Origin of the sequence: Mesorhizobium sp. LNHC209A00, from assembly GCF_000502915.1 — a bacterium.
Classification (GTDB): Bacteria; Pseudomonadota; Alphaproteobacteria; order Rhizobiales; family Rhizobiaceae; genus Mesorhizobium.
Genome location: NZ_AYWT01000001.1, coordinates 170,940 through 226,988 on the forward strand (window position 1 = coordinate 170,940; position 56,049 = coordinate 226,988).

Genomic DNA, 56,049 nt, shown 5'->3' on the forward strand with positions numbered 1-56,049 from the left:
GATCGAAAAGCAGATCGATGTCGTAGCCGCCGCGCTCAATGCCGCCGGCATGCGCCGGGTTCATCGCCGCACCCACCAAAGCCAGCGAAAAGCATCCTGCTCCCAGCAGTGCTTTCAGACGCGAATTGTTCATGGATGTCCTCCCCGAATAACTAGTGCATCAAGCTAGAACCAATTCGGGTTAACGGTGCAATAACGAATTCTTGGGGCGTACGTGTACATGCTTGCCAAACGCATTTCCGACAAAATGCTGAGGGCAACCGCAGGGCGGAAAAACGGCCCTAGGCGCACTTGTCCGACCCTGAAATGAAGAAAAGCCGCCTCAAAAGGCTCAAAAACAGCCATTTCCAGGGGGTCTCGGCCCCATTGTTACATTATGGCAACAATGGGGCTAAAACTTCCGTTTACGTCAACATTCACGCAACGGAATGCCTCCTTTCGAGGCAGAAGCACTGCCATTTTAGACGGGGCTAAAGTCCTCGAATCTATCCCTCAACCTGCGTCGCGAACCCTAGTCAGCGCCACCAAAAGCTTGTCCTGCGCGTCGCGATATTCGGCGAGCTTTTCCCGCTCGCCTTCGACGATCTCGGCCGGCGCGCTGGCGACGAACTTCTCGTTCGACAGCTTCTTGTGCAGGCGCGCGATTTCCTCGGTGACCTTGGCCAGTTCCTTCCGCAGCCGCGCGGCCTCCGCGGTGAGGTCGATCAGGCTGCCGAGCGGCAGGCAGATCGTCGCCTCGTTTAGCACGATCTGTGCCGACCCCTTGGGTGCCGCATCGGCGAGCGAGATGTCGCCGACACGCGCCAGCCGTTTGATCGCGGACTCTTCGCGAACCAGCCGCTCGCGCGTCACCTCGTTGGCGCCGACCACCACCAGCGGACCAATGGCTGCCGGCGGCACGTTCATCTCCGAGCGCACCGAGCGGATGCCAGAGACGAGATCGACCAGCCAGTTGATGTCGCCAGCCGCTTCATGGTCCTCGAAATCCGGCGACGGCCATGCGGCATGGCACAGCAGCGAGCCCCGATCCCTGCCCTCGCCCGCCGTCTGCGCCCAGAGCTCCTCGGTCATGAACGGCATCATCGGATGCAGGAGCTTGTAGATCTCGTCGAGCACAAAGGCGACGCAGGCGCGGCTTTCGGCCTTGGCGGCCCCGTCCGAGCCCATGAACACCGGCTTCAAGAGTTCCAGATACCAGTCGCAGAACAGGTTCCAGACGAAGCGGTAGGCGGCTCCAGCCGCCTCGTTGAAGCGATATGAGGTGATGCCGTCGGTGATCTCGCGCGCGGCGCGCGTCAGTTCGGTCAGGATCCAGCGGTTGACCGCGAGCTTGGCGTCGTTCAGCCAAAAATCGTCGTTGCGGGCGACCTCGTTCATCTCGGCGAAGCGCGTCGCGTTCCACAGCTTGGTACCGAAATTGCGGTAGCCGGCGATACGCGCCGGATCGAGCTTCACGTCGCGCCCCTGTGCCGCCATCACCGTCAGCGTGAAGCGCAGCGCATCGGCGCCATATTCGTCGATCAGGTCGAGCGGATCGATGACGTTGCCTTTCGACTTCGACATCTTGGCCCCGTTCTTGTCGCGCACCAGCGCATGCACATAGACGGTGTGGAAAGGCTCCTCATCCATGAAGTGCAGGCCCATCATCATCATGCGGGCAACCCAGAAGAAGATGATGTCGAAGCCGGTCACCAACACGTCGGTCTGGTAATAGGTTTTCAGTTCCGGCGTCTGGTCCGGCCATCCCAAAGTCGAGAACGGCCACAGTGCCGACGAGAACCAGGTGTCGAGCACGTCCTCGTCACGGGTCAGGATTTCGCCCGGCTTGAAGTTTTCCAGCTTGTCCTCGACCCAGGCCTTCCAGGGGCCTTCGAGCGCCAGATAATATTCGATCGCCGCACTCAGCGCCTCTTCCTCGGTCTTCTCGACGAAGACACGCCCGTCCGGCCCGTACCAGGCAGGGATCTGGTGGCCCCACCAGAGCTGGCGCGAAATGCACCAGGGCTGGATGTTCTCCATCCAGTCGAAATAGGTTTTTTCCCAGTTCTTCGGCACGAAGTTGGTGCGCCCCTCGCGCACCGAGGCGATCGCCGGCTTGGCGAGTTCCGCCGCGTTGGCGTACCACTGCTCGGTCAGGAACGGTTCGATCGGCACGCCGCCGCGGTCGCCATGGGGCACCGCGTGGCGGTGCGGCTCGACCTTGTCGAGGAAGCCGCCGGCCTCCATCAGTTCGACGATCTTCTTACGCGCAACGAAACGGTCGAGGCCGTCGAGCTGGTCCCAGACGGCCTGGCGCTCCGGTGTCACCTCGACGCCGGCGAGGAAGTCCTCATTATCCCTGAGCTTGATGGCGGCCTCGACGGTCAGGATGTTGATCGCCGGCAGCTTGTGGCGCTTGCCGACCTCGAAGTCGTTGAAATCATGCGCCGGCGTGATCTTGACCGCTCCGGACCCCTTTTCCGGATCGGAATACTCGTCGGCCACGACAGGGATCTTGCGCCCGACGATCGGCAGGACGACGTTCTTGCCGACGAGATGTCGGAACCGGTCGTCCTCTGGATTCACCGCGACAGCAGTGTCGCCCAGCATTGTCTCGGGACGAGTCGTCGCCACGATGACGAAGCTTTTTGGATTCTCGGGATCGAACGTCCCGCCTTCGACCGGATAGCGGAAGTGCCAGAGATTGCCGTTGACCTCCTGCTGCTCGACCTCGAGATCGGAGATCGCGGTCAACAGCTTCGGGTCCCAGTTCACAAGGCGCTTGTCCTTGTAGATCAGCCCTTCCTTGTAGAGCGTGACGAAGACTTCGAGCACGGCCCTGGACAGGCCCTCGTCCATGGTGAAGCGTTCGCGCGACCAATCGGCGGAAGCGCCGAGACGTTTCAGTTGATTGAAGATCGCGCCGCCCGATTCGGCCTTCCACTCCCACACTTTCTCGATGAATTCCTCGCGCGTGAGATCGCGGCGATGGATCTGCTTTTCCATCAATTGCCGTTCGACCACCATCTGCGTGGCGATGCCTGCATGGTCCATGCCGGGCTGCCACAGGACATTCTTGCCGCGCATGCGCTCGAAGCGGACCAGAATGTCCTGCAGTGTGTTGTTGAGCGCATGGCCCATATGCAGCGAGCCGGTGACGTTGGGCGGCGGAATGACGATGGTAAAGGCCTCCGCCCCCTCCTCCGCCCCAGCGCCCGCGCGGAAGGCGTCCGCCTCTTCCCATACTTTGGCGATCTTCGGCTCTACGGTCTTTGCGTCGTAGGTCTTTTCAAGCATGGGAAAACGGTCCGCGCTGTCGGGATTTTTGCTGGTTCGGTGTAAACCGGAAGGTCTTGGCCAAGTCAACCGCAAGGGCCGCCTCGGTTCATGAGAAGCAAATAGGTGTGTCCACGGTCATTTCAACGTAAGGTCGTGGCGCGTGGCATTCGCACCTTGACCGCCAGGCGTCGCAGCCATACCGTGCGGGCGCTGCAGTAGGGCGCATCGGCTTCCAGCCGGAGGGGCATTGCCCGCCTACGCCACCTCAACCCCACAATGCGTCCATGCCGACCCTCGAACACCACAAGAAACAGGCCAAGCTCTATCTGAAATGGCATCGCGAACGGTATTATCCCGTCGCCGCTGTGATTGGATGGCTCTTGCCGCGTTTCCACCATCTCAGCGACAGCCAGATTCTCGATCACGGCTTCAAGCTTACCGACGCCCAGGAACTCGTCGCCAGGAAGTCAGGATTCGAGAGCTGGCAGGCGCTGAAGGAAGGCCTTCAAACCATGACCGATCATGCAGCAACAGACGCCGCAAAACCGCATCTCGCCCTTGCCGAGCCACAGCTCTTTGTCTGCGACATCGTAGCGGCCTGTAATTTCTACCGGCAAAAGCTCGGCTTCGAGACGCGCTTCACCTATGGCGAGCCGCCCTTCTACGCCCAAATCATCCGCGATGGCGCACGGCTCAACCTGCGCCATGTCGACAAGCCTCCACTCGCCGCCAATTCGACCGATGACCTACTGGCGGCGACGATCGTTATCGACAACATCAAGGCTCTGTTTCTGGAGTATCAGGCGGCCACGGCCCCATTCCACCAGACATTGCGTACCGAACCCTGGGGCGCCCGCACCTTCATCATCAAAGACCCCGACGGCAACCTCATCTGCTTCGCGACCAGCGCGGGCTGACCTCATCGACAAAAACGCCGCCTCATGGGCGGCGTTTCGAGAGTGGTCATTGGAGGAGATTATTGCGCGCCGCGCGCAACGCGCTCGATCTCCTCGCGCACCAGGCGCTCGACCAGCGTCGGCAGATTGTTGTCCAGCCAATCCTGCAGCATCGGCCGCAGCATTTCTTCGGCCATCTCGTCGAATGTCTTCTTGCTGCGGCTGGCAAAGGCGTCGGACAGCTCGCCGAAGGCGGCCGCGACCTGGCGGCCGGTATGTTCGGATAGAATCGCGGGACGCACCACGGGCGTTTCGTTCGCCCCCGCGCGCGCCTCAGCCGTACCCGTTGGAGCATCGCTTGAAGGAGCCCGGTCGACCGCAGCTTCCGCCACCACTGGTTTGCTTGCCGAAACCTCCGGCTGTGCCGCTGGCTTGCGGATGCTACGATCCGGCATCGCCTTGGCTTGCTCGCCAACCGCCGCGATCTCGCGCCGCCAATCGGCGACGATGGCTTCACTTGTCCCAATCTCCGGGGGAGCCGGTGGCGCGTCCGCGGCAGGCTCGGCAGCAACCCGGGCGCCGACCTCGGCCAGTGTCATCGGCGTCCTGTCCGGAGCCGGATCGGCACGCGGCGGCGCGTCCATGCGCGCGATCGCCGGCTGCGCCTGGATTTTTTCGGCCGTAGCAACCGGATTCCTGACCTCGGGCACAGCATGCAATTCGGCGCGGAACGCATCGATGTCGGCGGCCGCGACAGCGCTCGGCGCCGGTTCCAGGTCCTGCTGCAATTCGTCGGCCTCGCCGGGCTGCTTGCGGCCATTGTCGCTGTCTTCGATGATCCTCCTGATGGAAGCCAGTATCTCTTCCATGGAAGGTTCGCGCTGCGCGCTGCTTGCCGTTGCCATCGTCACATCCGCCGCCCTTGTGACCCGTTGCAGATTTTCCGCTCCGGCAAAGCCGGATTCGAATCATGGAGACAGCGTAACCGACGGATCGCCGCACGAGAATCCCCAATCTGGGGACATGTGGGATTTCAACAGATTAGAGCAATTCCGCCAAAGCCGTGTGACGGTCCCCGTTAGCAACCGGCAAAAGGACAACGACGATTGTCGATCGAATCGCCCAGCCAGGAAACGCCGATCGAACGAACGGCCTAGCGGCCGTCCGGCGTGCGCAGGCCGAACCACTTGTCCTTGACGGCATTGTAGTGCTCTTCAGGCCTGTACTTCGTCACCTGCAGCGCAAGCCGGTCGACAGACAGGCGGCCGATCGCCTGAAGGATGGCATAGCTTGCCACGACCACATCGTGTTCGGAATTGGCCTGGTTGATCTTGGCGGTAATCACGGTGGCCTGCGCATTGAGCACGTCAAGCGTCGTGCGCTGGCCGACATTGCGTTCCTCGATGACGCCGTTCAGCGCCAATTGTGCGGCGTCGATAACCTGCCTGTTGGCGGATACGCTTTGCTGCGCGGCGGTGTATTGAGACCATGCCGTGGCGACGGCCTGGCGTACCTGGTCGCGGGTGACGTCGACCTGGATGCGCGCTTGCCCCAGCGATTCCTTGTTCTGCCGCACGACCGCCGACGTCCGGCCGCCGGAATAGATCGGGATGGTCAGCGTCGCGCCAATATTGGCCGAGGTCGAATTGCCGTTGGAACCCGTCACGTCGGGGATGGCGTTGCGGTAGTTTTCCGAAACGCCGGCCGAAGCAGACAACTGCGGCAACAGCGCGCCCTCTGACGATTTAACCGAGAAGGCCGCGGCGTCGACCAGATGCTGAGTGGCGAGGATGGCCGGGTGCTCGGCCGAGCCGACGGCGATCGCCGCATCGAGGCTCGACGGCAGCAACCGACCCAATGGCGAAGCGGGCTTGAGCTTGCCAGGCTCGTCGCCGACGACCTGGTGATAGGTTGCAGCGCTGGCCAGCGCCTGCGCGCGGGCGGCACTGAGCGATGCCACCGCCGAAGCGCGTGACGCATCGGCCTGCGCGACGTCGGTGCGGGTGCCTTCGCCGACCTCGAAACGCGAGCGCGCGGCGCGCGCCTGCTCGCTCAGGAACTGCAGGTTCTGCTCGGTCAACACCGCGATCTGCCGGTCGCGAATCACGTCCATATAGGCCATGGCCGCGTTGAACAGCGTGTTTTCCTCGGTGTTGCGCAGGCTTTCTACCGACGCCTTGACCTGGGATTCGGCGGCCGCGACATTGTTCCTCGTCTGAAAGCCGTCGAACAGCGATTGATTGATTTGAATGCCGTAGCTGCCGCTTGTCAGCTTCGAACTGCCGCCGCCATTTGCCTGGCGTGTGTTCGTATAATCGATGTTGGCTGAACCTGTAACCGTCGGGCGCCAGCCCGACTTGGCGATGGCCACACTCTCGTCGGTGACACGCACGCCAGCGCGCGATGCATTCAGCGTGGAATTGTACTGATAGGCTTTTGAAAGCGCGCCGGTGATGGTTTCAGCCGAAGCAGCCAGTGGGGATAGCGCGGTCGCCGAAACAAGGACGGCGGTGAAAAGTGACTTACGTACTGACGGCACGGTATATCCCTCATTCGTTTTCCATGGGAACCGCGCCGCGCCGGCTTCTCCTTCCAGAGCAGGCGGCGTGGCGTGTGTATGTTCCCTGTCGCTCAACCCAAAGTGCCCCCAGTCTGGGATCAACAACGATCGTTCGAATGCAAGCGACCATGACAAGGTCTTTGCTGCAAGGCAAATCATTCAGAATTCGAAAGCATGCTCACGTTCGAACCCGGGTAGTGGCTTAATTGCCGCATTAAACGCCCTTCTCCCGGTTACAACCCCCCCGGCTTTGACAAAAAGTCGCGCCACGCCCGAATTGCCCTGGCCCTCGACCGCCACCAGGCGGCCGCCTTCGGCGAGCTGGTCGAGCAGCGCCGACGGCACTTTGCTGACACTGCCGCCGATGAATATGACCTGGTAAGGCGCCTTCGCGGCATGGCCTTGCGCCAGGGCGCCCTGAACCACGGTCACATTGCCGCAGCCAAGTCCAGACAGGGTCGACGCGGCGGTTTGCGCCAGTGCCGAATCGCTTTCGAGCGCCACGACGTATCTCGCCAGGCGAGACAGGATGGCCGAGGCGTAACCGGTGCCGCACCCCACATCGAGTGCCGAATCGGTCGGGTTGATCTCGGCCAGTTGCATCAGCTTGGCCAGCGGCGAAGCTTCCATCAGGTAACGCGGGCCATCGGCGCTATCGGCGATGCGGATGTCCTCGTCGATATAGGCCAGATCGCGCTGGCGATCGCCGACGAAAACCTCGCGCGGCACGGAAAGCATCGCGTCGAGCAACGGCGCGCTGGTCACGTCGGTGGTGCGAACCTGACCATCGACCATCTTGAGGCGAAGTTCGGAAAAATCAGCGCTCATGCTCCAACCAATCTGCTTGCCGCGTCAGAATCGCGGTTCATTTCGACCGGAACTTCAGGCTCCGGCGCCGACGCGCTGGAGCCCGGGTATTGGAGGCCTCGCCCGGAATCGAACCGGGGTGCAAGGATTTGCAGTCCTCTGCGTAACCACTCCGCCACGAGGCCTCATTGCTCCCGGCGTTCCACCCGGTTCCAATAGGTTGCGGCGAAAATGCCGTCAAGCGGCCACGCGCATTCCGAAACGGTTTCCTTGCGCCGCCTCCGCCCCCTCGGATCGCCGTCAGAGCCGCCCATTCACATTGGCAAACCGTTAAGCATGGCGGATGATCGCGCGAAACTCCGCGCACCGGCTTGCGTTGACAAACGGGAGGAATGCGCCATGGCCCTGGCCAAACCGAAGGACGAAACGCACGAAACCGAGAGCGTGCCGCTGCTGGGGTGCGAAGAATTGGTGCGCTACGCCATCGAGTGCCTGAGAATAGAAGGCACAGGCAGGCTTTCCCCCCGCGACCGGGCGCGCCTCGCCTCGGCTTCAGCCGTCCTGAAGGAGATCAGCGAAGACTTGGAGGCAGGCCAGCAACAGGACTCGGAAGAATCCAGCGACACCGAGGGACAGCGCGACGATTGATTCTGGTCGGAGGCCACCGCCGTGCGACATGCATCGGTATCAGCCGCTCAGTTCGGCCGGCGTCGCCGCTCCCACCAGACGACCAGGCGGCGCCGGTGGCGGCGCACCATGGCAAATTCGTAGGAGAGCACAAGCAGTCCGAGCGGCACCATCCAGAAGCCGAGGATCGGCAAGAACCCGAGAATGCCGCCAAGGGTCAATAGCACGCCGATCGTGATCCTGAGGCCGCGCGACTGCGGCATGGTGAATTCGCGCCCGAACACCGAGATCTTTCGTGCGGGTATCGGGTTTTCGTCCGCTGCCGTCATCGCGAAGAACTGCCTGTGTCAGGGCTCGACAATCTCATTTTACGAAAGCCGCGACCGCCCTTTCGGTTCCGCGCCCCGTTGCCAAGACGGCTAATATGAGGGTGGGCAAGACCGATTGCGAGAAACGCCTGAGCGAAAAAGTCTCGGAAAAATGCGAAATGCTTCTTTGCAAAGCCGAAACGGGTTTGCTATAGGCTGCGCCACTTGCTCAAAGAGCCTCCGTTCCCCGGTAGCTCAGTGGTAGAGCAACCGGCTGTTAACCGGTTGGTCGCTGGTTCGAATCCGGCCCGGGGAGCCAAAATCTTTTTATCGACTTAACGCCTTTCCTTATCCTGGAAATGCGATGCCCTGCCGCTAGGGCTACATATTGGCTACATCGGCGGAATCTATAACCTTCGTGTTCTTTCCTTTTCCGTTCGATAAGCCTTTCCTTTTCCGTGCGATAAGATAGCGCTGGCCGCACTTATTGAGGCGCTGACAGCATTCGTCATGTCCGTCTACTTCTGGAGGCGGCAATTCAGAACGATCGTAACGGCGATGGTGAAGACCCATCATGGCGGCGACACCGGAATCACCTACAATCTCGTGTTGCTCAACTCGGGCACAATCCCAGCCAAGAATATCAAGCTGACGGGCGCCGATCACGTGGCATTAGAAGCTGCTCTCGGGACAGGCGCCGATGATGGGACTAGAAAACTCTGGTTAGCCTGTTTTGATCCGGGCACACAAATTCTGATCCTACACAACGGCGAAAAAGCTTCTTGTTGGTTTGGCACGACGACCAGAAACAAAGCTACTGGAGGCCGAAGGCGCAATTTCCAATCCGTATCGACAAGGCTGGTTCGGAGCGGAGTACCATCAACTTCAGACCCTACAGATTGCCGACTCCGACAACTTCACCGGAGGAATGTGGGCGCCAGTCAAATAGAAGCCCGGGCAGGCCAGTCCGCTCAGCCGTTCCGCCGCGCATCCACCCCCAAATAAGTCCTCCGTTCCATATTGCCATATTAGCAAAAGCGCATATATCTTGCCATGCGGCGCCTAGATTGGAGTTCCAGATGGGCGGGCATAAGGGCTGGCATGATGCTATTCACGACCATCAGGTCGAATGTTTCGCTTCGGAGAACGGTTTGACAGCGGACGTGGTCTGGGAGTTGATCCTAAAACACGGTAACAACCGCAAGGCGGTGATCAAAGCCGCGCAGGGCTTAAAAGGTGATGTCAGGCTACACGGCCGATCAACACCCCGCTCCCCTGTCGAGCCGACGTCGACCCTGACGATGAGCGTGGGCCGACGAAAACAATAGCCGGCTTGCCGAAGCAGGGCGCGGCGGCTGCTGCTGATGCTAGGCCAAGGACAGATGAGCCCGCCACCGTAGCGGGGGTTTGCCATGGCTGCGATTCGACCAGTATGAGACTGCGGGCAGCGACACCTCTGGGCAGTGCCGCTGCCGTCGTCTCGGTTAGGCGGCCACCCCACCGCGGCCTGATTTGGTGCCGCTCATCCAGGGCAGCGGAGCAAGCGGCTCCTGCAGCATCTTGACGGATCTCGCGAACCCAGCGACGGCATCGCGCGCGACCGACAGTGGTATCTGGCCATCGTAAGCACGCTGGCAAGCCCGGAAGGCCGTTTCGAAAATCGGGCCTCGACGCTCCCGCGGCCACTCGTCCAGGAAATCGAATGCATCCTCAAGGCTTCCTATTTCTTGGATGAACTGGCCATCCTTCACCAGCACCGGCCGATCGAATGTCCTGTCGCTCATATAGTCCTCCATTCAGTTGAGCGAGTTAGTTTGTTTCAGCTTTTCACGCGACGGCATGCTCAGCCACCGCGAACATGCCACCATCCCCACATCTGGGTGGGACTCCGGCATATGCCGGAACCGGTGGCGGATCGTCGTCATCGTCATCTCGCCAGGGGTACCGCAGCCAGTAGCGCCTCGTTTTGTTGCGACGCCGGTCCGAGGATTGATTGCGATCAAACGGTGCCCTGGCGGGCGGCTTGCGCGCAATCTCGTCCAAGGTGTGGAGCGCACGAAGAATCTCGCTGACCTGCGCAGTCGCACCGTTGTCCAATTGACGTAGGGTTGGTTTGTCAGGAACCGCATGGGCGTCCGAGGCCCAGAAGGCGAGCAGAGCCCTCTTCTCGCCAATCGCCATGTTCTCGTTCAGGACGTCCTCGGGCGTACGCAGCGCAGCGAATTCCGCTGCGTAATCCGTCGGTTTGGATTCATGAAAACTGTAAGCTTGCGATCTCATCTCCGTTCTCCGCGATCTGTGCCTCCCGGCCGAGCCGGGAGGCGGACCACAGACTGAGGTTTCCTGTATCAGGCCACCTTGCGTTGCGGCCCGGCATCCACATCTATGGACTGCTTGTTGCCGCCATCCTGAAGCGGAACCGCTGCGGCGTTGGAACCGATCTCGATGCGCCGGGGCTTGAGTTCCTCGGGCACTTCGCGGACGAGGTCCACCGACAGCAGGCCATTATGGATATTGGCCGCCTTGACCTTGACGTGGTCTGCAAGTTTGAACACCTGCTTGAAGTTACCCATCGCCAGGCCCCGGTGGAGGATTTCCCGATGTTGCTGATCGGGCTTTCTCTGTCCGATGACCGACAATTCAGGGCCGTTCTGCACAAGGTCCACTTCGTCGAGACCGAAGCCGGCGACGGCCATCGTGATACGATAATCGTTGTCGCCATTCTTCTCGATATTGTAGGGCGGCCAGTCGGAGCGCACGCTGTTTTCGAGCATGTCGAAGAGCCGGTCGAAGCCGACCGTGGTGCGGTAAAGAGGCGAATAATCAAAGCTTCTCATAGCCATATCCTCCGTGAAGCAACATGGTTTACGGGTCGCCGCAGCGTCGCCGCGACGCGGTATGTCGAGCCGAAGCCTCGACGAAAAACGATCTGGGAATCACGATTTTTTTGTTCAAGAGGTCGCCCGAAATTTTTTTGAAGTGGCACCACGGCCATTCATGACCGGGCATGCATCAGACCTTGCGGCGACAGCCTTCCGGTTAGAAGCGGGTGAGGAATATGGCCCGGGTGGATCAACTGCCGGTGCAAATGCACGCCAGTTCGGCCTCTGGTCACGAGCGACCTTGCACGCTGCCGCCGCCGCGCGATAGATGCGTCGGTCAAGGGAGGACATCGTGCGGAAAATCCTGGCATCAGCATTGCTGCTCACGGCAGCATCGTTCGCGACCGGCGCTCATGCGCTGGACAGCAGCGGAACCCCGGTCGTCGTGACGCCACTCGCATCACGCACCACCACTGCATCGGGGCAGCCGATCACGCTGCCACGGAAGAACGTGCAGGTGTTGGTCTCGGCCTATGACATCGCGCCCGGCGCGACCTTGCCGGTCCATCGCCATCCGTTCCCGCGCTACGCCTATGTCGAGGCTGGAACGCTGAAGGTTACCAATGTCGAAACCGGCAACAGCAACACCTACAAGACTGGTGATTTCATCATTGAAATGATCGGGCAGTTGCACCAGGCCACCAACATTGGCGACGGGCCGGTCAAGCTCCTGGTGATCGATCAGGTCGAGGAAGGCGCCAAGAATACCGAATTGCGACAGTAGCCACCAGGTTGCATAGGTGTTTGCAGCGGGCGGGAAGGAAATGCGCCGCCCGCCCCTCGCCTCGTGGACCAGCCCCATTTGAACCAGGCGCTCAGCCCCAGGCGCCAACCGGCTGCCGGGTCGTCGCGTTCAGCCTATTGAAGGCGTTGATCACGGCGATCTGGATGACCAGTGCGGCAAGCGCCTTCTCGTCATAGCGCCGGGCCGCCTCCTCCCAGACATCGTCCGGCACCGCGTCCGGCCGGTCGGCGAGCCTTGTGCCGGCTTCTGCCAGCGCCAATGCCGCGCGTTCGGCGTCGGTGAAATAAGGCGTTTCCCTCCAGGCCGCGAGGGCAAAGATGCGCTCGTCCTTCTCGCCGGCTTTCTTGAGTTCGCGCGCGTGCATGTCGACGCAGACGCTGCAGCTGTTGATCTGACTGGCGCGCAGATGCACGAGCTTGCGTGTCGCATAGGGCAGGTCCGCTGCCTCGGTCGACTTGTCCAGCGCCAGAAACGCCTGCAGGGCGCCTGGGATGAGCATCACCGGGTTCTTGATTCTCGCTTGCATGTGTCTTCTCCTTTTGAACTGTTCTCCGGGCGTGTTTTCCCGGCCCGGACGCCCTCGCATCCAGGGATTCGACTTGATGAAACTGTTAGCTGCCTGCCGCGTGTCAGGTCTGTTTTGAGGTAACCTGTTCGAGCCGTTCGAGAATGCGCGGCCAGCCACTTCCCATGCCGATATAGCCACGCTCGTCGGCGGGCCGGAATCCCGACTGCTCCATTCGCACCCGGGTCGCCATCCCCTCGGGTGTCAGTGACCACGTCACCACGGTTTTCAACCCACTGTCCGATTCCGTTCCATCGCCCCAGCTATAAGCCAGCAGCCGCGGCGCCTCGACTTTCAGCACCACGCAGTTCGTCACCCCGGACCATCCGGGAACTGGCGTCGCACGGAATGTGAAGCGATGCCCCTCTAGGGCAGCGAAGTCATTCTGCATGAACCATTCGCCGACGAGTGCCGGCACGGTCAGTGCTCGCCATATCTTTTCGGCCGAATATGGAATCAGCCTCTCGACGACGATCGATTTGGTTTCCGTCATGCCTTGATCCTCTCGTTGCTGTCGTGGTGCCATGCGCAAAATCATAACCCGCCAGCTATGTATCATCCATAACCCTGCAGTTATGCGACTGTCAAGAATGGAATCTGCCGTCTGGTCCAGTGGCGGCGTAGCGTTCACGCTTCCGCGCCCGGCGCCCGGGTGCTAGGGCTTGCGTAACACCATGGATTGGATCGCCCCTTGACCCCAAAAATTCGCCCGCCGCTTATCGAAATCTGTGTCGAGGGCATTGATGGCCTGCTCGCCGCGCAGGCTGCCGGAGCCGACCGGGTCGAACTCTGCGCCAGCCTTGTCGAAGGCGGCACTACGCCGAGCCTCGGCACCGTGCGCGCCGCTCTCGACCGGGCGACCGTGCCGTTTCATGTCATGGTACGGCCGCGCGGCGGAGATTTTCTCTACAGCGAGACCGAATACCGCTCCATGCTCGCCGACGTCGCCGCGCTCCGCGAACTGGGCGTGCCCGGCGTGGTGTTCGGCTGCCTGAACCCCGACGGCGCGATCGACGAGCAGCGCATGCGCGAATTGACCGAGGCCGCAGGCCCCTTGAACGTCACCTGCCACCGCGCCTTCGATATGGCGCGCGATCCGGCCGAAGCCCTGGAAGCGCTGATCCGCTGCAGGGTCGGTCGCGTGCTGACCAGCGGCCAGCGCGACACGGCGATCGAAGGCCTGGCATTGCTGCAAGAGCTGGTCCGGCTGGCCGGCGAGCGCATCATCATCCTCGGTTGCGGCGGGCTCGATCTCGGCAATATCGCCGAGGTGCGCGCAAGGACCGGCCTGGCCGAAATGCACTTCGCCGCCCTCAAGGACGTGTCGAGCGCCATGCGCTACCGCAATCCGAAGGTCGGCATGGGCGGCTCCGATCTCGACCGCGAGTATCGCAACACGCTGACCGATACAGCGCTGGTGGCGGCGACAATAGCGGCGGCCAAGGAATGACCTCGCCCATAAACCGCATTGCGCAGGCCGACGAAGCGGCCATACTGGCGCTCAACAACGAGCACGCCGCCGAATTGTCCTGGCTTGAAGCCGAACGGCTGTCGTTCCTGCTCGGCGAGGCCTTTTACGCGCGCCGCATCGGCGATCTCGAAGCCTTCATCATGACCTTCGACCAGGATGCGAATTACGACAGCCCGAACTTCGTCTGGTTCCGCGAGCGCTACATCAGCTTCATCTATGTCGACCGCGTCGTCGTGGCGGCGCACGCAAGAGGCCGCGGCCATGCTCGCCGGCTTTATCGGGACCTGTTCGACCACGCGCGGAGCGCCGGCCACGCGCTGGTCACCTGCGAGGTCAACACCGACCCGCCCAACCCCGCCTCGGACGCTTTCCACGCCGCACTCGGCTTCGCCGAAGTCGGCGACGCGGTGATCCACGGCGGTAAGAAGGCGGTGCGCTATTACGTCAGGCAGATAGCCACCTGATCGGGTGGCAACCGCCGACTCGCCTGGACGTTGCGCCAACCCGGAAAACAGCTAAGCGCTTTCTGGAGAAAAGGACCTCGCGGTCGTGCGGCTATCGTCTGGCCACTACCAAAACAATCGGGCGGCTCACCAATTGCGGTTGAGCCATTCGCGTGCCGGGCGCTCGATGAGGTAGTAGCTGCAGAGCGCGCAGGCAAAAACCCCGGCCAGCATCGGCCATGGATTGCTGCCCTGCTCGTAGACGAATTTGTAGAAGGGCTGCTGCCACAGATAGAGCGAATATGACCATAGACCCAGCGTCGTCATCGGCAGGGACGACAGCCATCCGGACAAGAACCGCGTGCTGAAATCCAGCGCGTTGACGGCAATCGCCAGCAATGGCACCGCGAGCAGGTAGTGGATCGGTGTCGGTACCGAGTCCATGAACAGGCAAACCGCGCCGACGGCCGCCGCAACGGCGACATAAGGCCCCTTCAGCAAGGTCGGCAGCTTGCCGTCCGCTTTGAGCAGGCAGATCGCGGCCGACAGCAGGATCGAGGCGATGTGCACGTCGGTGCGCCAGTACGTGGTTTCATAATCCATGTGCAGGACCCAGTAGGAAACCGCGCCATTGATCATGGCCAGCAGAGCCAGGACCAGCAGCAGCGGGATGACACGGCTGCGGCTGGCAACGACTGCGCTGATCGCCGCCAGGATGATGTAGGCATGCTCTTCGATGCAGAGCGACCAGATGTGGTCGAGCGCGCCGGCCCGATTCAAGAGAATTCCGGCATAGTTGTAGGTGAAGGTCAGCGCCGTCAGGGCCGCCTTCCATTTGAAGGCGATGAACGTGCCTGAGAGCGTGATCATGGCGACGACGACAAAGACCAGAAGCGCCGGATAGATGCGCGAGAACCGGCGTTTGAAAAATTTCTTCAGCGGATAGCGTTCGATAAATAGGATTTCGGCCATCAGCCGGCCGCTGAGCACGAAGAAGAATTCGACGCCCAGCACGCCCAGATTGATCCCGGGAACGGGAAAAAAATGCCCGATTAGCACCAGCGCGATCGACATACCGCGCCAGCCATCGAGATAGGCCAGTCTTGTCCTGGCCGTTCGCTCGACGATCGCTCGGGGCGGAACCAGATGGGTCGCGGAAATTTCGGACATGCCGATCCCTTCGCATTGTAATGCGAGCCGATCCCTTCGCATTGTAATGCGAGCCGATCCCTTCGCATTGTAATGCGAGCCGATCCCTTCGCATTGTAATGCGAGCCGATCCCTTCGCATTGNGCCGATCCCTTCGCATTGTAATGCGAGCCGATCCCTTCGCATTGTAATGCGAGCCGATCCCTTCGCATTGTAATGCGAAAGGCACGGCCAATTCCCGAACCCGGCTCGCATTCCCGCACTGATCTATACTGCAGTGCAATATAAGTTTGTGCAAGTGCGAGATTGTCGCTGATGCATATCCCCGGCGGCATGGGCCGGAATTGCCTCAAGCAAGGATGGGCACGGCCGCCGGGAACCGAGCAACTACAGTCGCCGGGAATGAAAACGGGGCCGTGACAGCCCGTTGCCTCGTCCGTAATCGATCTTGCGTCAGGCGTTCGCTGCCGCCACCGCGCGCTTGGCCATGACCGTGATCAGATCGGCACGGTAGTCCGATGAAGCGTGAATGTCGCTCATCAGGTTCTTTGCCGGCACTTTCACACCATTGAGCGAAGCGGCATCGAAGCTTTTGGCAAGTGCTGCCTCGATCTCCTTCGAGCGGAAGACGCCGTCGTCGCCGGCGCCGGTGACGGCAACACTGACGCCGTCCTTGCCCTTGGCCACGAACACGCCGACGATCGCGTAGCGCGAGGCCGGATTGCGGAATTTTTCGTACGCTGCCTTCGCCGGTGCCGTAAAGGAGACCGCCGTGACGATCTCGCCGTCCTTCAAGGACGTTTCGAACAGCCCCTTGAAGAACTTGTCGGCCGACATCTCGCGCTTGTTGGTGATGATAGTGGCGCCGAGCGCCAGAAGTGCCGCCGGGTAGTCCGCCGCCGGATCGTTATTGGCGATCGAACCGCCGATCGTGCCCTTGTGGCGTACCGCCGGATCGCCGATCAGCGACGCCAGATGGGCAAGTGCCGGACAGGCCTTGCGCAGCTTCTCGTCATTGGCGACGTCGAAATGCGTGGTGGCGGCGCCGATCGTGACCGTCTTGCCTGATACCTTGACCCCCTGCAGTTCCTTGATGCGGGACAGGTCAACGAGATCGGACGGCGCCGCCAGCCGCGTCTTCATGGCGGGGATCAAGGTCATGCCGCCCGAGAGCAGCTTGGCGTCGCCATTCTTCACGAGCTTGGCGGCTTCAGTGAGCGAGGCGGCACGGTGGTAGTTGACTGCGTACATGGGATCCTCCCCCTAAGTGGTTAGTCAGCAGTGAGTAGTCAGTAGGGAGCAGGGAATGGCCGCTGCCGGAGGTGGCACGCTGCCCGTATCCGCAACTCACTACTTCCCTACTCACTCATTTCGCGGCGCGGATCGCGGCCCACACGGTGGACGGTGTGGCCGGCATGGCTATATCGACGATGCCGATGGCGTCGGTAATGGCATTGATCACTGCCGGCGGCGAGCCGATGGCACCGGCCTCTCCGCAGCCTTTGATCCCGAGTGGGTTGCTCGGACATGGCGTGTTCGACGTCGAGACCTTGAACGACGGCAGGTCGCCGGCACGCGGCATGGTGTAATCCATGTAGCTTGCCGTCAGCAGTTGCCCGCTGGCATCGTAGTGAGCGCCTTCCAGCAGCGCCTGGCCGACGCCCTGGGCGATGCCGCCGTGCACCTGGCCTTCGACGATCATCGGATTGATGATGTTGCCGAAATCGTCCGCAGCCACGAACTGGACGATCTCGGTCGTTCCGGTTTCCGGATCGATCTCGACCTCGCAGATATAGCAGCCCGCCGGGAAGGTGAAGTTCGCCGGATCGTAGAACGCCGTTTCCTTCAGGCCTGGCTCCATGCCGGCCGGCAAATTGTGCGCGGTATAGGCGGCCAAAGCCACCTGGAACCACGGCAGGCTCTTGTCGGTGCCGGCGACCTTGACTTCGCCGTTCTCGATGACGATATCGCCCTCGTCGGCTTCGAGCAGGTGGGCGGCGATCTTCTTGGCCTTGGCCTCGACCTTGTCGAGCGCCTTGGCAATCGCCGACATGCCGACCGCGCCCGAGCGCGAGCCGTAAGTACCCATGCCCATCTGCACCTTGTCGGTGTCGCCGTGGACGATCGACACCGAATCGATCGGCACCCCGAAACGCTGGTTGACCAGTTGCGCGAAGGTCGTCTCGTGCCCCTGGCCATGGCTGTGCGAGCCGGTCAGCACCTCGATCGTGCCGACGGCGTTGACCCTTACCTCAGCCGATTCCCACAGGCCCACGCCGGCGCCGAGCGAACCGACAGCCGCCGACGGAGCGATGCCGCAGGCCTCGATGTAGCAGCTCATGCCAATGCCGCGTAGCTTGCCATTCCTGACCGAATCCGCCTTGCGCCCGGCAAAGCCGGTATAGTCAGCGGTCTTCATCGCCGCATCGAGCGAAGCGCCATAGTCCCCGGCGTCATAGTTCATGATCACCGGTGTCTGGTGTGGAAACGTGGTGATGAAATTCTTGCGCCTAAGGTCTGCCGGAGAGACGCCGAGCTCGCGTGCCGCCGCTTCCATGGTGCGTTCCAGAAGATAGGTGGCTTCCGGACGCCCTGCCCCGCGATAGGCATCGACGGGTGCCGTGTTGGTATAGACAGTGCGCACATTGGCGTGGATGGCCGGGATGTCATATTGGCCCGACAGCAGCGTTGCATAGAGATAGGTTGGCACACAGGACGAGAACAGCGACATATAGGCGCCGAGATTGGCGATCGTATCGACCTTGAGACCGGTAATCCTGTTGTTCTTGTCGAACGCCATTTCCACCGTCGAGACGTGGTCTCGGCCATGCGCGTCGGTGAGGAAGCTCTCGGTGCGATCGGCGACCCATTTGACCGGCACGCCGGTCTTCTTCGAGGCCCACAGGCAGACGATCTCTTCCGGGTAGATATAGATCTTGGAACCGAAGCCGCCGCCGACATCCGGCGCGATCACGCGCAGCTTGTTTTCAGGTGCGACATTGTAGAAGGCGCTCATCACCAGCCGCGCGACATGCGGGTTTTGCGATGTCGTCCAGCAGGTGTAATGATCCTCGGCCCTGTCGTAATGGCCAAGTGCGGCGCGCGGCTCCATGGCGTTCGGCACCAGCCGGTTGTTGACGATCTTCATGCGCGTGACATGCGCCGCCGCCCCGATGGCGGCGTCCGTGGCTTTGGCATCGCCGATCTCCCAGTCGAAGATCAGGTTGTTTTCGGCCTCGGCATGGACCTGCGGGGCGCCCTTTTCGAGCGCCTTGGTCGCATCGGCGACCGCCTTCAATTCCTTGTAGGTGATCTCGACCGCCTCGGCCGCATCGCGTGCCTGGCCCTTGGTTTCAGCCACCACCACGACGACCGCATCGCCGACATAACGGACCTTGTCGACGGCCAGCGGCGACCATGCGCCCATCTTCATGGGCGTGCCGTCCTTGGAATGGATCATCCAGCCGCAGATGAGATTGCCGATGCCGTCGGCCTTGAGTTCCTTGCCGGTCAAGACGCCGATGACGCCCGGCATGCCTTGAGCCGCTTTCACGTCGATCTTCTTGATCTGCGCATGAGCGTGCGGGCTGCGAACGAAGGCCGCATGCTTCATGCCGGGCACCACCATGTCGTCGACATAGCGGCCGGCGCCGGTGATGAACCTTTTGTCTTCCTTGCGCGCGACCCGAGCGCCGACACCTTCGATACCCATGCAAAGATTCCTCCCGAAAAGTGAATAGGAAGTGTGAATAGGAAGTAGTGAGGACAGCCGCCGGTTCAGAACGATTACTGACTCCCGACTACTCCACTCCTCTTTTCCCTCACGCCGCTTGCTTCGCCTTGCCCCTGGCCCCCTTCGACATCGTCGTCGATGCGGCGAGGATGGCTTTCACGATGTTGTGGTAACCTGTGCAGCGGCAGATATTGCCTTCGAGTTCTGCCCGCACCGTGGCCTCGTCGAGGCCTTCGGGGTGGCGGTTGATCATGTCGGTCGCGGCCATGATCATGCCCGGCGTGCAAAAGCCGCATTGCAGACCATGATGTTCCTTGAAGGCTGCCTGGACGGGATGCAGGTCGGCGCCGTTGGCCAGGCCTTCGATCGTAACCACGCTCGACCCCGAGGCCTGGGCCGCGAGCATGGTACAGGACTTCACCGCCTTGCCGTCGACATGGACGACGCAGGCGCCGCATTGGGAGGTATCGCAACCGACATGAGTTCCGGTCAGGCCGAGATTCTCCCGCAGGAAATGGACGAGCAGCGTTCGATCCTCGACAGCACCGCCGACCCGCTTGCCGTTCACCATCAACGAAACGTCCGACATAGCCCCTCCCTGGGTGTCAACCTTGGTCATTACGCTGCCGACGCGCCGCTGGCACTTCGGCTGTGCTAGTCGTACACCGCACAAGGCACAAACAACAGCACGACGGAAAAGGCGGATCATTGTACTTTCGGTCATGGCCAGAGCACCAAAGCGCATTCCTCGGCCCCATTGCCAAAACGCCTCCTGGCGGCAACAATGCCCTCGTCGCCCGCGCGCCAGAAGCACTTGAAAAGCCGCGCACAAGAAGGCGTCGGAGGAAATGCGGGAGGACGCCGCTGACAAGCTCACGGACGCGCTACGCATGCGGCTTGTCGGCGCTGACCACGGACGAGCCCGACCCGGATGTCTTCGCACGAGCGGTAGCCGCCGAGGCCGCCGCCATCAATGCCGGCTTTGCCCTCGTGTTCTTTTCCCAGAGCCTGATCGAGGCCGGCGCCCTGTCACGGGCACTCTCGGCCCACGCGCCGTGTCTCCACCATGCAGGCTGTTCCACCGCCGGCGAGATCACGCCGCAGGGGCTCGAGGAAGGCCATATGCTGGCGATGCTGCTGCCCTCGGCGTCGTTCACGGCGGTCAGCACGATGGTCGACAATCTATCGACGTCGGGCATGGACAGGATCACCGAAGAGGTCGAGGCCCTGCGGCGCACGCTGCGCGCCCGGCTCGGCGGCGAGCAGACCCGCAACACCTTCGCGCTCTGCTTCATCGACGGGCTGTCCTATGCCGAGGAAGCTGTGAGTTCGGCCATCCACTGGGGTCTCGACGACATACCGCTTCTTGGCGGCTCGGCCGGCGACGATTTGAAATTCGAGACGACGCGCCTGATCTCGAACGGCACGGTCACTTCGGACAGCGCCATCATCGTGCTGGTCGCCACGGAAATTCCGTTCCACGTCTTCAAGACCGACAATTTCGTTCCCACCGACGAAAAGCTGGTGGTGACCGCGTCCGACCCTGATCACCGCGTCGTGCGGGAATTCAACGCCACGAATGCAGCGGAGGAATATGCCGCTTCGGTCGGGATCCTCCCACAGACCCTGACACCGTTGAGCTTCGCCTCGCATCCGGTGGTGGTGAAGGTGGGCGGAGAATATTACTGCCGCTCGATCCAGAAGATGCACGCGGATGGCTCGCTGTCGTTCTTCTGCGCCATCGACGACGGTGTAGTGCTGTCGATCGCCCAGCCCAAGGACATGGTGGACGCGACACGAGCGGCATTGCGCGAGGTCGAGGAAAGGCTTGGCGGCATCGATATGATCCTTGGCTTCGACTGCGTGCTGCGCCGGTTGGACGCACGCAACAGGCAGGTCTTTCGCGACATTTCGGAACTCTACCGGGTCAACAATGTCATCGGCTTCGGCACCTACGGCGAACAATATCGGTCGATGCACCTCAACCAGACTTTCACCGGCATCGCTTTCGGCGACCGCCAGGCGGCTGAATAGAGCGGCGCAACAGCATGCCGCTCAGGGACATAAACGATCTCGACAGGCTGAAGAAGATCAACGCCGCCCTGGTCAGCCGCGTCGAGCGCTCGATGGACCAGCAAGGCAATGCCTTTTCGCTGTTCCAGACCGCGATCTCGCTGGAAAGCCGAGTGCGTACGCGCACCGAGGAACTGCATTCGACGTTGCGGCGGCTGGAGCAGTCGAACATCGACCTCAGCGCCGCCAAGGAAAACGCCGAACAGGCGAACCTGTCCAAGACACGGTTCCTCGCCGCGGCCAGCCACGACGTACTGCAGCCGCTGAACGCCGCCCATCTCTCCGTCTCCGCCCTTGCCGAGGTGCAGACCAGCGATGAGGGAAAGAAGCTCGTGCGGCAGGTCGAGCGCTCGCTGGAAACGATGGAAGACCTGCTGCGCACCTTGCTCGACATCTCCAAGCTCGACGCCGGCGTGGTCCAGCCCGACATTGGCGACGTCAGCCTGGAGGCGCTGTTCTCGTCGCTGCGCTCGGATTTCCAGCCCGTGGCGGAATTGAAGGCACTGTCGCTGAAATTCCGGCCGGTCAACGCCGTAGTCCGTTCCGACCGAACTCTTCTGCGCCGCATCCTGCAGAATATTCTCTCCAATGCGCTGGGCTATACGCGCTCGGGCGGCGTCCTTGTCGGCACACGCCATCGCGGCGACACCATCCGCATCGATGTCGCCGACACGGGCTGCGGCATTCCCGAGGATCAGCGCGAAGCGGTGTTCGAGGAGTTCCACCGCGGCACCTTGCCGGCTCCTGCCGAACTCGACAGCGGCGGTCTTGGGCTGGGGCTCGCCATCGTGCGCCGCATGGCCGGCGCACTCGGCCATCCCGTGACGTTTTCATCCAAGGTCGGACGCGGTACCATCTTCCACATCGATGTCCCCGTCGGCCTCGGCGCGCCCGCCGATGCCATCGCCAGCGCCGCTAGCATGGAGCGGCCGCGCGGCTACGGCCTGTTCGGCAGCAAGGTGCTGCTGGTCGAAAACGACGCCGAAGTGCTGGAAGCCATGACCTTCCTGCTCGAACGCTGGCAGTGCCTGGTGCGCGCCGCGACCTCGACCGCCGATGCGCTGGACATGCTTGGCGACACCGACTGGGTGCCCGACATCGTCATCGCCGACCAGCACCTCGACGGCGGCGATCTCGGCACTGCTACCATATCGGAGGTCCGCGACTATCTCGGCCGCGCCGTGCCGGCGCTGATCGTCACCGCCGACAGCTCCGAAGCCGTGGCCAAGGCAGCACGGGCCGGCGGCATCGAACTGATGCGCAAGCCGGTGAAGCCGGCGCAGCTAAGGGCACTGTTGGCGCATCTGCTGGCTTAGCGGGAGGGTTTGGTTCAAAACCCTACCTGATCCCGAAACAGCTCGGCACTGTCGAGTTTCGAGACCTCGATCACCGCTTGCGTCCGGCTATACACATTGAGCTTGCGCAGGATCTCAGACACATGCGCCTTGACCGTGGTCTCGCCGACCTGCAGCTCGTAGGCGATCTGCTTGTTGAGCAGGCCCTGGCGCAGCATCTGCAGCACGCGCAATTGCTGCGGCGTCAGCTTGGAAAGCCGCTGCACCATATCGGCGCGATCGGTGCTGTCCGCCCCCGGCGGAAGGCCCTCATAGGTTTCAGGCACATAGATCGCGCCGTCCATCACCGAGCGAATGGCGGCGGCGAGATCGCTCTTGCGCGCCGATTTCGGAATGAAGCCGGCAGCGCCGTAGGACAAGGCCTCGGAAATGATTCTCGGCTCCTCATGACCCGACACGATCACCACCGGCAGGCGCGGATAGCGGGTCCTGAGCTGCAACAACCCCTCGAAGCCGTGCACGTCGGGCATGCTGAGGTCCAGAAGCGCAAGGTCGAAAGGCTTTGCGTCGGCCAGCAAGTCCAGCGCCTCGGCGATCGAGCGCGCCTCGACCGTATCGACCTCGGGATAAGCCATTTGAACGGCGCTGTGCAGCGCCTCGCGAAACAGCGGATGATCGTCGATGATAAGGAACCGGGCGCGATCGGTAGGGGCTGTCATGGGGCTCGTTCCGGTTTACCGGGCACACCATAGTCTCCTGACCATGGCCGGATTATTGGCAAATAGTCTATCGCCGTTGAACAGGATTCATCGCTGCAAAAATGATCGGAAGCCTGGATTCCTTATACAGCCACGGCGAAGGCCACGCTTTATGAAAAGCGACGCCTTGCCCGCCCCCGGAAATCGGCCGAATGTGCCGCCAACTCCCCATCAAACGCAGAGACCGTCATGACCGCCTTTGTCCTTCCCGCCCCGCCAACGCCTTCTGTCGCCATTGCGGGTTCCGGCGAACGCTTTGCCGTGCGGCGCATTTTCTGCGTCGGGCGCAACTATGCGGCGCATGCGCGCGAGTTCGGCAATGACGATCGCGATCCGCCCTTCTTCTTCACCAAGCCGGCCGACGCGGTGGTCGATTCCGGCACTGATATCCCCTACCCGCCGCTGACGGAAAACCTACACTTCGAGATCGAGCTGGTGGTGGCGATCGGCACCTCAGGCTTTCGCATTGCCCGCGACAAGGCGCTGGATCATGTCTGGGGCTACGGCGTCGGCATCGACCTCACCCGCCGCGACCTCCAGGATGCCGCCAAGAAGGCGGCGCGGCCCTGGGACTGGTCGAAGGCCTTCGACCGTTCCGCGCCCTGCGGCCCGCTGGTTGCCGCGGAGAAATCCGGTCACCCGACGAAGGGGCGCATCTGGCTCGCCGTCGACGGTGTGGTGAAACAGGATGCCGACCTCGCCGAACTGATCTGGCCGGTATCGGACATCGTCTCGATCTGCAGCGAGGGCGTGGAATTGCAGGCCGGCGACCTGATCTTCACCGGCACGCCCGCCGGTGTCGGCGCGATCAAGCCGGGTGAAACGATATCAGGCGGTGTCGATGGCATCGGCACGATCGAAGTGACGATCGGCCAACGGAAGTGACCGTATGAGCGACATTGTCCTGCACAACTACTTCCGCTCCTCCACCTCGCACCGGGTGCGGATTGCCCTGGAGATGAAAGGTGTGGGCTATGACTACATCCCGCATCACCTGCGCCATGGCGAGCATCTCGAAGCAGCCTATCTCGCGGTCAATCCGCAGGGGCTGGTGCCGGCACTGATCTGGAGCGACGGCATGCTCCTGACCCAATCGCTGGCGATCATCGAGTTTCTCGACGAGACCATACCTGAACCCCCGCTATTGCCGAAGGATCCGCCGAGCCGGGCACGAGTGAGAATGCTGGCGCAGATGATCGCCTGCGACATCCATCCGGTGAACAATCTGCGCGTGCTGACTTCGCTGCGCACTCTGTTCGGCGCCGGCGACCAGGATGTCGCCAACTGGTTCCGGCATTGGGTCAATGAAGGATTTGGGCCACTCGAAAAATTGCTCACGGCGTCGTCCGAAACCGGCGCATTCTGTCATGGCGAGGCGGCGGGGCTGGCCGACATCTGCCTTGCCGCGCAAGTCACTAGCAACGCCCGCTTTGGCGTTGATTTGACGCCCTACCCGACAATCGCTCGTATCAATGCCGCCTGCATGGCGCTACCCGCCTTCCAGAAAGCCGCGCCACAAAACCAGATCGACGCCGAATAGAGTTGTCACCGACCCCGACTTCAAGGCGCGCCGGGCACACATACGCGGTCCAAACGCCGCGCTCGAACCGATTTCCGCTTGACCAGACAGGGAATCGGCTATCGTTTCCCTGAGTCCGTGCAAGGGTGGAGTTGCCGATGAAAGCCGTCGTCTTTGAACAGTTCGGCGAAGCGCCGACGATCCAGACCGTGCCAGACCCGAAGCCGGCGGCCGATGGCGTCGTCATCAAGGTCGAGGCGACCGGGCTTTGCCGCAGCGACTGGCACGGCTGGATGGGCCATGACGCCGATATCCGCCTGCCGCATGTGCCGGGCCACGAACTGGCCGGCGTCGTGGTTGCCGCCGGCAAGCACGTCACTCGCTGGAAGGCGGGCGAACGCGTCACCGTGCCGTTTGCCGTCGGCTGCGGCCACTGCTTCGAATGCACATCCGGCAATCACCAGGTCTGCGAACACCAGTCCCAGCCTGGCTTCAACGCCTGGGGCTCGTTCGCCGAATATGTCGCTATCGAACACGCCGACACCAATCTCGTGCGCCTGCCCGATGAAATGGAGTTCGCGACGGCCGCCAGCCTGGGCTGCCGCTTCGTCACATCGTTCCGCGCCATTGTCGATCAGGGCCGGGTAAAGCCCGGCGAATGGGTGGCGGTGCATGGCTGCGGCGGCGTCGGCCTGTCGGCAATCATGATCGCCAGTTCGATGGGCGCCAATGTCATCGCCATCGACCTCACCGAGGAGAAGCTGGACTTCGCCAAACAGATCGGCGCCGTGGCGACCATCAACGCTTCGACGACACCGAACGTCGTCAAGGCCGTCAAGCAGATCACCGATGGTGGCGCTCACATGTCGATGGACGCGCTCGGCCATCCGACGACGTCCTTCAACTCGATCGCCAACCTCCGCCGGCGCGGCCGTCACGTGCAGGTCGGCTTGATGCTGGGCGAACACGCCCGCCCGCAGGTGCCGATGGACAAGGTGATCGCCTTCGAACTCGAAATCCTCGGCACTCACGGCATGCAGGCCTATCGCTACCCCGCGATGATGGAGATGATCCGCCACGGCAAGCTCAAACCCGAACTGTTGGTCGGCAAGAAGATCAGCCTCGACGAAGCGCCAGCGGCCTTGATGGCGATGGGCGGCTTCGAGGGTATCGGCATTGGGGTGGTGACGAAGTTCTCGTGAGGGTCGGGATCGCTATGCAGCCGCACGGCGCGGCAAATCCTGCTTGGCAAACTTCTTCGCGCCGAAAACGCAAAGCACCACGCCGAGCGTGACGACGATCATCATCGGACTGACCTGTTCATGCAGCAGCGTCGCCGCTAGTGCGAGCCCGAAGAATGGCTGCAGAAGCTGCAACTGCCCCACCGCCGCAATGCCGCCTTGCGCCAGGCCGCGATACCAGAACACGAAGCCGATGAGCATGCTGAACAGCGAAACATAGCCAAGACCGATCCAGGCATTGGAGCCGACGCTGGCGAAGGATGGCGGCAAGGTCGCAAAGGTCAGCACCAGCATGACCGGCAGGGACAGCACCAGCGCCCAGCAGATCACTTGCCAGCCACCGAGCCTGCGCGACAGCGCGGCACCCTCGGCGTAGCCAAGGCCGCAGGCGATGATGGCCGCCAGCATCAGTCCATCGCCGGCCGGCGAAGCCGTCACGCCTTGCGCAAGCGCAAAGCCCGCCACCAGGGCACTGCCCAGGCATGAGAACAGCCAGAAGGCCGGCCGGGGCCGTTCACCGCCGCGCAGCACGCCGAAGATCGCGGTCGCCAGCGGCAGCAGGCCGACGAAGATGATCGAGTGGGCCGAGGTGACATGCTTCAGCGCCAATGCCGTCAGCAAGGGAAAGCCGACGACCACGCCAAGCGCAACGATGATGAGCGACAGCAAGTCTTGACGCCCGGGGCGCTTCTCACGAAACACAAGCAGCAGCGCGAGACCGAGCAGGCCGGCAATGACCGCGCGGGCCGATGTCAGGAATATCGGATCGAGATCCATCACCGCCACGCGCGTCGCGGGCAACGAACCGCTGAAAATCAGCACGCCGATAAATCCGCTCACCCAGCCGCTCGCCGTCTTGTCCATCGCAGGCTCCGTTTGTCTCGCCCTCTATTGGGCCTGCAGCTATGGCGCCACCAGAGACAATGCAGTACAATTCGACAAAACTGTCATGGTTTCTGGAAGGTACAGATGGATGAAGCAGTCAGGCTCGACAGCGGCGGAACTCTCGTCGAAGGGGTCATGGCCGCCATCCGGCAGCGCATTGCCGCGCGCAGCCTGACGCCTGGAGCAAGGCTGCCCTCGATCCGCGCTTTCGCCAAATCCATGCAGGTGTCGAAATCCACGGTGGTCGAGGCCTACGAACGGCTTGCCGCCGAAGGCGCGATCCGTTCGCGGCCCGGTTCCGGTTTCTATGCCGCCGGGGCGCTGGCACCGCTGTCGCTCGCTGAGATCGGTCCCCGGCTCGACCGTGCCGTCGATCCGCTCTGGGTCTCGCGCCAATCCCTGGAGGCTGGCGACGAGGTCCTGAAACCCGGCTGCGGCTGGTTGCCGGCTTCATGGATGCCGCAGGCCGGGCTGCGCCGGGCATTGCGCACGGTCGCGCGTGCCGAAGATGTCGCGCTTGCCGATTACGGCACGCCGCTCGGGCTGCCGCCGCTGCGGCAATTGCTGGCGCGGCGCATGGCCGGGCACGGCATAGAAGCCACCCCCGACCAGATCATGCTGACGGAATCGGGCACCCAGGCCATCGACCTCTTGTGCCGGTTCCTGATCGAGCCCGGCGACACCGTGCTGGTCGACGATCCCTGCTACTTCAATTTCCACGCTCTGCTACGCGCCCACCGCGCCAAGGTCGTCAGCGTGCCCTACACGCCGTCGGGGCCGGACATCGAGCTGTTCGCCCAGGCGCTCGCCGAACACCGGCCGCGCCTCTACATCACCAACTCGGGCATCCATAACCCGACCGGCGCGATCCTGTCTCCGGTGACGGCCCATCGTTTGCTCAAACTGGCCGACCAGTCGGATCTGACCATCGTCGAGGATGATATCTTCGCCGACTTCGAGCACATTCCTGCCCCAAGGCTGGCGGCGTTCGATGGCCTTAGTCGCGTCGTCCAGATCGGCAGTTTCTCCAAGACACTGTCGGCGTCGGTTCGCTGCGGTTTCATCGCCGCGCCCCGTGACTGGATCGAGGGCCTGACCGATCTTAAGATCGCCACGACTTTCGGCGGCGGACGGCTGGCGGCCGAACTTGTGCTGATGCTGCTGAAGGACGGCAGCTACCGTAAGCACATGGACTTGCTGCGCGCCCGCCTTTCGCGGGCCATGGGCGAGACCAGCGCCCGGCTGAAAGCGATCGGCATCACACCCTGGATCGAGCAGCCGGCCGGACTGTTCCTGTGGTGCACCCTGCCGGAAGGCGTGGATGCGGCCGAAACCGCCCGCCGTGCGCTCGCTGACAACATCGTGCTGGCGCCCGGCAATGCGTTCAGCCTGTCGCGGTCCGCCAGCCGCTTCCTGCGCTTCAACATCGCCCAGTGCGCGGACGAGCGGATTTTCAAGGTGCTCGAAACGGTGATGGCTCGCTGACATCGCACGCGCCTCCCGTTGCCTGGAAAACTTCAGGCTGCTAGTCGACTGCTCGCACATTCGAGGGAATGTCGGCGCAATCATTTTTCGGGACGGCGGTATGGCCTGGCGGGTCGCCGTTCAGGCCCCTGCCCGCTTGCGGCGCTCGTAGAGCATGACGAGTGTTTCAGCTATCAGCGCCGGCTTTTCCTCGCCTTCGATCTCGACCGTGTTGTCTGCCTTCATCAGATACTGGCCCGGGCCTTTGTCTTCCATGGAAAGCAGTGTCGTGCGCAGGCGAATGCGTGCACCGACCTTGACCGGCGCCAGAAAACGCACCTTGTCGAAACCATAGTTGAAGGCTGCCTGCGTATTCTCGGGCACGATCCCCATTTCGAGGGCCAGCGCGCCGATGATCGACAGCGTCAGATATCCATGCGCGATCGTGGTGCGGAACGGGCTTTGCCGCCGCGCCCGTTCAGGATCGACGTGGATCCATTGATGGTCGCCGGTGCATTCGGCGAACTGGTTGATACGGTTCTGGTCGACCGTGGTCCATTCCGAGACGCCGAGCTCCTGTCCGGACATCGTTCTCAGCTGCTCGTAGGTTGGCGGCGTTTTAGGCCGTACTTCCGTCATTCCTGCTTTCCCGATCGCTTCCAAAGCTTCCGGACCACGAACCGGCGGCCTCTGTCAATTCGTCCCGCGCAAAATCCGTTCCGGCGGATTCGCGCTCACTCGTGGCATGTCTTGCCAGGCGATGGCAGGCGAATTGGGTCTTTTCCGACCTTTTCGGACTGGCGGGAGCTTATGGCGTGGCGCTAATGCAACTGTGCGAAAGGTTGCGGTATCGGGAACGGGGTGTGCCCGGCCGAGAGCGGAACGACAGCCCATGAGAACCTACTTCTCCCCGTAACCGGCGCGGACCTCCTCCATCGCCTCCTTGATGCGCGCGCGCAGGATGTCGATCGAGTCTGTGCCTGATTTCCTGGCCAGCTCAGCCACTTCCCCGGCGTTCTTGAGCGCAGCCTCGAAGGATTTTCTGGCAAACTCCGTCTGCCTGGCCATCAACTCCTGCGGATTGCCCGATGCGCGGTAGCTCTGCGCCATGTCGGCGATTTCACGCAGCGTGTCCTGCAGCATTTCGCGTTGCCTAGACAACAGCGAGGACGTCCCAGCCGCCCCGGCACGCGCGGATTTCTCCAAAGCTTCGAGATTCTTGCGGTGATGCGCAAGAGTCGCTTCGACATCCACATTCGGCACCTTCAGGTCACGGCCGAACCTGCCGAACATTTCCATGAAGGAATCGGATTCCGATTGTCTGGCCATGATTGTCATCTCCCCTTTGCCGCGGTCGCGGTCGCCCTCATCGAGGAGAATAGCACTCGAACGCCTCGTGTCCATTTCGAACACGGGCCTAGGCGATCGATAGGGATCAATTGACTGGGAGCAGCAACTCGATCGCGTAAAGTGCGATGCCCGCCAGCCCGCCGATGATCATGCCGTTGAAGCGGATATATTGCAGGTCCCTGCCGATGTTCATCTCGATCAGGCGTGTCAGTTGGGCGAGGTCCCAGCGCTTGACCTGGTCGGCGATGAATTTCGACACACCGCTCTTCTGGCTCTCGACAAAAGAGGCGAGCGCCACCACGAATCCTTGGTTCATGTCGGCCCGGATCTGCGCGTCTCCGGCAAGATGGCGGCCGACTTCGACGAACATGTTGGCTAGATGCTCCCTGATCAACGAATTCGGCGCCCTGGCGTCCTGCTCGATGAACAGGCTGAGGCTCTCCCACATGTCGCCGGCCAGCGCCCTGATTTCGGGTCTGGCGAGGAAGTCGCGCTTCATTTTCTCCGCTCGCCTGGCATATTGCTTGGACGTGCGCAGCTTCTCGACGAAACCTTGCGCGAAACGGTCGAACTCGGCACGCATCGGGTGGTCGGGATCGGCACGCACCTCGTCCAGCAAGGAGCCGGCCGAAGCGACGATCTTCTTCAGGAGATAGGCGTCGGCCCGGAACAGGTTGAACAGCGACGGCAGTTCCTCGCGGATCTTGTCGCGCATCGTCGCCAGCGCCTGTTCGTCGTTGAGAAACCGGCCGATGACCTTGATGAACTCGTCGAACAGCTTCTGGTGGCGGCGGTCGTCGGTGAGCGCCGACAGAAGTTCGGCCGCAAGCGGTGCCAGCGGCACCTTTTCGATCTGTTCGAGCATGCGGCTGGTGACGAAGCCGCGCAGACCGGATTGTTCGACGGCGGCAAGCGTCCGCGGCACCAGCCGCACGACGAAACGCGACAGGCCGGCGGCACGTTCGGCATCGGCCAGCCAATCGGCCACGAGCGCCGAAAAATCAACTTCGCCGAGTTTTTCACGTACCGGTTCCGGCGCCAGGAAATTGACCTCGATGAAACGGCCGAGATTGTCGGCGATGCGGTCCTGGTTTTCCGGGATGATGGCCGTGTGCGGGATCGGCAGCCCGAGCGGCCGTTTGAACAGCGCCACCACCGCATACCAGTCGGCGAGGCCACCGATCGTTGCCGCCTCGGCAAAGGCGGCGACGAAGCCGAGCCATGGATAGCTGCTCTGGAAAGACTTGGCCAAGGCAAAGACCACCACGCAGAGTGCCAATGCCGCCGTGGCGACGAACTTTGTCCGCCGTAGCGCGGAAAGCTTGTCGCCAGCGTCGGCATCGAACCGCACTGGCGCCAGGGGTAGGTCGGACTGAGCCATGGATGGGCCGCTCCTCGTCTATTTCAGGCCTATCTAGTGCCGCGGCCGGAATGCCCGTGGCAGCCGGTTTGTCTGTCCCGGCTTTTGCCCGGTGACGCACGTAAAGTTGACGAGCCTATTCATCTATGATGCCCGGCTAGTCTGGAATTATTCCAAGGTATAGGCCATATTCCGTCGAAACCAGTGCAGCGATCCGGATTCCGGACGAGGGCCGCGCCAGCAAAGTTTAGAATCTGGCGTGGTTGCATCAGATCAGCGCCGAGTGAGGACAAGATGCGGCTTACGCGCCAAACCAACTATGCCATGCGCATTCTGATGTATTGCGCCGCCAACAATGACCGGTTGAGCCGCATCCCGGAGATCGCGGCCGCCTATTCGGTGTCGGAACTGTTCCTGTTCAAAATCCTTCAGCCTCTGGTCGAGAACGGCATGGTCGAGACCGTGCGCGGGCGGAACGGAGGGGTACGGCTCGGTCGTGCCGCCGAATCGATCAGCCTGTTCGACGTCGTGCGCGTGACCGAGGAAAGCTTTGCCATGGCGGAGTGCTTCGAGAACGATGCCGCCGAATGCCCCCTGATCGACAGCTGCGCGCTGAACTCCGCATTGCGCGAAGCGCTCAACGCCTTCTTCGCTGTGCTTGCCCGCTACACGATCGCCGACCTTGTGGCGGCACGGCCGAATGTGCGCGCCCTTCTCGGCATCGACATGCTGACGGAGCGCCGCGCCCCGGCGGCTTGATCACTGCCGCGTCGCGCGAGGATCGGCTGAATATCAGCTGACGGACGATTGCGGGAGCACGAACGGCATGTTGCCGGGCGGCAGCACGCCGACCTTGAGCCGGCAATCGAACACCTTCTCGATCAGCTCATCACTCAGCACGTCGTGGGGCGAGCCGCTCGCGGCCAACTGGCCGCGATGCATCACGAAGATGCGGTCGGCGTACACGGCCGTCAGATTGAGGTCGTGCAGGATCGCAACCACGCCCCCGCCCCTTCTGGCGAAGTCGCGGGCGATGTTCATGATGATCAGCTGGTGCTTGATGTCGAGGCTGGACACCGGCTCGTCCAGGAACAGATAGCGCGGCTTGCCGTCGAGCACCGGTGCCCAGACCTGGCACAGCACGCGCGCAAGCTGGACACGCTGCTGCTCGCCACCGGAAAGCTCCTGGTAGAAGCGGCCGGCAAAACCGTCGAGATCGACCCGAGCCAGCGCCCGTTCCGGTAGGCGTCCGTCCTCGCCCGGCAGCACGCCCGAACGGCCACCGACCAGGCCAAGCGTGACGACCTCCCGCACAGTAAAAGGAAACGACAGAGTCGTCGCTTGCGGCAGCACGGCCCGCTGGACGGCGACCTCCACCGGCTTCATTGCCGCGAGGTCGCGGCCGTTGAGAACGATGCTTCCGATATAGGCGAGGTCCCCCGACAACGCCTTCAGGAAGGTCGTCTTGCCCGAACCATTAGGGCCGACGATTGCCGCCACCTCGCCCGGCCGCGCATCGAAATCGACACCGGCAACGATTCTCTTGCCGGCGATGTCAATCGAAACATCCCTCGCCTCGATCATTCCAGCCTCACAAATCGATCACGCCGCGCTTGCGCAGCAATATCCACAGGAAGAACGGCGCACCTGATATCGCGGTAACGATGCCGATCGGCAGCTCGGCCGGCGCCACGATGGTGCGCGCGACCGCATCGGCGAGCAGCAACAACGAGGCGCCGAGCAGCGCCGATGCCGGCAGCAGGTAGCGATTGTCGGGCCCGATCAGCAGGCGCAGCAGATGCGGCACGACGATGCCGACGAAGCCGATGCCGCCGCTGACGGCGACGGAGGCGCCGACCGCCGCCGAAACGCCGATGATGGCGGTGTATTTCAGCCGCTGCACCGGAATGCCGAGATGGCCCGCGGTCGCTTCGCCCAGCGCCAGCGCGTTAAGGCCGCGTGCCAGGAACGGCATCGCCGCCAGTGCCAGGACGATTATGGGTCCGACGGAAGCGATCTTGGCCCATGTCGCACCGCCGAGCGATCCCAGTGACCAGAAGGTCAGGTCGCGCAGCTGGCGATCGTCGGCCATGAATATCAGTGTTCCGGTCAGCGCCATGGCAAGTGCCGCCAGGGCTATGCCGGCGAGCAGCATGGTGGCGACCGAGGTTTGGCCCCGTCGCGTGGCGACCTGATAAAGCGCCAATGTGGTGACGAGACCGCCGACGAACGCCGCAAGTGGCAGTGCAAGCGTCCCGAGCAAGGCGGTCACTGGGGCCAGCGCGGTCCCGCCAAGCACGATGATCACCACCGCGCCAAGGCTGGACCCTGCGGAAACGCCGATCAGTCCGGGGTCGGCAAGCGGATTGCGGAACAGCCCTTGCATGACGGCGCCACAAACCGCGAGCGCCGCACCCACCAACATGCCGAGGATGATGCGTGGCATGCGGATGTAATAGACGATCAAGCTGTCGCGGGCGTTGGGCACCGCATCGCCGGGGGCGGAGCCAAAGAGCCAATACCTGAAGACGGTCACGGCGGATGCATCCGACGCCCCGGATGTGAGCGACAGCAAGACGGCGATCGCCAAGCACACGCACAGCAGAAGGATGACGGCACGGGCGCGGCCGGAACGATCCCCTTCGGATGCCCTCGTCGCCTTCACCGGACCGGCGATCGACTGGTCGGCCATGATGCTCGGTCCGTGACCTGTGCGCCATAGAGAGAAACGGCGAGATCGTGGATCGCGTCGGCCGTGCGCGGCCCGAAGCCGAGTAGATAGGCGCCATCGATTCGGATCAGCTTGCGCGCCGTTCCGGCCGGCGTTGAGGCGATGGATGGATTGCCGAACACTTCGTCGTCCGAGACCGGCGGCCCGGCATTGCTCATCATCAGGATCACGTCCGGCCTGGCGGTGATGATCGCTTCGTCCGACATTTGCTTGTAGCCGGAAAAGCCTTCCACCGCATTGACCCCGCCCGCCAGCTTGACCATGCCGTCGGCAGCGGTTTCGCTACCGGCCGCCAGGATCTTGCCACCCTGCGTCGAGAGAATAAACAACACGCGCTTGCGCTCCCTGATGGAGGCTGTCTGCTTTTCGGCGGCTGTGAGTTTCGCATCGAGCGCCTTGGCCAGCACCTCGGCCTTGGCCTCGACCCCGATCGCCTTGCCGACAATGCGAACCTTCTGGAGGATGCCTTCGCGGTTGTACTGCTCGGGCACTTCGATGAAAGGAATGCTCGTCTTCTTCAGCACGTCGACGGCTTCCCTGGGGCCGCTGCCGTGCAATGCCACTATGCCTGTCGGATTGACCGACAAGACGCCTTCCGGCGACAGCTGGCGCATGTAACCGACATCAGGCAGGTCGAGCGCGGCCTCTGGATAGAGGCTGGTGGAATCACGCGCCACCAAATGTCTCTCCTCGCCAAGCGCATAGACGATCTCGGTGATGGACCCGCCAATGGCGACGATCTTCGAAGGATCGGGAAACACCGAAACGCCTTCGCTTGCGCCAGCTGGTTGCAGCGCGGCGAAAGCCATGGAAAGGCCGATTGCACAACCGATCATCGATCCGCGCAGGACGGACGGTCTCGAAACAAAACGCATCACACTTTCCTCAGGCTGCCGTCGGGTTCGGAATGCGCGGCAGGTGCTCGGCCAGAAAACGCCAGTCGTCGCGCTCGCTTTCGCCTTCATGGCGCTTGCCGAAGAACTGGATGATCATATCGCCATTGGCGGCATAGACCTCGAGCGATGTGACATGGCCGTCCTTGGTCGGCTTGCGCACTGCCCAGACTTCATGGATGTGGTCGGTGCGCAGGTGCAGGTGGAAGGTCTCGTCGAGCACGTTGATCCACGGGCCCATGGACTTGATCGATTTGATCGGACCGGAGTGGATCTGGATGCAGCCGCGGTTGCCCACGAAGCACATGATCGGCATCTCGCTTTCGGCGGCGTGATGGAACATGGCGCGCACCGCGTCATTGTCGAGCAGCCAGGCGTAGTCCTGGCCAACCATGCGCACCGCCTGGCGGCGGCTGAGCTTCAGCGTCTTCAGCATGCCGAAGAATTGGTGCACGTCCGTCAGCCGGCTCCAGCGGTCACGCAGGTCACGCAGGCTCGCCGTCGATGCTTCGGCCCCGCTTTCCTCATCGAGAACCGGCCCTGAAACGTCTATCGTCGGCTCCTGGTTCGGCGGTTCCAGCGAGGCGACCAGTTTCTGGTAGGCATAAAGGCTGGAGGCCGGGCGCAGATGCACCTTGTGCACGGCGTCGCCGGCCGCATCGAAGAACTGCAGGCTGCGGCGGATGTCGTCGCCGTCGCGCTTCTCCACGGCAAAGCCATGCGCCCAGACTTTCGGAAAGATGCGCAGGTCGATGTTCTCGCCGAGCACCATGGCATTATTGTTGCCGGTGACAACCTTGTCATAGACGCCGATCTTCTCGTGTACGGCGCTTTCGTTGCGGGTCAGCGCCATCACCTCACCAACAGCCTCGAGACCGGTCAGAAGGTCGTTGACGCGGGGTTCGACGCGCACGACGCCGTCGCCGCAATGCGCCGCCACCAGCTCGGCCTCCGAAATGCCGAGCTGCGCGGCAAGGTCACGCTCGCGCGCTTTCGGATTCTCGGTCCGGGCCCGCCGGATTTCATGCGGAGCGGGTTTTAGGCGCTGATCCATGTCTTTACCCCTGATGCCTTGCGTTACTTGTTGAGAATGAGCTTGCCCTGGCGGGTGATCTTCAGCCGGTAGAGCGCGCCATGATGCTCGATGCCGATTTCGTGCTCGCCCTGGAACAGCGTGTTGCTGGACAGTGTCCGCACCGCCAGCGAGACCCGATCGAAACGGGTGGAGGTGTCGTCGGAACGGCGGACACGATAGCGAAACTCGTTGGGATTGTGCGTGTTCATCTGGGTCGATCCCTTTCCTGTGCCGGGCATCTGGCTAGGCGTTGCGAACTGCCGATTAATTTCTTGACTCGAAAAATCATGTTTACTAGTCAGTGCAATACCGGACTAAATGAGTCAACATTTAAGATGCCGGATACGATCAAAAATGCCAGCAAGCCCCGGGCCAGCCAGCATGGAACCTGGGATTTGGAGTTGGGGCATGGGGTTGATAGTTAGGGAATGGCGCGGCCGGTCGGCGGCGAACGGTGCGGCGGCTTTGCTCGCAAGCGTGGCGGCGATCGCTCTATCCGCGCCATCGGCGCACGCGCAACAGGCGACGCACCCCACTGATCAATCGAAAGGGGCTGAACAGCAAAGGGCAGCCCTAGCGGGCGCTACGCTTCTCGACAAGATCCTGGTGCTCAGCCGCACAGGCGAAACGGCGATTCAGTCGCTGGCCTCGGCCAGCCATGTCGACCAGGAACAGCTCGATCGCCGAATGGCGACGACGCCGAACGAGATGCTTTTCGGTGTGCCTGGTGTCGCTGCACAGGCCGACGCCAGGCGCGTCAGCACCAGCATCAACATCCGCGGCCTGCAGGATTTCGGCCGCGTCGCGGTGATCGTCGATGGCGCGCGCCAGGATTTCCAGCGTTCCGACCACGGCACCCAGTCGACCTTCTACATCGATCCCGAGCTCGTCAAATCCGTCGACGTGATCCGTGGTCCTGTCGCCAACACCTATGGCTCCGGCGCCATTGGCGGCGTCGTCTTCTTCGACACCAAGGATGCGGTCGATTTCCTCAAGCCCGACGAGACCTGGGCCGGTTCCGTCACCGGACGATACGAGAGCAACGGCAAGGGCTGGACCACCAGCGCCACCGGTGCCTATCGCATCAATGAGAACTGGGACGTGTTGGGCAACATCGTTTACCGCGCCTACGACAACTACAAGGACGGCGACGGCGACACCGTCAACGGCACCGGCTTCGACGTGCTGAGCGGCCTGCTCAAGACGACCGTCCGGCCCACCGAGAACAGTGAGCTCAAGCTCGGCTGGGTCGGTTCGAGCGACGACTGGGACGAGACCAGCGGCGGCGTGCCGGTCAACGACGTCGACCTGAAGTCGAACACCTTCACGGCCCGCTACAACATCACGGACGAAGACAAGAGCTGGCTCGATCTCCACATCAACACGTCCTACAACAAGACCAATCTCGACCTGACCAGTCTCGCGCCGCAGAACCGGTTCGATCCGGTGACCGGTCTTCCCGTGGTGCTGCCGGCAGGATCACTGTCGACATTCGATGTCGGCTCGACCGGCATCGATATCTGGAACACGTCGCGGTTCGAAACGAGCGGCATCGCGCATGAACTGACCTATGGCGGCGATTGGGTCGGCGACAGCGTCAAGACGGGTGGCGCGGCCGGGGGCGACAGTTTCTACACGCCGTCGGGCAAGCGCAACGTGTCCGGCGCCTATGTCCAGGACAAGCTCACCTGGGACTGGCTCGAAGTCATCGCCGGCCTGCGCTACGACAGCTACAGCCTGAAGGATGACACGCATGATATTTCCGGCGACAGGCTATCCCCGCGCGTCACCGTCGGTGTCTCGCCATTCAACAGCGGCGGGCTTGCCGGCCTGCAATTCTACGGCACTTATGCGGAAGGCTACCGCTCTCCCTCGATCACAGAAACGCTGATCAGCGGCAATCATCCGGCCGGCGTCAGCTTCCCGTTCCTGCCCAATCCAAATCTGCGGCCTGAAACCGGCAAGACGACCGAGCTCGGCGTCAACTACAAGCAGAACGATATCTTCGAGCCGGGCGACGCCTTGCGCCTGAAAGCAGCCTATTTCAACAACGATGTCGACGACTATATCGACGGCGTAACGCTGTCGCCGTTCGCTCCAGGCAGTGGCTGCCCCTTCGGCCCCGGCATCCCGATCTGCTTCCAGTATCAAAATTTCGCCAAGGCCAAGATCAACGGTTTCGAGCTGGAAGGCGTCTATGACGCGGCATGGGGCTATGCCGGCCTCTCGGCCTCCATCACGGATGGCCACACCGTTTCCTACAAGGGTGTGGAAGCCGACCTCGCCACTATTCCCTCCTCTCAGGTCACCGCTCAGCTAGGCCTGCGTTTCCTCGAGGACAAGCTGACCGTCGGCGGTGAGGTGCAGTATAACGGCAAGCCGAAGGGCAATGCCGTCGCGGCGGACTACACACTGGTCAATGCTTTCGCCAGCTATCAGGCGACCGACGATCTGAAAGTCGATTTCCGCGCCGACAATCTGTTCGACGTCAAATACGCCAATCCGCTGAACGGCAGCACCACAATTGCGGTCTACGAACCCGGTATCACGCTGAAGCTGGCGGCAACCATGCGCTTTGGAGGCTGACCATGACGCGCTTGACGACATCCCTTCGTCCGCTGACCTCGACGCTGGCGATGTCGCTGACGACAGTTCCGGCGTGGGCTGAGCAGTCCGCGCCGGTCCTGACCCTCGAACTTTAATGCCGCGCAGCCTTCCGACAAGGGCTGCCGGCTGACCTTCCTGGTCAGCAAAAATCTCGGCGCCGACCTGACCAAGGCGGCGTTCGAGATCGCCCTGTTCAACGAGGCCGGCGTCGTCGACCGGCTGACCGTGCTCGACTTCAAGGACCTGCCGCACGGCAAGACCAAGGTGACGCGCTTAGACCTGGCCGGCACCGACTGCACCAGGGTGGGCCGCGTACTGATCAACAGCGCGACGGATTGCGCTGGCACGGGCGTCGAACCAACTGCCTGCGCGCGCAAGCTGAGGACGGACACCAAGACCCCCATCGCTTTCGGCGCCTGAGGCGGGACCGCATCCCGCATTCCCAGGAAAAACCGTGGCAGGGCCGCTGGCCGGCTTCGATTGGTTACCGGTTGAGGCAACCGATCTTGATTTGACAAGTCTAGGCGCATCGCTGCAATTTCGCGCCCGCGACATGCAGGAAATCAGTCCTTCCCCCGACGCTGGCAACGAGCTGGCAATAGCGCCGGCAGAGCGACTTGCCCAGGCGCGAGCGCAAGCCAGCAACGGCAAGTGGCAGGCTGCGATCGCCATCTCCTGCCTGCTCCATGCCGGCGTGGCGGCGGTTTTTCTGATCTCGTCCGCCGGCAGGTTCGATTCCAGGGAGGCAGAGCAGTCGGAAGGCGGCGATCACAAAGGTGACAAGGTCGCAGGCAGTGCATTGGACAAGGACCCGGCGGCAATGAATGTCACGCTGGTGCCGCCCCTGCCGACGGCCAAGCCTCATCCGGCAAAGGCGGCCGGGCCGGCGCCGACCCAACCTTCTCAGCCCGCGGAGGAACCGATGACACACGCTCCCGAGCCTGCCCGGGACGCCGCGAAGCAGACTTCGGAGCCCTCGGCGGAACCGGTCAAACAGCCCGTGGCCACGCCGGACATACTGGTGGCGGCAACCCCGCGCCCGGATGACCAGAGCGTGGCTGCCAGGACAGAAACGCCGGCACAGCCGAACGCCCAGGAAACCAGCGAAATGCCTGTCACCGTTCCGGACCAACCGCCGATCCCCGTTGCAAGGCCAACTCCAACGGCTGCCCCTGCGACTGCTCGAGCGGAGGAACGGAGCGGCACGGCCGATGGCCAGGACCGGCTGGCGGAAGCGGCCAGCAAGGGCAAAAGGCAAGAAGACCCGGGCGGCGCCGCGGAAGACAGTTACCGCGGCAACGTCTTTCGAAAGCTCGGCAGCGTCAATCGTACTCTCCCGCCTTCGCTGCAACTGGCCGCCCGTAACAATGCGGTTGTGGCATTCGCCATAGGCAGGAAGGGCAACATAGACCAGTTGCGCATTCTGGAAAGCTCGGGATCGCCGACTTTCGACGAGGCCGCGCTTGGCATCGTGCGCAAGGCCGCTCCCTTCCCTCCAATTCCGTCACAGGAATCGAACCCGAGCTTGGAGTTCGAGGTCGGGATCGGCCCGTTTTGACCAGGCCCGGAACAGACGTTGCGGCGCAACCATCAACATCCGCATGAAAGAGACCCCATGTACATCGCCATGAACCGCTTCAAGGTCCAGACCGGCTCGGAGCGCGCCTTCGAAGCCGTGTGGAAGAACCGCGACTCCAGCCTGGCCGACATGAAGGGTTTTCGCGAGTTCCACCTGCTGCGCGGTCCGGTCAACGAGACCGAGGGCTACACGCTGTTTGCGTCGCACACGGTGTGGGCAACTCACGATGATTTCGTCGCCTGGACCAAGTCGGAGAATTTCCGCGCCGCCCACCGGAATGTCGGCATGACGAAAGTCCACTATCTCGGCCACCCGCAATTCGAGGGTTTTTCCGTCGTCGAGGGCGCGTAGATATCGACCTATGCGGCGGCCAACAAGCTGGCATTGCCGCCCGCGGCGGTCGTGTCGACGCAGACCGCTCGCTCATGCGCATAGGCCGCGGGATAAAGCACCTCGCTGACCAGCGGGATGATCGGCCCGCTGCGCTCGGCGATGACCTTGCGCACGATGCGCGCCGCCTCGGGCGTGCCTGAAAAAGCAACCACATCGACGCGCAGCGAGCGCGCCTCGACAGGATCGGGGCGGCCGTCGATGGCCGCCAGCGGCAGGCCTTTGCCGGTCAATGCCGAGAGCACCGCCGGTGCACCAGGCGCAACGGCCAGCACCGCATTGCCGGCGGCGAGCGCCTGGATGGTCTGCGCCAGCAGCGTGTCGCCGTCCGGCCCCAGGCACAGCACCCGGCCGCGCGGCGACAGCGACAGCGTGTTGGCCTCGCCGGTCGGCCCGGGCAGATCGACCTGGCCGAAATCAATGCCGGCGGCGGCACCGATCGCGGCCGCGCCCTTGCCGCGCAGATGCTTCCTCAGGATGGCGACCCGGTCCGGCCGCGTCGCCCAGCCGCCTAGAGCGGGATCGGGCAGATTGTCGGCCAGTTCGGTCGCCGTCACCTTATGGCCTTCGCCGACTTCCGTGCCCGCTTCGGGCCCCTTGCGGAAACGCCTGAGATAGTGCGGCCCGCCGGCCTTCGGCCCGGTGCCGGACAGGCCCTCGCCGCCAAATGGCTGCGAACCGACGACTGCGCCGATCTGGTTGCGGTTGACATAGATGTTGCCGGCATGAATGCCGTCGACGAAATGCTGCACCCGGCCCTCGATACGGGTGTGCAGGCCGAAGGTCAGGCCGTAGCCCTTGCGGTTGATGGCGGCGATGACGCTGTCGATCTGGTCGGCGTCGAAGGTCGCGACGTGCAGCACCGGCCCGAACACTTCGCGCTCCATCTCCTCGATGCCCTTGACCCGGAAGACATGCGGCGCGACGAAGCGGCCATCCTTGGGCGCCTCAAGTTTAGCGATCAGCCGGCCCTGCAGGCCCATCGTCGTGCAATAATCGCGGATCGAACTTTGCGCTTCATCGTCGATCACCGGACCGACATCGGTCGAAATCCGCCAGGGATCGCCGACGTTGAGCGCCTCCATGGCGCCTTTCAGCATCTCCAACATCTTCTTCTCGACGTCTTTCTGGACATAGAGCACGCGCAACGCCGAGCAGCGCTGGCCGGCACTCTGGAAAGCCGACGCGAGGATGTCACGCACCGCCTGCTCGGGAAGTGCCGTGGAATCGACGATCATGGCGTTGAGGCCGCCGGTCTCGGCGATCAGCATGGCGTCCGGCGCCGCGGTCTCGGCCAATTGCTTTTCGATCAGCTTGGCGACCTCGGTCGAGCCGGTGAAGCAGACGCCGGCAATACGCGGGTCCGCTGTCAGCGGGCCACCGACCGTCGGGCCGTCCCCTGGCAGGAGTTGGATAACGTCTTCCGGCACGCCGGCCTCGCGAAGCATCTCGACGGCGCGGAAGGCGATCAGCGGGGTCTGCTCCGCTGGCTTGGCGATCACTGAATTGCCGGTGACGAGTGCTGCCGCGATCTGGCCGGTGAAGATGGCGAGTGGGAAATTCCACGGCGAGATGCAGACGATGGCGCCGCGCGCTTGAGTGCCCGTTTCGGCGTTCGCCGCCTCGGTGGCGTAATAACGCAGGAAGTCGACCGCCTCGCGCACTTCAGCGACGCCGTCGGCCAGCGATTTGCCGGCCTCGCGCGTGGCGAGCGCGAAGAACTCGACGGCATTGGCCTCGTAAAGATCGGCGGCGCGGTTGAGGATAGCGGCACGCTCGGCGACGCGGCGTTTAGCCCAGGCCGGCTGCGCCTCGACAGCGATGCGCACGGCGGTCGCGACTTGCTTGGCGGCGGCCTCGTGAACCGTGCCGACCACCTCGGAAGGCTTTGCCGGATTGAGGATCGGGCGCTGCTTGCCGTAGCCGGCGGCGCGCGTGATCGGCTTGGCGTGCCAGCGATCGGGACCCGCGAATGCCGCTCTGGCCTGCTCGATCGCCGCCAGCGTCACCGTGTCGGTGATGTCGAACCCCTTCGAGTTGCGGCGCCCGATCCCAAATATCCGCGAAGGCCGGGCAATCGCCGGATTGATGGCGGACCCCTGGCTTTCGATCGTTTCCAGCGGATCGCGCGCGATATCCTCCGGCTCGACCTCCTCGTCGGTCAATTGGTGCACGAAGGAGGAGTTGGCGCCGTTTTCCAGGAGCCGGCGGACCAGGTAGGCCAGCAGGTCCGAATGCGCGCCGACCGGCGCATAGATACGGCAACGCGTGCCTTCGGCCTTGCGCACCGTTTCGTGCAAGGCCTCGCCCATGCCATGCAGGCGCTGGAATTCGAAGGTGTCACGATTGTCAGCCATCGACAGGATGGCGGCGACGGTGTGCGCGTTATGAGTGGCGAACTGCGGATAGATGCGGTCGGTCATGCCAAGCAGCTTTTTCGCGCAAGCCATGTAGGAGACATCGGTGTTGGCCTTGCGCGTGAACACGGGATAGCCGGCAAGCCCGAGTGTCTGCGCCCGCTTGATCTCCGTGTCCCAATAGGCACCCTTGACCAGCCGGACCATGATGTTGCGATTATGCTTCTTGGCCAGGGCATACAGCCAATCGATGGTGAAAGCCGCGCGCGGACCATAGGCCTGCACGACGACGCCAAAGCCGTTCCAGCCGGCGAGTTCCGGCTCGGCCAGCACCCGCTCGATCACGTCGAGCGACAGGTCGAGCCGGTCGGCCTCCTCGGCGTCGATGTTGAGGCCCATCCGCGAATGCCGTGCGGCCAGGGCCAACGACAACAGTCGTTCGGCCATGACAGGCAGCATCTCTTCCTTTTGCGCTTCTTCGTAGCGTGGATGCAGCGCCGAAAGCTTGACGGAGATGCCATGGTTCTGGCGGATATCTGGCCCGTTCGAGCCGGCATCGAGCGAGGAAATGGCGTCGGCATAGGCCTTGTGATAGCGCAGCGCGTCCGCCTCGGTGCGGGCCGCCTCGCCCAGCATGTCGAAGGAGTAGAGATAACCCTTCTGCGTCATCGGCCGGCCGCGCTTGACGGCTTCCGCGATCGTGCGGCCAAGCACGAACTGCTCGCCCATCTCGCGCATGGCGGCGGCCACCGCCTTGCGAATGACCGGTTCGCCCAGCCGGCGCACCATCGAGCGCAGCGTGCCTTCGATACCGCCTTCACCTTCCTCGAGCACGCGGCCGGTCAGCATCAGCGCCCAGGTCGAGGCGTTGACGAAGATCGAACTCGAACCGCCCGAATGCGCCGACCAGTCGTGCGGGGCGATCTTGTCGGCGATGAGATCGTCCATCGTCTCTGTGTCGGGCACGCGCAGCAGCGCCTCGGCCAGGCACATCAGCGCCACGCCTTCCTTGGTGGAGAGGCCGTAGGCCGAGAGGAAGACTTCCATCAGCCGTGGATCGGACGAACCCCGCACCGCTCGCACCAGGTCGGCCGCCCGCGCCGAGATCGCCTTACGGTCTCCGGCCGAAAGCCCGGCCGCCTCGGCCAATCGCTTAACCGCTGCCTCTTCGTCGGGCAAATAATTGGCGCGGATCTGCTGGCGGATGGCGTCGAGCGGCATGGCGGTCCTATGAGCAAGCACAAGGGAACGGGCCGGCGGTCACCGGACCGAATGGCGCAAGCTAGCACAAGTACCAGATTTCCAGCGGTCTGAAAAAATCGACAGGGCAGCTCAATTGACCTATGGTGTTGCCAAAAATTGCTCATTCAGGCTGCAGTTTCGATGACAGAAGATCAATTGGACCGCATTGACAGGAACATCCTGTCGGCACTGGCCGGCAACGGCCGGCTTTCGATGTCGGAACTGGCGGCCAAGGTCGGCCTGTCGAAGACACCGGTGCAGGCGCGGGTAAAGCGGCTGGAGAAGGACGGCTATATCAGGGGGTACCAGGCGATCATCGACCGCGAGCGCATGGGCGAAGGCCATGTCGCTTTCGTTCAGGTGAAATTATCGGACACCCGATCCGCCGCGCTCGACGCTTTCAACCGGTCTGTCCAGGCCGTGCCGGAGATCGAGCAGTGCCACATGATGGCGTCGAGCTTCGACTATCTCCTGAAGGTCCGCACGAAGGACATCGCCGCCTATCGCCGCGTGCTCGGTGAGCGCATCTCCGCCCTGCCCCACGTCGCCCAGACCTCGACCTTCGTGGCGATGGAGACGGTCAAGGACAGGTAACCTATTCCGATAGCGTCTTCAGGAACGCCACCAGTGCGGCGCGCTCGCGGTCCGAGAGCTCCAGCGGGTGAATTTCAGAAGTGCCCTCGACGCTTGGCCCAGCCTTGGTATAGTGAGCGACGACCTCGTCGAGCGATGAAAATTGCCCGGCGTGCATGTAAGGCGGCCGCGTCGCCGCACCGCGCAGCGACGGCGTCTTGTAGGCGCGCACAAGTTCCGGCGCATCCTTGACCATGAAGCGCAGCTCGCCGCAGGCACTGGCCTCGCCATCGCGATAGGCGCCGAAGCAGTTGAACGGGTCGGCCTCGACCTGAGCCACCGCATCGACGCGCCCACGATCCGCCGGCAGGTCGGCAACAGGCGGCACACCCGTGTTGTGAAAGCCGTTGTCGCTGAAGCGCGGGCCGTTGTGGCAGGTCACGCAATTGGCCTTGCCGACGAACAGTTTCAACCCAAGGATTTCCTCCGTGGAAAAGACGGCATCGCCTTTCGGCTCGGCACCTGTCGCAAGGTCCAGCGCAAAGCGGTCGAAGCGTGTCGGTGCCGGCTCGATCGAGCGTTCGAAAGCGGCGATCGCCTTGCCGATATTGGCATAGACGCCGTTGATTGCATCACGCTGCGCGTCGCTCATCGCGTTCCAGGCGGTTTTTTCGGCATCGCTTCCAAGCGGGCTGGCATTTGGCGGAATGCTGGATAAATCAGGCAATGGCCCGAAGATGCGCTCATAGCGTTCGCCGAAACGCGCCTTCATGTAATGCGCGTAGGCAGCACGGTTTCCCGCCTGTTCCAACGGGTTTTCGAGAGGTGTCAGCGCCTGCGCCCACAGGCTGTCGCGCCGTCCGTCCCAGAAAAACCAGGGGTCGCGCGCCACGCCGGCCAGCGGCATGGTGCGCCGGTTGGTGTGGCCGACCCCGACCGCCTGCGGCAGGTCGTCCTGGAACTGCCGGTCGATCTTGTGGCAGGTCGAGCAGGACACCGTACCGTCGCGGCTCATCCCGACATCGAAGAACAGCGTCGAGCCGAGCGCCGCCGCGGCCGGCTCATCGGCGAAGCGGTTGGTGGTATCAAGCTTCAGCGCCGGCAGCGTATTCAGCGCGAGCGATGCAATCGTCTTCTTCTCGGCATCCGAAAAATCCGGCTTGCCGCAACCGGCAAGGATGGCTGCCACCGTCAGTGCCAAAAAGCAGAAAAAGCGCTTCATCGACCGCTCACAGCACCACGTTGAACAGCACAGTGTCGGAGCCCGCGCCGGATGATATGGCGAAACGCAGTTGCCACCAGCCGCTCATGGTGAATTTCACCCCTTCGATGCGGTAGCGTCCTTCGCCTAGATAGTCGGTCGCCTGCGGGCTGGTCGGCAGACCGTGATTGTGTTGCGGCATGCCGCCGGAGATGGCAATCGCGGCTCGTTCCACCGAGGCCCCTGTCTTCGTCTTCAGCGTCAGCAGCCAGGATTCCAGTTCGCCCTGCCGCACGACGCCTCGTTCCGGCACGAAACTCGCTACGTACAGCCCGTTGTCGGTTTTTTTCGTCCGCGAGACATCCGGGCCGACGGGCTGTGCCGAATGCGGCGCGGTCAGATAGACAGCCGCGAGAACGCCGACCAGCAAAGCAGCCAGACCAAGACCTGCCAGGAGATAACGCCATAATGATGCCAAACCGGTTCCTCTTTCGCGGATAACGTCCTGCCGGGCGGATCGCATCCCGCCGGCCTGTGGGAAAACGCTGTGGCGGAAAAAAGCCTGCTTGCCAAGCATGGCGCCGCGTCCGGCAAAAAGCTACAGCACCGAAATCACTGGAGGATTGCAGATGGTGGGAAACGGCGTCGCCTCGATCGGCGAATGCATGCTGGAACTGTCGGGCCAGACCGGGCCGAACTGGCGCATGGGCTTTGCCGGCGACACGTTCAACACGCTGTGGGCCTTGCATGCGCTAAGCGCTGGCCGGCCGGCAACCTATGTCTCGGCCTTCGGCGACGACCCTTTCTCGCAGGGTCAGATCGACTTCTTCGCCGAAAACGGCATCGGCATCGGCTCCAGTCCGGTCATACCGGGCGCGCGCCCTGGCCTCTATGCCATCACGCTGACCGGCGCCGAGCGCTCCTTCACCTACTGGCGCGGTGACGCCGCCGCCAGGCAGCTCGCGTCGGACCCGGCGGCACTGGCGAAAAATTTGGAAAATCAGGCGCTTGTGTACTTTTCCGGAATCACTTTGGCAATTCTCGATGAGACCGCGCGCAAGACGCTGTTGGCCGCCGTGGCAAAGGCGCGCGCGGCGGGCTCGCTGATTGCCTTCGATCCAAATTATCGGCCACGGCTCTGGCGCAACCGCGAGGACGCGCAAACAGCGGTTGCCGAGGCGCTTGCGGTTACCGACATCGCGCTGCCGACGTTCCCCGACGAGCAGATGCTGTTCGGCGATGATACACCGCAGGCGACCGCCGAGCGCCTCGGGCAATTGGTCAAGGAGGTCGTGGTCAAGAACGGCGAGGCACCGGCGTTGATTGGCAAGGGTGGAGCGCCGCGGGAGATCGCCGCAATCCACGTGGCTGCGCCCGTGGACACGACAGGTGCGGGCGATTCCTTCAACGGCGGCTATCTCGCCGCACGGCTTGGCGGGATTGACCCGGCGGACGCTGTCCAGCGTGCGCACCGCGTCGCGGCCGCCGTCGTGCAGGTCCGCGGCGCGCTGGCGCCGTTCGAGACGCTACGGGCGGCGTTCGAGCAGTCCTGAAAAGGTTAGCCCTGCCGGAAGCGATATTCCGTCACGTGGTGGTAGATCGCGCCAGGCCATAGCGTCGCCTGCGGGAAATAGGGCCGGTTCGGCGCGTCGGGCCATATCTGCGGCTCCAGACAGAAGCCGCTGAAGGCCTTGTAACCCCGTCCGTCCAGGCCGCTGCGTGGCGTCACATACTGCCCGGTATAAAGCTGAACACCGGGCTCGGTGGTCCAGACTTCCATCTCGACGCCGGAACTCGCCCCTTGCACCCAGGCTGCCTGCTTGAGCGGACCGCGCGCCGCGGCCAGGCAGAAATTCTGGTCGTAGGGCAACTGTTCGCCCTCGGTCTCCATGCGCAGCGGTCGCGCCTGGCGAAAATCGAAGGGCGTGCCGTTGACCGGCTTGACCACGCCCGTCGGGATCATGTCGCCGTCGACAGGCAGATAGGCGCCCGCGTTCAGCATCATCCTGTGGTCGAGAATGTCGCCCGTGCCGCCATCGTCGAGGTTGAAATAGGAATGCTGGGTGAGATTGCACGGCGTCGGCTCTTCGCAGGTCGCCGTCAGTTCGACGCTGAGAGTGCCGGGGATTTTCAGCCGGTAGGTGCAGGTAACGTCGAGCGCGCCGGGAAAGCCCATAGCGCCATCGGGATCATGCAGCGTCAGCGTGACGAAGTCCCTGCCATGCAGCGAAACCGTCCATGGCCGGTGGGAATAGCCTTGCGAGCCGCCATGCAGCGTATGCTTGTCCAGGAAGTTGCGCTCAGTCTGATAGCGGTTGCCGCCAATTGTAAAACGAGCGTCGCCGATGCGGTTGGCGTAGCGCCCAACCACCGCCCCGAAGAAGCCAGTATCGGTCTCATACGCTTCCAGAGTGCCGTAGCCGAGAACCAGCGGCGCATCATGCCCGGCCAGGCGCAGGTCCTGGACGATGGCGCCGAGCCCGATGATGTTGGCGGTGAGGCCACCGCCCGTGATCGTGAAGCGGCGGACCGGTTCGCCTGCCTGCGTCGTGCCGAAAACCTCGCCGTCCTTCATCATCATGCCCGCAAAACGTCAGTGGATCCAAAGGACTTCGGCTGGTTCTTCAGCCTTGAGGCAGGTTTACGAGCCTGCCTCAGGACTAGCCTATCAGAGGCCGAGGCCGCCGATGCACACATATTTCGTATCGAGGTAATCCTCGATGCCCTGATGTCCGCCCTCCTTGCCAAGTCCGGATTCCTTGACGCCGCCGAACGGTGCTTCAGGTGTCGTGATCAGCCCTTCATTGACGCCGACCATGCCGTATTTCAGGCCTTCCATGACCCGGAAGGCGCGGCCGAGGTCGCCGGTGTAGAAGTAGCAGGCAAGGCCGAACTCTGTGTCGTTGGCGAGCGCCACGGCCTCTTCCTCGGTCTCGAACTTGAACACAGGTGCGACCGGGCCGAAGATCTCTTCCTTCATGAAGCGCATTTTCGGCGTCGCGTTGGCGATGACCGTCGGCTGGAAGAACGAACCGCCGAGCGCGTGGCGCTTGCCCCCGGCGACGACCTTGCCGCCCTTGGCCGTGGCGTCGGCGATCAGCTCCTCGACCTTCTCGACCGCCTTCTCGTCGATCAGGGGCCCCTGCTGGACGCCCTCTTCCAGGCCGGAACCGACCTTCAGCCCGTTGCTGGCCGCGGCGAGTTTCTCGACGAACTTGTCATAGACGCCGGCCTGGACCAGGAAGCGGTTGGTGCAGACGCAGGTCTGGCCGGAGTTGCGATATTTGGCGGTGATCGCGCCGGCCACGGCACGCTCGATATCGGCGTCGTCGAAGACGATGAAGGGCGCGTTGCCGCCGAGTTCCATCGATACCTTCTTGACGGTCACCGACGATTTCTGGATCAGGATCTTGCCGACCTCGGTGGAGCCGGTAAAGGTGATCTTCTTGACCAGCGGATTGGCGCAAATCTCGTCGCCGATCTCACCGGCGGCGCCGGTCAGGATGTTGACGACGCCCTTGGGAAAGCCGACTTCCTCGGCAAGCGCCCCCCAGGCAAGGCCGGAATATGGCGTCTGCGAGGCCGGCTTGACGACAGCGGTGCAGCCCGCGGCAAGTGCGGGACCGAGCTTGCGGGCCAGCATCGAGGACGGGAAATTCCATGGCGTGATGGCGGCGATGACACCGACAGGTTCTTTCGTCACCAGGATGCGGCGGTCCGCCCACGGCGAGGGCACGACATCGCCATAAGTGCGGCGGCCTTCTTCGGCGAACCACAGGATGTAGGCGGCAGCCGAACCGATCTCGCCCTTGGACTCGAACAGCGACTTGCCCTGCTCGATGGTGAGCAGTTCGGCGAGCACGTCCTGATTGTCCATCATCGCGTCATGCAGCTTGCGCAGCAGCTTCGAGCGCTCGAGCGCGGTCGTCTTGCNAGCACGTCCTGATTGTCCATCATCGCGTCATGCAGCTTGCGCAGCAGCTTCGAGCGCTCGAGCGCGGTCGTCTTGCGCCAGGTTTTGAATGCTTCATCGGCGGCCTCGATGGCGCGGCGAGTTTCTGCCTTGCCCGACTTCGGTACGGTGCCGATCTTGAGACCTGTAGCCGGGTTGTTCACATCGACCGTCTGGCCGCTGTCGGCCTGCACCCATTCCCCGTTGATGAGATTGGCCTGCCGCATGAAATGGCTGGTTTTCTGAAGCATGGTCTAGCCTCCGTTCGGCGCTCACGGGCCGCTATCTGGATGTCTTCGGTAAAGCGCAGGCAGGACCGCGCGCTGGAGCCATTGCTCTTAACCTAGGGAAAGCCCCGCAAGCAATCGCAAGATGGCATATAGGGGTTGGACCAGCACAAGACGAGAGCGCGTTGCGTACGCCGTCGCCAACCTTATCCGAAAACATGCAGGACAACCGTCAGCCAGAAAGCGGTTGTGATCGCCGCGCAGGCCGTGGCGATGGTCATCTGGTTCGATGCCAGCGCCTGGCCGGTGTTGAACTGCACCGCGATGAGATAGGAATTGATGCCGGAGGGCAGCGCCGCCACCACGACCGCCACTTTGGCGGTCAGGGGCGGCAGGCCGAGCAGCCAGACGAAGGCAAGAACCAGTGCCGGCATCAGGAACAGTTTGAGCGCCGAAAGCGCCAGCGCCGGCCGGACATTGCCTGATATCCCGAAGCGGCGCAGGCTGAGCCCCATGGCAAACAGCGCCACCGGCCCGGCCGTATCTGCCAATGCATCCACCAGGCGCATGGCGAGACCAGGCAGCGGCACGCCGCTGAGCCGCCATGCCAGCCCCAGCACAATGCCGATGATCAGCGGATTGATGAACAGCCGCCTGAGGAAACTTCTGATAACGCGCAGGGGATGGACGTGTTCGCCGCTGCCGCGCCCGAACATCTCGAACAGCACGATCGAAGCCATCATCATGATCGGCAGATGCACCGAGACCAGCAGCGACAGCACTTCGAAGCCGCTCGGACCGAATATGCCAAGGATGAAGGGAGCGCCGAGCAGCACGACGTTGGAGTAGGCAGACGACACCCCGCCGACAACCCCGGCGCGCGCATCGCGACCGAAGACCCGCGTGGTGACGACATGGCCGGCAGCCCAGGTGATCGCCACGGCGGTGAAATAGGCACCCCATAGCGGCCATGGCGCCACGCCATGAAAATCGGCATTGACCATGGTCTGGAACAAGAGCAGCGGCATTGCCACCGAAACCGCGAAGTCGGATATCCCCTCGCCGCTCGCCGGTCTCAAATAGCCCGTGAGCCCGGCGAGATAGCCGAGCGCGACAAGACTGAAGACGAACAGGACGGTTTCGGTAAGCGGAGACATTTTTCAGGGATAGGCGAGCCACGGTCGCGGCGCAATCGCGCCCGAATTTGATCATCGTCGGCTGGCGGGGTTATAGATGGCTTGGATCATCAGGGCGGAACGACAAATGACCTTTGTCGAAACCTCGAAACCGCGTCTTTTCCGGCGTGCGTGGCTGGCGTTGTTAGTCGCCATGCTTGTCTGCGTTGCCGCGTCGATGCTTCGGCCTGTCGAGGCAAAAGACCTCAAGGGCGTGGCGCTGACCGTTGGCCAGTCCAGATACGAACACCTCGCCGCCCTGCCCAACCCGGCCAATGATGCTCGCGACATGGCCAAGATGTTGACGGATCTCGGCTTCGACGCCCGCAATGTCACCGACCGCGATGCGAGTAAGCTGAAGCGCGACCTCGAACGCTTCGTCGAGGATGCCGAGGGCGCCGACGGCGTGCTGAAGGCGCTCGGCACCGAGAAAATCCCCGAAGATCCGACCGACCTGCGGAAAGTGCTCGATGCGCAGGCCGAGCGCCTAAAGAAGATGATGTCCGAGCGCGCCGCGTTGCGCACCGACGACCCGGATATCAAACGTCTGGTCGCCTCCGCCGACAAGGCCGTCGGCCAGGGTGCGATCGCCACGGCGCGAAAATTCCTCGACGATGCCGTGGGGCGGGTCGAGGAGACCAACGACACGGTCGATCAGGCTGAGGAATTGATCAAGCGGAAGCGCATCGCCGATGCCGCGATCTACGCCAAAGGGGCCGACGCCTCGGCGCTGGTCTTCGACTACAGATCGGCCGCCAGCGGCTACGCCAAGGCGTTCTCGCTGGCCGAGAAATGGGATGACAAGCTTCGCTGGAACTACAAGAACCAGGAGGCGGAGGCGCTTAATTCCTATGGCTACGCCACCGGCGACCTGGATGCACTTCAGCACGCGATCGAAGCTTATCGCGCCATCTTGAACTTCATTCCCAATGGCGAACAGAATCGCGACTGGGCCATCACTCGCAACAACATGGCCGTGGTGCTGCAGAACATCGGCGAGCGCGAGACCGCGCATCTTGAAGAGGCCGCGCAGATTTTTCGCGATTCGCTTGGCGTGTTCGAAGGTGTGAAAGACGATCTCAACTGGGCCGCCGCGCAGAACAATCTCGGCAACGTGCTGTTGAAGATCGGCGAACGCGAGAGCGACCCGAAGCGCTTGAACGAGGCGGTGGCGGCGATGCGCGCCACACTGGAGAAGCGCCCGCGCGACAAGGTTCCCCTCGACTGGGCTTCCTCGCAGAACAATCTTGGCCTCGCGCTCTATGCACTCTCCGAACGTGAACCCGGCGGCGAGCATCTGGCGCAGGCGGAAGCGGCCTACCGGCTGGCGCTCGAGGAATACACGCGCCAGAAAACGCCGGTCGAATGGGCGATGGTCGAGAACAATCTCGGCAATACGCTTGTGACCTTCGGCATCCAGCTCAACGACAAGGCCAGGATCAACCAGGCCGCCGACGCCTTCCGCGCCGCGCTCGAAGAACCCGCGACACATTCCCCGTCTCGTGGGCCACCAGCCGGCTCAACCTCGGCAATGCGCTGAGTGGTATCGCCCGTTTCGACATGGGCACCGGCACGCTCGAAGAGGCCGCGGCAGCCTACGACGATGCGCTGACGGTGTTCACCAGGCAGCGCTTTCCGATGGACTGGGCGTCGGCGCAGAACAATCTCGGCTCGATTTACCAGACACTTGGCCAGCGCACCCGCGATGCAGCCAGGCTGGAGCAGTCGGCGGCGGCGTTCCAGGCAGCCCGGCAGGTGTATGTCAGGCGAAAATTCCCGCTAGACTGGGCGATGAGTTACTACAATCTCGGCAACACGTTGCAGCTTCTTGGCGGCGTGTCGGACAAACCCGAGCACTACAGCGAGGCGATCGCCGCCTACCGCGACGCATTGCGCGAGTACAAACGCGACACCAACCCGCGGCAATGGGCGCTGAGCCAGGCCGGCCTCGGCTCGACGCTGCACTGGTTGAGCATGAGTAATGCCGACGCCGGGACCTTGCGGGATTCGATCGCCGCGCGGCGATCGGCACTTGAAGTGCTGACCCTCGAGGCGGCCCCCGTCGACTGGGCCAACGCCCAGAACGGCATCGGCATGAGCCTGCTCAACCTCGGCAACATCGAACGGACCGGCAAATATCTCGATAAGGCCGAGGCGGCGTTCACGGCGACGCTGAAAGTGTTCACCAGGCAAAGCCAGCCCTTGCAGTGGGCCTTCGAACAGAACAACCTTGGCGATGTCAGCTGGAACCGCGCCAGCCATGGCGGCGGCAAGCCGGAATACCTCAAGGCGATTGCATTCTTCGAGAACGCCAAACAGGGCTTTACCGAAGCCGGCTACACGATCCCCATCCCGCTCACCGAACAGAAGATCGATCTGGTGAAGCAGCAGCTCGCAAAATGTGAGGCGTGAGACGCGGCTGACGCCCGGCTTGTCTTTGTGCCCGCTTTCCAATCCCTATATGCGAATGGTTGGAGCCCGATACGGACTCACGGAAGGGTGGCGATGATCCGGTTAGCCTTGGCGTTGTTCCTGCTTGTCGTCCCCGCTGCCGCGCACGCGACCGACGCTGGCTGGGCGCTGCTGCGCGATGGCGGCCATGTCGTGCTGCTGCGCCACGCCATGGTCACCGGCACCACCGACCCGGCCAATTTCGACATCGGCAATTGCGCCACCCAGGTCAATCTGTCGGCGCGCGGCAAGCAGCAGGCAAGCAAGATCGGCGCCCTGTTTGCCGCGCGCGCGGCTCCCATCGAGCGCATCCTGTCCAGCCGCTATTGCCGCTGCCTCGACACCGCGCGCACCGCCTTCGAGGCCGAGCCGGAGCTGTTCGCGCCGCTCGATCTCTTGAAAGGTGACGACGCGCGGAAAGCAGCGCAGATCGCCGCCATCATGAAGGAAATTCGCGCCTATTCCGGCTCGGACAACCTGGTCCTGGTCACCCATCTCGAAAACATCGTGGCGCTGACCGGCGTGTCGCCCCGCGAAGGCGAAGCCGTGGTGGTCGAGCCACAAGGCGACGGCTTGCGCGTACTTGGCCGCGTCACCTTCTGAGGCCACTGCTCCCGATCGCGGGCGCGGCATGAGTGTTGCCGAAATGCCACCGCCGGAAGAAGCCGCGAATTCGACATGACAATGTCGCTTGCGACAACCAGTCGCAGGGGCTATAGGCGCGCTCCCGGTCACGAAACCGAAGCGAGCACAGCGGTTGGAGCTTTCGTCTCCGCTCGTGCAGGCTGCTTTGCAGTCCTGTATACGGCGCCGTTTCGGGGATTGGGATTGAGGATGTAGCTCAGAGGTGAGAGCGCCGGATTTGGGTCCGGAGGTCGAGGGTTCGAGTCCCTTCATCCACACCACGGATAGCTCAGTTGGGTAGAGCATCAGATCGTTAATCTGATTGTCGAAGGTTCAAATCCTTCTCCATTGGCCTGATAAGCCAGCACCCTGCCAGGTGTTATCTGAACCGGTCCGGGGACTGCAATGCTGAAGACGTGACGGACGGCCGAAGCCTTCGGGCCAGGACGTATCGAAAGGTCCGATGCCATCGGCTCGCGGCCAGGCTCGCGGTAATGGTCAAGGCGCATCGATGCCGGCAAGGGAGGCTCGCTCCGGCGCCCGCTTCGCTGCCCCGCGATCCGCTCCCACAGGCCCGCCGCGCATCGATGCCAGTCCCCGGACCATTCGTGTCCGGAATTGGAAGTGAACGAGAAACGAAGGGAAGATCGACGCATGACGTGACGCCCGCATAGGCCATGCCCGACAGGAGTAAGACAATGACTATTCTCGATACAGTTCTTGGGCGCGAGCGCGTCCTGGTTAAGGAAAACGAACGTGCCCTCACTCTCTACAAGGGAGAGATCAAGGCTGTCCTGCTGCCGGGTGAGCACTGGCTCGCCAACCGGAACCAGAGCCTTGAGGTGTCCCGGCACGATCTGAAGAGCCCGGAATTCGTTTCGGCGTACGAGAAGGCGTTGTTCGACAAGCTCCCGGACGTGGCCGCGCGTCATTTCACCGTCGTGCGCACCGGGCGCACGGAAGTTGCGGTCATCGAGCGTGATGGCAACCTGCATTCCTTGCAGGCCCCCGACCGTAAGCTGGTGCTGTGGACGGACGCCGGACCGTGGAAGGTGACGGTTGTCGACACCTCGGCCGATCTTGCCATCGATCCAGCGGTCATGCGCCGGCTCGGCCAGGCTCGGAAGACGGAATTGATGTCCGTTCACCCGGTTGTCGACGGCCAAGCCGGGCTGCTGTTCATCGACGGTGTCCTTGTGCGGACGCTTGCCGCTGGCGTGCACGGCTTCTGGAACGTCGGACGGATGGTGCAGATCAAGGTCGTCGACCTCAAGCGTCAGTCGCTCGATGTCGCCGGGCAGGAAGTGCTGACCAGGGATCGCGTCACGATCCGCGTCAACATCGCGGCCGAATACCGGGTCGTCGATCCGGTCAAGGCGGTGAGCGCGGTGAAGGACTTCTCCGAGGCCCTCTACCGCGCCCTGCAGTACGCGTTCCGCAAGACGCTGGGCGCGCTCACCCTCGACCAGATCCTCGAAAAGAAGGTGACGGTCGACGAGGAAGCGGCGGCCAAGGTCCGTGCCGACATGGCCGAGATCGGGGTCGAGGTCAGCGACATCGCGCTCAAGGATGTCATCCTGCCG

The 56,049-nt window shown here is 62.8% G+C and carries 52 protein-coding genes, 4 tRNA genes and 2 pseudogenes (2 of these 58 running past the window's edge); 26 read left to right on the forward strand and 32 right to left on the reverse strand.

All coding sequences use genetic code 11. From position 1 onward, the window contains the following. Both X739_RS164925 and X739_RS164920 read right to left on the reverse strand, forming a co-directional pair. Positions 1 to 133, reverse strand: partial view of an OmpP1/FadL family transporter gene (locus tag X739_RS164925; RefSeq protein ID WP_023769950.1) — the 5' end (the start) only. It extends 1,115 nt beyond the left edge of the window; only the first 133 of its 1,248 coding nucleotides appear in the window; its start codon is at positions 131 to 133; the stop codon falls past the left edge of the window. A 359-nt stretch (positions 134 to 492) separates the two neighbouring features. Further along, entirely contained in the window at positions 493 to 3,276 is a 2,784-nt protein-coding gene (locus X739_RS164920) for a valine--tRNA ligase (protein WP_023783171.1), read from the reverse strand. Between the two features lie 266 nt (positions 3,277 to 3,542). Here X739_RS164920 and X739_RS164915 point away from each other — a divergent pair, with 266 nt between their 5' ends. Continuing rightward, a complete protein-coding gene (locus X739_RS164915) occupies positions 3,543 to 4,175 on the forward strand; it encodes a VOC family protein (RefSeq protein WP_023791596.1) in 633 nt (210 codons plus the stop codon). Between the two features lie 59 nt (positions 4,176 to 4,234). Here the strand turns inward: X739_RS164915 and X739_RS164910 are convergent, their stop codons facing one another. From X739_RS164910 to X739_RS164895, 4 genes are all read right to left on the reverse strand, one after another. After that, positions 4,235 to 5,059 carry a PopZ family protein gene (locus X739_RS164910; protein ID WP_023791600.1) on the reverse strand — a complete coding sequence of 275 codons (825 nt, stop codon included), beginning with the start codon at positions 5,057 to 5,059 and terminating at the stop codon, positions 4,235 to 4,237. Between the two features lie 248 nt (positions 5,060 to 5,307). After that, entirely contained in the window at positions 5,308 to 6,693 is a 1,386-nt protein-coding gene (locus X739_RS164905) for a TolC family outer membrane protein (protein ID WP_023769946.1), read from the reverse strand. A 180-nt stretch (positions 6,694 to 6,873) separates the two neighbouring features. Further along, entirely contained in the window at positions 6,874 to 7,542 is a 669-nt protein-coding gene (locus X739_RS164900) for a protein-L-isoaspartate O-methyltransferase (RefSeq protein ID WP_023769945.1), read from the reverse strand. Between the two features lie 90 nt (positions 7,543 to 7,632). Next, positions 7,633 to 7,706: transfer RNA gene (locus X739_RS164895), tRNA-Cys, on the reverse strand. A 214-nt stretch (positions 7,707 to 7,920) separates the two neighbouring features. On the opposite strand from X739_RS164895, the gene X739_RS164890 reads away from it, so the two are divergent. After that, on the forward strand, positions 7,921 to 8,169 hold the full coding sequence (locus X739_RS164890; RefSeq protein WP_156939332.1) for a hypothetical protein: 249 nt from the start codon (positions 7,921 to 7,923) through the stop codon (positions 8,167 to 8,169). 47 nt (positions 8,170 to 8,216) lie between these two features. On the opposite strand, the gene X739_RS164885 is transcribed toward X739_RS164890, so the two are convergent. Further along, entirely contained in the window at positions 8,217 to 8,477 is a 261-nt protein-coding gene (locus tag X739_RS164885) for a hypothetical protein (protein ID WP_023769943.1), read from the reverse strand. A 223-nt stretch (positions 8,478 to 8,700) separates the two neighbouring features. Here X739_RS164885 and X739_RS164880 point away from each other — a divergent pair. After that, positions 8,701 to 8,775: transfer RNA gene (locus X739_RS164880), tRNA-Asn, on the forward strand. A 760-nt stretch (positions 8,776 to 9,535) separates the two neighbouring features. After that, positions 9,536 to 9,784, forward strand: coding sequence for a hypothetical protein (locus X739_RS0133575; protein WP_031251909.1), 249 nt, complete (start codon positions 9,536 to 9,538; stop codon positions 9,782 to 9,784). A 156-nt stretch (positions 9,785 to 9,940) separates the two neighbouring features. Here X739_RS0133575 and X739_RS164875 read toward each other — a convergent pair whose 3' ends face one another. The 3 genes from X739_RS164875 to X739_RS164865 all read right to left on the reverse strand — a co-directional run bounded on the left by X739_RS164875 (position 9,941) and on the right by X739_RS164865 (position 11,293). Next, on the reverse strand, positions 9,941 to 10,240 hold the full coding sequence (locus X739_RS164875; RefSeq protein WP_023791605.1) for a DUF982 domain-containing protein: 300 nt from the start codon (positions 10,238 to 10,240) through the stop codon (positions 9,941 to 9,943). A gap of 43 nt (positions 10,241 to 10,283) precedes the next feature. Beyond that, a complete protein-coding gene (locus X739_RS164870) occupies positions 10,284 to 10,736 on the reverse strand; it encodes a hypothetical protein (RefSeq protein WP_023769940.1) in 453 nt (150 codons plus the stop codon). Between the two features lie 68 nt (positions 10,737 to 10,804). Beyond that, positions 10,805 to 11,293 (reverse strand): Hsp20 family protein, encoded by a 489-nt coding sequence (locus tag X739_RS164865; protein WP_023791610.1) that lies wholly within the window; start codon positions 11,291 to 11,293, stop codon positions 10,805 to 10,807. 337 nt (positions 11,294 to 11,630) lie between these two features. On the opposite strand from X739_RS164865, the gene X739_RS164860 reads away from it, so the two are divergent. Next, complete coding sequence (locus X739_RS164860; protein WP_023791614.1) at positions 11,631 to 12,062, forward strand: cupin domain-containing protein; 432 nt, start codon at positions 11,631 to 11,633, stop codon at positions 12,060 to 12,062. Between the two features lie 91 nt (positions 12,063 to 12,153). Here X739_RS164860 and X739_RS164855 read toward each other — a convergent pair whose 3' ends face one another. Both X739_RS164855 and X739_RS164850 read right to left on the reverse strand, forming a co-directional pair. Continuing rightward, positions 12,154 to 12,609: a carboxymuconolactone decarboxylase family protein gene (locus tag X739_RS164855; protein ID WP_023769937.1), complete on the reverse strand. Its 456-nt coding sequence runs from the start codon at positions 12,607 to 12,609 to the stop codon at positions 12,154 to 12,156. A 103-nt stretch (positions 12,610 to 12,712) separates the two neighbouring features. Next, positions 12,713 to 13,141, reverse strand: coding sequence for an SRPBCC domain-containing protein (locus X739_RS164850; RefSeq protein WP_023769936.1), 429 nt, complete (start codon positions 13,139 to 13,141; stop codon positions 12,713 to 12,715). 198 nt (positions 13,142 to 13,339) lie between these two features. Between X739_RS164850 and X739_RS164845 the strand changes: the two genes are divergently transcribed. Then, positions 13,340 to 14,098, forward strand: a complete 759-nt coding sequence (locus tag X739_RS164845; protein WP_023769935.1) for a copper homeostasis protein CutC — start codon at positions 13,340 to 13,342, stop codon at positions 14,096 to 14,098. After that, complete coding sequence (locus X739_RS164840) at positions 14,095 to 14,583, forward strand: GNAT family N-acetyltransferase (RefSeq protein ID WP_023769934.1); 489 nt, start codon at positions 14,095 to 14,097, stop codon at positions 14,581 to 14,583. Before X739_RS164845 ends, X739_RS164840 begins: the two co-directional genes overlap by 4 nt. Positions 14,584 to 14,709: 126 nt before the next feature. On the opposite strand, the gene X739_RS164835 is transcribed toward X739_RS164840, so the two are convergent. From X739_RS164835 to X739_RS164820, 4 genes are all read right to left on the reverse strand, one after another. Next, entirely contained in the window at positions 14,710 to 15,732 is a 1,023-nt protein-coding gene (locus X739_RS164835; protein WP_023791620.1) for an acyltransferase, read from the reverse strand. Positions 15,733 to 16,164: 432 nt separating this feature from the next. Beyond that, positions 16,165 to 16,962, reverse strand: coding sequence for a xanthine dehydrogenase family protein subunit M (locus X739_RS164830; RefSeq protein WP_023791623.1), 798 nt, complete (start codon positions 16,960 to 16,962; stop codon positions 16,165 to 16,167). Positions 16,963 to 17,077: 115 nt separating this feature from the next. Beyond that, positions 17,078 to 19,423 carry a xanthine dehydrogenase family protein molybdopterin-binding subunit gene (locus X739_RS164825; protein ID WP_023791627.1) on the reverse strand — a complete coding sequence of 782 codons (2,346 nt, stop codon included), beginning with the start codon at positions 19,421 to 19,423 and terminating at the stop codon, positions 17,078 to 17,080. A gap of 109 nt (positions 19,424 to 19,532) precedes the next feature. After that, a complete protein-coding gene (locus X739_RS164820; protein ID WP_023769931.1) occupies positions 19,533 to 20,033 on the reverse strand; it encodes a (2Fe-2S)-binding protein in 501 nt (166 codons plus the stop codon). Positions 20,034 to 20,341: 308 nt separating this feature from the next. Between X739_RS164820 and X739_RS164815 the strand changes: the two genes are divergently transcribed. Together X739_RS164815 and X739_RS164810 are read left to right on the forward strand one after the other, a co-directional pair. After that, positions 20,342 to 21,478, forward strand: a complete 1,137-nt coding sequence (locus tag X739_RS164815; RefSeq protein ID WP_031247610.1) for an FIST signal transduction protein — start codon at positions 20,342 to 20,344, stop codon at positions 21,476 to 21,478. Positions 21,479 to 21,492: 14 nt separating this feature from the next. After that, positions 21,493 to 22,833, forward strand: a complete 1,341-nt coding sequence (locus tag X739_RS164810; protein WP_023791632.1) for a hybrid sensor histidine kinase/response regulator — start codon at positions 21,493 to 21,495, stop codon at positions 22,831 to 22,833. 14 nt (positions 22,834 to 22,847) lie between these two features. Here the strand turns inward: X739_RS164810 and X739_RS164805 are convergent, their stop codons facing one another. Then, a complete protein-coding gene (locus X739_RS164805) occupies positions 22,848 to 23,531 on the reverse strand; it encodes a response regulator transcription factor (protein WP_023769928.1) in 684 nt (227 codons plus the stop codon). A 228-nt stretch (positions 23,532 to 23,759) separates the two neighbouring features. Here X739_RS164805 and X739_RS164800 point away from each other — a divergent pair, with 228 nt between their 5' ends. From X739_RS164800 to X739_RS164790, 3 genes are all read left to right on the forward strand, one after another. Continuing rightward, on the forward strand, positions 23,760 to 24,455 hold the full coding sequence (locus X739_RS164800) for a fumarylacetoacetate hydrolase family protein (protein ID WP_023791636.1): 696 nt from the start codon (positions 23,760 to 23,762) through the stop codon (positions 24,453 to 24,455). Positions 24,456 to 24,459: 4 nt separating this feature from the next. Continuing rightward, positions 24,460 to 25,110 carry a maleylacetoacetate isomerase gene (gene maiA / locus X739_RS164795; RefSeq protein WP_023769926.1) on the forward strand — a complete coding sequence of 217 codons (651 nt, stop codon included), beginning with the start codon at positions 24,460 to 24,462 and terminating at the stop codon, positions 25,108 to 25,110. A 137-nt stretch (positions 25,111 to 25,247) separates the two neighbouring features. After that, positions 25,248 to 26,291, forward strand: a complete 1,044-nt coding sequence (locus X739_RS164790; RefSeq protein ID WP_023769925.1) for a zinc-dependent alcohol dehydrogenase family protein — start codon at positions 25,248 to 25,250, stop codon at positions 26,289 to 26,291. A 12-nt stretch (positions 26,292 to 26,303) separates the two neighbouring features. Here the strand turns inward: X739_RS164790 and X739_RS164785 are convergent, their stop codons facing one another. Then, a complete protein-coding gene (locus X739_RS164785) occupies positions 26,304 to 27,194 on the reverse strand; it encodes a DMT family transporter (RefSeq protein ID WP_023769924.1) in 891 nt (296 codons plus the stop codon). Positions 27,195 to 27,299: 105 nt separating this feature from the next. Here X739_RS164785 and X739_RS164780 point away from each other — a divergent pair, with 105 nt between their 5' ends. Continuing rightward, entirely contained in the window at positions 27,300 to 28,700 is a 1,401-nt protein-coding gene (locus X739_RS164780; RefSeq protein ID WP_023769923.1) for a PLP-dependent aminotransferase family protein, read from the forward strand. A 120-nt stretch (positions 28,701 to 28,820) separates the two neighbouring features. Here the strand turns inward: X739_RS164780 and X739_RS164775 are convergent, their stop codons facing one another. The 3 genes from X739_RS164775 to X739_RS164765 form a co-directional block, all read right to left on the reverse strand. Continuing rightward, entirely contained in the window at positions 28,821 to 29,318 is a 498-nt protein-coding gene (locus tag X739_RS164775; RefSeq protein ID WP_023769922.1) for a MaoC family dehydratase, read from the reverse strand. Between the two features lie 261 nt (positions 29,319 to 29,579). Further along, complete coding sequence (locus X739_RS164770) at positions 29,580 to 30,008, reverse strand: phasin family protein (RefSeq protein ID WP_023791643.1); 429 nt, start codon at positions 30,006 to 30,008, stop codon at positions 29,580 to 29,582. Between the two features lie 106 nt (positions 30,009 to 30,114). After that, positions 30,115 to 31,410, reverse strand: coding sequence for a DUF445 domain-containing protein (locus X739_RS164765; RefSeq protein ID WP_023791646.1), 1,296 nt, complete (start codon positions 31,408 to 31,410; stop codon positions 30,115 to 30,117). A gap of 273 nt (positions 31,411 to 31,683) precedes the next feature. On the opposite strand from X739_RS164765, the gene rirA reads away from it, so the two are divergent. Then, positions 31,684 to 32,148, forward strand: a complete 465-nt coding sequence (rirA, locus tag X739_RS164760) for an iron-responsive transcriptional regulator RirA (protein WP_023769919.1) — start codon at positions 31,684 to 31,686, stop codon at positions 32,146 to 32,148. A 33-nt stretch (positions 32,149 to 32,181) separates the two neighbouring features. Here the strand turns inward: rirA and X739_RS164755 are convergent, their stop codons facing one another. The 5 genes from X739_RS164755 to hemP are packed head-to-tail and all read right to left on the reverse strand — an operon-like array spanning position 32,182 to position 36,297. After that, on the reverse strand, positions 32,182 to 32,973 hold the full coding sequence (locus X739_RS164755; RefSeq protein WP_023783149.1) for a heme ABC transporter ATP-binding protein: 792 nt from the start codon (positions 32,971 to 32,973) through the stop codon (positions 32,182 to 32,184). Positions 32,974 to 32,980: 7 nt separating this feature from the next. Beyond that, positions 32,981 to 34,081, reverse strand: coding sequence for an iron ABC transporter permease (locus tag X739_RS164750; RefSeq protein WP_023791651.1), 1,101 nt, complete (start codon positions 34,079 to 34,081; stop codon positions 32,981 to 32,983). Beyond that, the gene (locus X739_RS164745; protein ID WP_023791654.1) at positions 34,051 to 34,995 is read right to left on the reverse strand and encodes a hemin ABC transporter substrate-binding protein; all 945 of its coding nucleotides are present in this window, start codon (positions 34,993 to 34,995) and stop codon (positions 34,051 to 34,053) included. Before X739_RS164745 ends, X739_RS164750 begins: the two co-directional genes overlap by 31 nt. 10 nt (positions 34,996 to 35,005) lie before the next feature. Continuing rightward, complete coding sequence (locus tag X739_RS164740) at positions 35,006 to 36,067, reverse strand: hemin-degrading factor (protein ID WP_023783147.1); 1,062 nt, start codon at positions 36,065 to 36,067, stop codon at positions 35,006 to 35,008. A gap of 23 nt (positions 36,068 to 36,090) precedes the next feature. Beyond that, the gene (gene hemP / locus X739_RS164735) at positions 36,091 to 36,297 is read right to left on the reverse strand and encodes a hemin uptake protein HemP (protein WP_015317483.1); all 207 of its coding nucleotides are present in this window, start codon (positions 36,295 to 36,297) and stop codon (positions 36,091 to 36,093) included. Between the two features lie 199 nt (positions 36,298 to 36,496). On the opposite strand from hemP, the gene X739_RS164730 reads away from it, so the two are divergent. From X739_RS164730 to X739_RS164720, 4 genes and pseudogenes are all read left to right on the forward strand, one after another. Further along, positions 36,497 to 38,674: a TonB-dependent hemoglobin/transferrin/lactoferrin family receptor gene (locus X739_RS164730; protein ID WP_023791658.1), complete on the forward strand. Its 2,178-nt coding sequence runs from the start codon at positions 36,497 to 36,499 to the stop codon at positions 38,672 to 38,674. A 2-nt stretch (positions 38,675 to 38,676) separates the two neighbouring features. Continuing rightward, positions 38,677 to 39,115: pseudogene (locus X739_RS01000000165705) on the forward strand (hypothetical protein). A 34-nt stretch (positions 39,116 to 39,149) separates the two neighbouring features. After that, a complete protein-coding gene (locus X739_RS164725; RefSeq protein ID WP_348625741.1) occupies positions 39,150 to 40,253 on the forward strand; it encodes a TonB family protein in 1,104 nt (367 codons plus the stop codon). A gap of 57 nt (positions 40,254 to 40,310) precedes the next feature. Then, complete coding sequence (locus X739_RS164720; protein WP_023783144.1) at positions 40,311 to 40,625, forward strand: antibiotic biosynthesis monooxygenase; 315 nt, start codon at positions 40,311 to 40,313, stop codon at positions 40,623 to 40,625. Between the two features lie 8 nt (positions 40,626 to 40,633). Here X739_RS164720 and putA read toward each other — a convergent pair whose 3' ends face one another. Then, positions 40,634 to 44,242 (reverse strand): bifunctional proline dehydrogenase/L-glutamate gamma-semialdehyde dehydrogenase PutA, encoded by a 3,609-nt coding sequence (putA, locus tag X739_RS164715; RefSeq protein ID WP_023791666.1) that lies wholly within the window; start codon positions 44,240 to 44,242, stop codon positions 40,634 to 40,636. Positions 44,243 to 44,404: 162 nt separating this feature from the next. Between putA and X739_RS164710 the strand changes: the two genes are divergently transcribed. Next, on the forward strand, positions 44,405 to 44,857 hold the full coding sequence (locus X739_RS164710; protein WP_023769910.1) for an Lrp/AsnC ligand binding domain-containing protein: 453 nt from the start codon (positions 44,405 to 44,407) through the stop codon (positions 44,855 to 44,857). 1 nt (position 44,858) lies between these two features. Here X739_RS164710 and X739_RS164705 read toward each other — a convergent pair whose 3' ends face one another. Next, positions 44,859 to 46,058: a cytochrome c peroxidase gene (locus X739_RS164705; RefSeq protein ID WP_023791670.1), complete on the reverse strand. Its 1,200-nt coding sequence runs from the start codon at positions 46,056 to 46,058 to the stop codon at positions 44,859 to 44,861. A gap of 7 nt (positions 46,059 to 46,065) precedes the next feature. Continuing rightward, positions 46,066 to 46,515, reverse strand: a complete 450-nt coding sequence (locus X739_RS164700; RefSeq protein ID WP_023791673.1) for a FixH family protein — start codon at positions 46,513 to 46,515, stop codon at positions 46,066 to 46,068. Between the two features lie 151 nt (positions 46,516 to 46,666). Between X739_RS164700 and X739_RS164695 the strand changes: the two genes are divergently transcribed. Further along, on the forward strand, positions 46,667 to 47,590 hold the full coding sequence (locus tag X739_RS164695) for a sugar kinase (RefSeq protein ID WP_023769907.1): 924 nt from the start codon (positions 46,667 to 46,669) through the stop codon (positions 47,588 to 47,590). Positions 47,591 to 47,595: 5 nt separating this feature from the next. Here X739_RS164695 and X739_RS164690 read toward each other — a convergent pair whose 3' ends face one another. The 3 genes and pseudogenes from X739_RS164690 to X739_RS164685 all read right to left on the reverse strand — a co-directional run bounded on the left by X739_RS164690 (position 47,596) and on the right by X739_RS164685 (position 51,373). After that, a complete protein-coding gene (locus X739_RS164690; protein WP_023783140.1) occupies positions 47,596 to 48,618 on the reverse strand; it encodes an aldose epimerase family protein in 1,023 nt (340 codons plus the stop codon). A gap of 87 nt (positions 48,619 to 48,705) precedes the next feature. Further along, a pseudogene (locus X739_RS0133585) lies at positions 48,706 to 50,240 on the reverse strand (NAD-dependent succinate-semialdehyde dehydrogenase). Between the two features lie 182 nt (positions 50,241 to 50,422). Then, the gene (locus X739_RS164685; protein ID WP_023769905.1) at positions 50,423 to 51,373 is read right to left on the reverse strand and encodes an AEC family transporter; all 951 of its coding nucleotides are present in this window, start codon (positions 51,371 to 51,373) and stop codon (positions 50,423 to 50,425) included. Positions 51,374 to 51,479: 106 nt separating this feature from the next. On the opposite strand from X739_RS164685, the gene X739_RS1000000170210 reads away from it, so the two are divergent. The 6 genes from X739_RS1000000170210 to X739_RS164665 all read left to right on the forward strand — a co-directional run. Continuing rightward, positions 51,480 to 52,931, forward strand: a complete 1,452-nt coding sequence (locus tag X739_RS1000000170210; protein ID WP_245273762.1) for a caspase family protein — start codon at positions 51,480 to 51,482, stop codon at positions 52,929 to 52,931. A gap of 20 nt (positions 52,932 to 52,951) precedes the next feature. Next, on the forward strand, positions 52,952 to 53,803 hold the full coding sequence (locus X739_RS1000000170215; protein ID WP_245273763.1) for a tetratricopeptide repeat protein: 852 nt from the start codon (positions 52,952 to 52,954) through the stop codon (positions 53,801 to 53,803). Between the two features lie 93 nt (positions 53,804 to 53,896). After that, positions 53,897 to 54,445, forward strand: a complete 549-nt coding sequence (locus tag X739_RS164680; protein WP_023791678.1) for a histidine phosphatase family protein — start codon at positions 53,897 to 53,899, stop codon at positions 54,443 to 54,445. 227 nt (positions 54,446 to 54,672) lie between these two features. After that, positions 54,673 to 54,747: transfer RNA gene (locus X739_RS164675), tRNA-OTHER, on the forward strand. Between the two features lie 2 nt (positions 54,748 to 54,749). After that, positions 54,750 to 54,818: transfer RNA gene (locus X739_RS164670), tRNA-Asn, on the forward strand. Between the two features lie 346 nt (positions 54,819 to 55,164). After that, a protein-coding gene (locus tag X739_RS164665) for a slipin family protein (protein WP_023783138.1) crosses the window boundary here: on the forward strand, positions 55,165 to 56,049 show its 5' portion. 258 nt of this gene lie beyond the right edge of the window; the window shows 885 of its 1,143 coding nt (coding positions 1-885); it begins with the start codon at positions 55,165 to 55,167; the stop codon falls past the right edge of the window.

What these genes read in the sequence shown, in the direction of transcription:
- X739_RS164920 (WP_023783171.1), bottom strand. Translation starts at nt 3,276, where the DNA reads ATGCTTGAAAAGACCTACGACGCAAAGACCGTAGAGCCGAAGATCGCC.
- X739_RS164915 (WP_023791596.1), top strand. Translation starts at nt 3,543, where the DNA reads ATGCCGACCCTCGAACACCACAAGAAACAGGCCAAGCTCTATCTGAAA.
- X739_RS164910 (WP_023791600.1), bottom strand. Translation starts at nt 5,059, where the DNA reads ATGGCAACGGCAAGCAGCGCGCAGCGCGAACCTTCCATGGAAGAGATA.
- X739_RS164900 (WP_023769945.1), bottom strand. Translation starts at nt 7,542, where the DNA reads ATGAGCGCTGATTTTTCCGAACTTCGCCTCAAGATGGTCGATGGTCAG.
- X739_RS164890 (WP_156939332.1), top strand. Translation starts at nt 7,921, where the DNA reads ATGGCCCTGGCCAAACCGAAGGACGAAACGCACGAAACCGAGAGCGTG.
- X739_RS164885 (WP_023769943.1), bottom strand. Translation starts at nt 8,477, where the DNA reads ATGACGGCAGCGGACGAAAACCCGATACCCGCACGAAAGATCTCGGTG.
- X739_RS0133575 (WP_031251909.1), top strand. Translation starts at nt 9,536, where the DNA reads ATGGGCGGGCATAAGGGCTGGCATGATGCTATTCACGACCATCAGGTC.
- X739_RS164875 (WP_023791605.1), bottom strand. Translation starts at nt 10,240, where the DNA reads ATGAGCGACAGGACATTCGATCGGCCGGTGCTGGTGAAGGATGGCCAG.
- X739_RS164870 (WP_023769940.1), bottom strand. Translation starts at nt 10,736, where the DNA reads ATGAGATCGCAAGCTTACAGTTTTCATGAATCCAAACCGACGGATTAC.
- X739_RS164865 (WP_023791610.1), bottom strand. Translation starts at nt 11,293, where the DNA reads ATGAGAAGCTTTGATTATTCGCCTCTTTACCGCACCACGGTCGGCTTC.
- X739_RS164855 (WP_023769937.1), bottom strand. Translation starts at nt 12,609, where the DNA reads ATGCAAGCGAGAATCAAGAACCCGGTGATGCTCATCCCAGGCGCCCTG.
- X739_RS164850 (WP_023769936.1), bottom strand. Translation starts at nt 13,141, where the DNA reads ATGACGGAAACCAAATCGATCGTCGTCGAGAGGCTGATTCCATATTCG.
- X739_RS164840 (WP_023769934.1), top strand. Translation starts at nt 14,095, where the DNA reads ATGACCTCGCCCATAAACCGCATTGCGCAGGCCGACGAAGCGGCCATA.
- X739_RS164835 (WP_023791620.1), bottom strand. Translation starts at nt 15,732, where the DNA reads ATGTCCGAAATTTCCGCGACCCATCTGGTTCCGCCCCGAGCGATCGTC.
- X739_RS164830 (WP_023791623.1), bottom strand. Translation starts at nt 16,962, where the DNA reads ATGTACGCAGTCAACTACCACCGTGCCGCCTCGCTCACTGAAGCCGCC.
- X739_RS164825 (WP_023791627.1), bottom strand. Translation starts at nt 19,423, where the DNA reads ATGGGTATCGAAGGTGTCGGCGCTCGGGTCGCGCGCAAGGAAGACAAA.
- X739_RS164820 (WP_023769931.1), bottom strand. Translation starts at nt 20,033, where the DNA reads ATGTCGGACGTTTCGTTGATGGTGAACGGCAAGCGGGTCGGCGGTGCT.
- X739_RS164810 (WP_023791632.1), top strand. Translation starts at nt 21,493, where the DNA reads ATGCCGCTCAGGGACATAAACGATCTCGACAGGCTGAAGAAGATCAAC.
- X739_RS164805 (WP_023769928.1), bottom strand. Translation starts at nt 23,531, where the DNA reads ATGACAGCCCCTACCGATCGCGCCCGGTTCCTTATCATCGACGATCAT.
- X739_RS164800 (WP_023791636.1), top strand. Translation starts at nt 23,760, where the DNA reads ATGACCGCCTTTGTCCTTCCCGCCCCGCCAACGCCTTCTGTCGCCATT.
- maiA (WP_023769926.1), top strand. Translation starts at nt 24,460, where the DNA reads ATGAGCGACATTGTCCTGCACAACTACTTCCGCTCCTCCACCTCGCAC.
- X739_RS164790 (WP_023769925.1), top strand. Translation starts at nt 25,248, where the DNA reads ATGAAAGCCGTCGTCTTTGAACAGTTCGGCGAAGCGCCGACGATCCAG.
- X739_RS164785 (WP_023769924.1), bottom strand. Translation starts at nt 27,194, where the DNA reads ATGGACAAGACGGCGAGCGGCTGGGTGAGCGGATTTATCGGCGTGCTG.
- X739_RS164780 (WP_023769923.1), top strand. Translation starts at nt 27,300, where the DNA reads ATGGATGAAGCAGTCAGGCTCGACAGCGGCGGAACTCTCGTCGAAGGG.
- X739_RS164775 (WP_023769922.1), bottom strand. Translation starts at nt 29,318, where the DNA reads ATGACGGAAGTACGGCCTAAAACGCCGCCAACCTACGAGCAGCTGAGA.
- X739_RS164770 (WP_023791643.1), bottom strand. Translation starts at nt 30,008, where the DNA reads ATGGCCAGACAATCGGAATCCGATTCCTTCATGGAAATGTTCGGCAGG.
- X739_RS164765 (WP_023791646.1), bottom strand. Translation starts at nt 31,410, where the DNA reads ATGGCTCAGTCCGACCTACCCCTGGCGCCAGTGCGGTTCGATGCCGAC.
- rirA (WP_023769919.1), top strand. Translation starts at nt 31,684, where the DNA reads ATGCGGCTTACGCGCCAAACCAACTATGCCATGCGCATTCTGATGTAT.
- X739_RS164755 (WP_023783149.1), bottom strand. Translation starts at nt 32,973, where the DNA reads ATGATCGAGGCGAGGGATGTTTCGATTGACATCGCCGGCAAGAGAATC.
- X739_RS164750 (WP_023791651.1), bottom strand. Translation starts at nt 34,081, where the DNA reads ATGGCCGACCAGTCGATCGCCGGTCCGGTGAAGGCGACGAGGGCATCC.
- X739_RS164745 (WP_023791654.1), bottom strand. Translation starts at nt 34,995, where the DNA reads ATGCGTTTTGTTTCGAGACCGTCCGTCCTGCGCGGATCGATGATCGGT.
- X739_RS164740 (WP_023783147.1), bottom strand. Translation starts at nt 36,067, where the DNA reads ATGGATCAGCGCCTAAAACCCGCTCCGCATGAAATCCGGCGGGCCCGG.
- hemP (WP_015317483.1), bottom strand. Translation starts at nt 36,297, where the DNA reads ATGAACACGCACAATCCCAACGAGTTTCGCTATCGTGTCCGCCGTTCC.
- X739_RS164730 (WP_023791658.1), top strand. Translation starts at nt 36,497, where the DNA reads ATGGGGTTGATAGTTAGGGAATGGCGCGGCCGGTCGGCGGCGAACGGT.
- X739_RS164720 (WP_023783144.1), top strand. Translation starts at nt 40,311, where the DNA reads ATGTACATCGCCATGAACCGCTTCAAGGTCCAGACCGGCTCGGAGCGC.
- putA (WP_023791666.1), bottom strand. Translation starts at nt 44,242, where the DNA reads ATGCCGCTCGACGCCATCCGCCAGCAGATCCGCGCCAATTATTTGCCC.
- X739_RS164710 (WP_023769910.1), top strand. Translation starts at nt 44,405, where the DNA reads ATGACAGAAGATCAATTGGACCGCATTGACAGGAACATCCTGTCGGCA.
- X739_RS164705 (WP_023791670.1), bottom strand. Translation starts at nt 46,058, where the DNA reads ATGAAGCGCTTTTTCTGCTTTTTGGCACTGACGGTGGCAGCCATCCTT.
- X739_RS164695 (WP_023769907.1), top strand. Translation starts at nt 46,667, where the DNA reads ATGGTGGGAAACGGCGTCGCCTCGATCGGCGAATGCATGCTGGAACTG.
- X739_RS164690 (WP_023783140.1), bottom strand. Translation starts at nt 48,618, where the DNA reads ATGATGATGAAGGACGGCGAGGTTTTCGGCACGACGCAGGCAGGCGAA.
- X739_RS164685 (WP_023769905.1), bottom strand. Translation starts at nt 51,373, where the DNA reads ATGTCTCCGCTTACCGAAACCGTCCTGTTCGTCTTCAGTCTTGTCGCG.
- X739_RS1000000170210 (WP_245273762.1), top strand. Translation starts at nt 51,480, where the DNA reads ATGACCTTTGTCGAAACCTCGAAACCGCGTCTTTTCCGGCGTGCGTGG.
- X739_RS1000000170215 (WP_245273763.1), top strand. Translation starts at nt 52,952, where the DNA reads ATGGGCACCGGCACGCTCGAAGAGGCCGCGGCAGCCTACGACGATGCG.
- X739_RS164680 (WP_023791678.1), top strand. Translation starts at nt 53,897, where the DNA reads ATGATCCGGTTAGCCTTGGCGTTGTTCCTGCTTGTCGTCCCCGCTGCC.